At 58.9% G+C, this 57,671-nt stretch carries 50 protein-coding genes (2 of these 50 running past the window's edge); 18 read left to right on the top strand and 32 right to left on the bottom strand.

Annotated elements, in window-relative coordinates; genetic code table 11:
- From HGP17_RS15190 to HGP17_RS15180, 3 genes are all read right to left on the bottom strand, one after another.
- On the bottom strand, nucleotides 1-1,398 hold the 5' portion of the coding sequence (locus HGP17_RS15190; RefSeq protein WP_168810329.1) for an EAL domain-containing protein. The gene continues 309 nt to the left of window position 1, outside the view; 1,398 of the gene's 1,707 nt are visible here — the first part of the coding sequence; the start codon lies at nucleotides 1,396-1,398; its stop codon lies beyond the left edge, outside the window.
- Nucleotides 1,399-1,766: 368 nt separating this feature from the next.
- On the bottom strand, nucleotides 1,767-4,925 hold the full coding sequence (locus HGP17_RS15185; RefSeq protein WP_168810327.1) for an efflux RND transporter permease subunit: 3,159 nt from the start codon (nucleotides 4,923-4,925) through the stop codon (nucleotides 1,767-1,769).
- 8 nt (nucleotides 4,926-4,933) lie between these two features.
- Nucleotides 4,934-6,181 carry an efflux RND transporter periplasmic adaptor subunit gene (locus tag HGP17_RS15180; RefSeq protein ID WP_168810326.1) on the bottom strand — a complete coding sequence of 416 codons (1,248 nt, stop codon included), beginning with the start codon at nucleotides 6,179-6,181 and terminating at the stop codon, nucleotides 4,934-4,936.
- Nucleotides 6,182-6,613: 432 nt separating this feature from the next.
- Here HGP17_RS15180 and HGP17_RS15175 point away from each other — a divergent pair, with 432 nt between their 5' ends.
- Complete coding sequence (locus HGP17_RS15175) at nucleotides 6,614-6,985, top strand: hypothetical protein (RefSeq protein ID WP_168810324.1); 372 nt, start codon at nucleotides 6,614-6,616, stop codon at nucleotides 6,983-6,985.
- Nucleotides 6,986-7,077: 92 nt separating this feature from the next.
- Here HGP17_RS15175 and HGP17_RS15170 read toward each other — a convergent pair whose 3' ends face one another.
- Nucleotides 7,078-8,049 carry a LysR substrate-binding domain-containing protein gene (locus tag HGP17_RS15170; RefSeq protein ID WP_168810321.1) on the bottom strand — a complete coding sequence of 324 codons (972 nt, stop codon included), beginning with the start codon at nucleotides 8,047-8,049 and terminating at the stop codon, nucleotides 7,078-7,080.
- A gap of 104 nt (nucleotides 8,050-8,153) precedes the next feature.
- Here HGP17_RS15170 and HGP17_RS15165 point away from each other — a divergent pair, with 104 nt between their 5' ends.
- From HGP17_RS15165 to HGP17_RS15150, 4 genes are read left to right on the top strand one after another with little or no spacing between them, the layout of a single operon-like run.
- A complete protein-coding gene (locus tag HGP17_RS15165) occupies nucleotides 8,154-10,304 on the top strand; it encodes a TonB-dependent siderophore receptor (RefSeq protein WP_168810319.1) in 2,151 nt (716 codons plus the stop codon).
- Entirely contained in the window at nucleotides 10,298-11,212 is a 915-nt protein-coding gene (locus tag HGP17_RS15160) for an iron-siderophore ABC transporter substrate-binding protein (RefSeq protein WP_168810317.1), read from the top strand. The genes HGP17_RS15165 and HGP17_RS15160 overlap by 7 nt, the downstream gene beginning before the upstream one ends.
- Before the next feature lie 20 nt (nucleotides 11,213-11,232).
- A complete protein-coding gene (gene fhuB, locus HGP17_RS15155) occupies nucleotides 11,233-13,176 on the top strand; it encodes a Fe(3+)-hydroxamate ABC transporter permease FhuB (RefSeq protein ID WP_348648954.1) in 1,944 nt (647 codons plus the stop codon).
- On the top strand, nucleotides 13,173-13,862 hold the full coding sequence (locus HGP17_RS15150; protein ID WP_168810313.1) for a hypothetical protein: 690 nt from the start codon (nucleotides 13,173-13,175) through the stop codon (nucleotides 13,860-13,862). The genes fhuB and HGP17_RS15150 overlap by 4 nt, the downstream gene beginning before the upstream one ends.
- A 9-nt stretch (nucleotides 13,863-13,871) precedes the next feature.
- Here the strand turns inward: HGP17_RS15150 and HGP17_RS15145 are convergent, their stop codons facing one another.
- The 4 genes from HGP17_RS15145 to HGP17_RS15130 all read right to left on the bottom strand — a co-directional run bounded on the left by HGP17_RS15145 (nucleotide 13,872) and on the right by HGP17_RS15130 (nucleotide 17,650).
- Complete coding sequence (locus HGP17_RS15145) at nucleotides 13,872-14,840, bottom strand: GlxA family transcriptional regulator (protein ID WP_348648945.1); 969 nt, start codon at nucleotides 14,838-14,840, stop codon at nucleotides 13,872-13,874.
- An 83-nt stretch (nucleotides 14,841-14,923) separates the two neighbouring features.
- A complete protein-coding gene (locus HGP17_RS15140) occupies nucleotides 14,924-15,904 on the bottom strand; it encodes an agmatinase (protein ID WP_246704110.1) in 981 nt (326 codons plus the stop codon).
- A 64-nt stretch (nucleotides 15,905-15,968) separates the two neighbouring features.
- The gene (locus HGP17_RS15135; RefSeq protein ID WP_168810311.1) at nucleotides 15,969-16,610 is read right to left on the bottom strand and encodes a glutathione S-transferase family protein; all 642 of its coding nucleotides are present in this window, start codon (nucleotides 16,608-16,610) and stop codon (nucleotides 15,969-15,971) included.
- 176 nt (nucleotides 16,611-16,786) lie between these two features.
- Nucleotides 16,787-17,650, bottom strand: a complete 864-nt coding sequence (locus HGP17_RS15130) for a hypothetical protein (protein ID WP_205925994.1) — start codon at nucleotides 17,648-17,650, stop codon at nucleotides 16,787-16,789.
- A 545-nt stretch (nucleotides 17,651-18,195) separates the two neighbouring features.
- Between HGP17_RS15130 and HGP17_RS15125 the strand changes: the two genes are divergently transcribed.
- On the top strand, nucleotides 18,196-19,908 hold the full coding sequence (locus tag HGP17_RS15125; protein WP_168810307.1) for a winged helix-turn-helix domain-containing protein: 1,713 nt from the start codon (nucleotides 18,196-18,198) through the stop codon (nucleotides 19,906-19,908).
- Nucleotides 19,909-20,054: 146 nt separating this feature from the next.
- Here HGP17_RS15125 and HGP17_RS15120 read toward each other — a convergent pair whose 3' ends face one another.
- Nucleotides 20,055-20,552, bottom strand: coding sequence for a cupin (locus HGP17_RS15120; protein ID WP_168810305.1), 498 nt, complete (start codon nucleotides 20,550-20,552; stop codon nucleotides 20,055-20,057).
- A 235-nt stretch (nucleotides 20,553-20,787) separates the two neighbouring features.
- On the opposite strand from HGP17_RS15120, the gene HGP17_RS15115 reads away from it, so the two are divergent.
- The 4 genes from HGP17_RS15115 to HGP17_RS15100 all read left to right on the top strand — a co-directional run bounded on the left by HGP17_RS15115 (nucleotide 20,788) and on the right by HGP17_RS15100 (nucleotide 24,865).
- Nucleotides 20,788-21,603, top strand: coding sequence for an ABC transporter ATP-binding protein (locus tag HGP17_RS15115; RefSeq protein WP_168810303.1), 816 nt, complete (start codon nucleotides 20,788-20,790; stop codon nucleotides 21,601-21,603).
- Nucleotides 21,600-22,370, top strand: a complete 771-nt coding sequence (locus tag HGP17_RS15110; protein WP_168810301.1) for an ABC transporter permease — start codon at nucleotides 21,600-21,602, stop codon at nucleotides 22,368-22,370. The genes HGP17_RS15115 and HGP17_RS15110 overlap by 4 nt, the downstream gene beginning before the upstream one ends.
- Before the next feature lie 33 nt (nucleotides 22,371-22,403).
- The gene (locus HGP17_RS15105; RefSeq protein ID WP_168810299.1) at nucleotides 22,404-23,435 is read left to right on the top strand and encodes an ABC transporter substrate-binding protein; all 1,032 of its coding nucleotides are present in this window, start codon (nucleotides 22,404-22,406) and stop codon (nucleotides 23,433-23,435) included.
- Between the two features lie 218 nt (nucleotides 23,436-23,653).
- Complete coding sequence (locus HGP17_RS15100; RefSeq protein WP_168810297.1) at nucleotides 23,654-24,865, top strand: ROK family transcriptional regulator; 1,212 nt, start codon at nucleotides 23,654-23,656, stop codon at nucleotides 24,863-24,865.
- 7 nt (nucleotides 24,866-24,872) lie between these two features.
- Here HGP17_RS15100 and HGP17_RS15095 read toward each other — a convergent pair whose 3' ends face one another.
- From HGP17_RS15095 to hppD, 18 genes are all read right to left on the bottom strand, one after another.
- Complete coding sequence (locus HGP17_RS15095) at nucleotides 24,873-25,880, bottom strand: phosphosugar isomerase (RefSeq protein WP_168810295.1); 1,008 nt, start codon at nucleotides 25,878-25,880, stop codon at nucleotides 24,873-24,875.
- A gap of 68 nt (nucleotides 25,881-25,948) precedes the next feature.
- Nucleotides 25,949-26,839, bottom strand: a complete 891-nt coding sequence (locus HGP17_RS15090; RefSeq protein WP_168810293.1) for an ABC transporter substrate-binding protein — start codon at nucleotides 26,837-26,839, stop codon at nucleotides 25,949-25,951.
- Nucleotides 26,840-26,906: 67 nt separating this feature from the next.
- Complete coding sequence (locus HGP17_RS15085; RefSeq protein ID WP_168810291.1) at nucleotides 26,907-27,695, bottom strand: amino acid ABC transporter ATP-binding protein; 789 nt, start codon at nucleotides 27,693-27,695, stop codon at nucleotides 26,907-26,909.
- The gene (locus HGP17_RS15080; RefSeq protein ID WP_168810289.1) at nucleotides 27,692-28,558 is read right to left on the bottom strand and encodes an amino acid ABC transporter permease; all 867 of its coding nucleotides are present in this window, start codon (nucleotides 28,556-28,558) and stop codon (nucleotides 27,692-27,694) included. The genes HGP17_RS15085 and HGP17_RS15080 overlap by 4 nt, the downstream gene beginning before the upstream one ends.
- Nucleotides 28,555-29,508, bottom strand: a complete 954-nt coding sequence (locus tag HGP17_RS15075) for a BadF/BadG/BcrA/BcrD ATPase family protein (RefSeq protein ID WP_168810287.1) — start codon at nucleotides 29,506-29,508, stop codon at nucleotides 28,555-28,557. Before HGP17_RS15075 ends, HGP17_RS15080 begins: the two co-directional genes overlap by 4 nt.
- 97 nt (nucleotides 29,509-29,605) lie before the next feature.
- Complete coding sequence (locus tag HGP17_RS15070; RefSeq protein WP_168810285.1) at nucleotides 29,606-29,881, bottom strand: hypothetical protein; 276 nt, start codon at nucleotides 29,879-29,881, stop codon at nucleotides 29,606-29,608.
- Nucleotides 29,882-29,964: 83 nt separating this feature from the next.
- Complete coding sequence (locus HGP17_RS15065) at nucleotides 29,965-31,059, bottom strand: diguanylate cyclase (protein ID WP_168810282.1); 1,095 nt, start codon at nucleotides 31,057-31,059, stop codon at nucleotides 29,965-29,967.
- Nucleotides 31,060-31,434: 375 nt separating this feature from the next.
- Entirely contained in the window at nucleotides 31,435-32,655 is a 1,221-nt protein-coding gene (locus tag HGP17_RS15060) for a patatin-like phospholipase family protein (RefSeq protein ID WP_168810280.1), read from the bottom strand.
- Nucleotides 32,656-32,754: 99 nt separating this feature from the next.
- A complete protein-coding gene (locus tag HGP17_RS15055) occupies nucleotides 32,755-34,392 on the bottom strand; it encodes a phospholipase D-like domain-containing protein (RefSeq protein WP_168810278.1) in 1,638 nt (545 codons plus the stop codon).
- Nucleotides 34,393-34,475: 83 nt separating this feature from the next.
- Nucleotides 34,476-34,946, bottom strand: coding sequence for a histidine phosphatase family protein (locus tag HGP17_RS15050; protein WP_168810277.1), 471 nt, complete (start codon nucleotides 34,944-34,946; stop codon nucleotides 34,476-34,478).
- A 164-nt stretch (nucleotides 34,947-35,110) separates the two neighbouring features.
- Entirely contained in the window at nucleotides 35,111-36,382 is a 1,272-nt protein-coding gene (locus tag HGP17_RS15045) for an ABC transporter permease (protein WP_168810275.1), read from the bottom strand.
- Nucleotides 36,379-37,068 carry an ABC transporter ATP-binding protein gene (locus HGP17_RS15040; RefSeq protein ID WP_168810273.1) on the bottom strand — a complete coding sequence of 230 codons (690 nt, stop codon included), beginning with the start codon at nucleotides 37,066-37,068 and terminating at the stop codon, nucleotides 36,379-36,381. Before HGP17_RS15040 ends, HGP17_RS15045 begins: the two co-directional genes overlap by 4 nt.
- A 5-nt stretch (nucleotides 37,069-37,073) precedes the next feature.
- Nucleotides 37,074-37,481 carry a hypothetical protein gene (locus HGP17_RS15035; RefSeq protein ID WP_246704130.1) on the bottom strand — a complete coding sequence of 136 codons (408 nt, stop codon included), beginning with the start codon at nucleotides 37,479-37,481 and terminating at the stop codon, nucleotides 37,074-37,076.
- A 128-nt stretch (nucleotides 37,482-37,609) separates the two neighbouring features.
- Nucleotides 37,610-39,364: an alkaline phosphatase gene (locus tag HGP17_RS15030; protein WP_168810269.1), complete on the bottom strand. Its 1,755-nt coding sequence runs from the start codon at nucleotides 39,362-39,364 to the stop codon at nucleotides 37,610-37,612.
- Between the two features lie 211 nt (nucleotides 39,365-39,575).
- Nucleotides 39,576-40,208 (bottom strand): maleylacetoacetate isomerase, encoded by a 633-nt coding sequence (gene maiA, locus HGP17_RS15025; protein WP_168810267.1) that lies wholly within the window; start codon nucleotides 40,206-40,208, stop codon nucleotides 39,576-39,578.
- Nucleotides 40,205-41,230, bottom strand: a complete 1,026-nt coding sequence (locus HGP17_RS15020) for a fumarylacetoacetate hydrolase family protein (RefSeq protein ID WP_168810265.1) — start codon at nucleotides 41,228-41,230, stop codon at nucleotides 40,205-40,207. The genes maiA and HGP17_RS15020 overlap by 4 nt, the downstream gene beginning before the upstream one ends.
- Nucleotides 41,231-41,267: 37 nt before the next feature.
- The gene (gene hmgA / locus HGP17_RS15015; RefSeq protein WP_168810263.1) at nucleotides 41,268-42,629 is read right to left on the bottom strand and encodes a homogentisate 1,2-dioxygenase; all 1,362 of its coding nucleotides are present in this window, start codon (nucleotides 42,627-42,629) and stop codon (nucleotides 41,268-41,270) included.
- A gap of 61 nt (nucleotides 42,630-42,690) precedes the next feature.
- Nucleotides 42,691-43,803, bottom strand: a complete 1,113-nt coding sequence (gene hppD, locus HGP17_RS15010; RefSeq protein WP_168810261.1) for a 4-hydroxyphenylpyruvate dioxygenase — start codon at nucleotides 43,801-43,803, stop codon at nucleotides 42,691-42,693.
- A gap of 130 nt (nucleotides 43,804-43,933) precedes the next feature.
- On the opposite strand from hppD, the gene HGP17_RS15005 reads away from it, so the two are divergent.
- The 8 genes from HGP17_RS15005 to HGP17_RS14970 all read left to right on the top strand — a co-directional run bounded on the left by HGP17_RS15005 (nucleotide 43,934) and on the right by HGP17_RS14970 (nucleotide 51,353).
- A complete protein-coding gene (locus HGP17_RS15005) occupies nucleotides 43,934-44,413 on the top strand; it encodes an Lrp/AsnC family transcriptional regulator (protein WP_168810259.1) in 480 nt (159 codons plus the stop codon).
- 128 nt (nucleotides 44,414-44,541) lie between these two features.
- Nucleotides 44,542-45,258 carry a class I SAM-dependent methyltransferase gene (locus tag HGP17_RS15000; protein WP_168810257.1) on the top strand — a complete coding sequence of 239 codons (717 nt, stop codon included), beginning with the start codon at nucleotides 44,542-44,544 and terminating at the stop codon, nucleotides 45,256-45,258.
- A gap of 153 nt (nucleotides 45,259-45,411) precedes the next feature.
- The gene (locus HGP17_RS14995; RefSeq protein WP_168810255.1) at nucleotides 45,412-46,395 is read left to right on the top strand and encodes a TerC family protein; all 984 of its coding nucleotides are present in this window, start codon (nucleotides 45,412-45,414) and stop codon (nucleotides 46,393-46,395) included.
- Between the two features lie 74 nt (nucleotides 46,396-46,469).
- A complete protein-coding gene (locus HGP17_RS14990) occupies nucleotides 46,470-46,775 on the top strand; it encodes a hypothetical protein (RefSeq protein WP_168810253.1) in 306 nt (101 codons plus the stop codon).
- A gap of 219 nt (nucleotides 46,776-46,994) precedes the next feature.
- The gene (locus HGP17_RS14985; protein ID WP_168810251.1) at nucleotides 46,995-47,711 is read left to right on the top strand and encodes a hypothetical protein; all 717 of its coding nucleotides are present in this window, start codon (nucleotides 46,995-46,997) and stop codon (nucleotides 47,709-47,711) included.
- Nucleotides 47,712-47,935: 224 nt separating this feature from the next.
- Complete coding sequence (locus HGP17_RS14980) at nucleotides 47,936-49,258, top strand: flagellar hook protein FlgE (protein WP_168810249.1); 1,323 nt, start codon at nucleotides 47,936-47,938, stop codon at nucleotides 49,256-49,258.
- Between the two features lie 198 nt (nucleotides 49,259-49,456).
- Nucleotides 49,457-50,011 (top strand): hypothetical protein, encoded by a 555-nt coding sequence (locus HGP17_RS14975; protein WP_168810247.1) that lies wholly within the window; start codon nucleotides 49,457-49,459, stop codon nucleotides 50,009-50,011.
- Nucleotides 50,012-50,360: 349 nt separating this feature from the next.
- Nucleotides 50,361-51,353 carry a murein L,D-transpeptidase catalytic domain family protein gene (locus HGP17_RS14970; RefSeq protein ID WP_168810246.1) on the top strand — a complete coding sequence of 331 codons (993 nt, stop codon included), beginning with the start codon at nucleotides 50,361-50,363 and terminating at the stop codon, nucleotides 51,351-51,353.
- Between the two features lie 425 nt (nucleotides 51,354-51,778).
- Here HGP17_RS14970 and repC read toward each other — a convergent pair whose 3' ends face one another.
- The 5 genes from repC to HGP17_RS34035 all read right to left on the bottom strand — a co-directional run.
- Nucleotides 51,779-53,092, bottom strand: a complete 1,314-nt coding sequence (gene repC, locus HGP17_RS14965) for a plasmid replication protein RepC (protein WP_168810244.1) — start codon at nucleotides 53,090-53,092, stop codon at nucleotides 51,779-51,781.
- A gap of 154 nt (nucleotides 53,093-53,246) precedes the next feature.
- The gene (gene repB, locus HGP17_RS14960; RefSeq protein WP_168810241.1) at nucleotides 53,247-54,248 is read right to left on the bottom strand and encodes a plasmid partitioning protein RepB; all 1,002 of its coding nucleotides are present in this window, start codon (nucleotides 54,246-54,248) and stop codon (nucleotides 53,247-53,249) included.
- Between the two features lie 4 nt (nucleotides 54,249-54,252).
- Entirely contained in the window at nucleotides 54,253-55,446 is a 1,194-nt protein-coding gene (gene repA, locus HGP17_RS14955; protein WP_168810239.1) for a plasmid partitioning protein RepA, read from the bottom strand.
- A gap of 528 nt (nucleotides 55,447-55,974) precedes the next feature.
- Nucleotides 55,975-56,463 carry a ProQ/FINO family protein gene (locus HGP17_RS14950; protein WP_168810237.1) on the bottom strand — a complete coding sequence of 163 codons (489 nt, stop codon included), beginning with the start codon at nucleotides 56,461-56,463 and terminating at the stop codon, nucleotides 55,975-55,977.
- Between the two features lie 1,161 nt (nucleotides 56,464-57,624).
- Nucleotides 57,625-57,671: the 3' portion of a hypothetical protein gene (locus HGP17_RS34035; RefSeq protein WP_348648953.1), read on the bottom strand. 181 nt of this gene lie beyond the right edge of the window; 47 of the gene's 228 nt are visible here — the last part of the coding sequence; its start codon lies off the right edge, out of view; the stop codon is at nucleotides 57,625-57,627.

Raw genomic sequence — 57,671 nt, 5'->3', positions numbered from 1 at the left:
ATAGCTCAGAGATGAATATTCCGTGCCGAAATCATCGAGCGAAATTTGAATGCCGAGTACATTCAACGTATTGAGCGTGTCGAGATTGTTGGTCGTTCGTTCCAGGAGCACGCCCTCGGTGATCTCAAGCTCCAGCCGTTCTGCCGGGAAGCCGACAACATCGAGCGTTTGCGAAATGCGATCGGTTAAGCCAGGCGTGAGAAACTCCGCCGGCGAGAGGTTGACCGCGAGCGTATAGTGCCCGGGCCACGTCAGAGCCTCACGGCAGGCCTCCTCCAGCATCCACTGCCCGATTTCGCTCATCAGCCCATCCGCCTCCGCCATCGGGATGAAGGCGGCTGGAGGAATGATGCCGAGTGTCGGATGCCGCCAACGCAGCAACGCCTCGAAGCCCGCTACGTTGGACGGAAGCTCGACCAGCGGCTGATACTCGATGAAGAATTCGTCCCGCTGCAGCGCCACGCGAAGGCTGCGCCGCAGCAGCTCCCTTTGTTCGACGACGATCAGCATGCTCGGGTCGAAGGTTCGCGCCCGGCGGCGCCCCTCCTTCTTGGCGGCGTAGAGGGCCACGTCGGCGGCCTTCATCAGCTGCTCTCCCTCATTGCCGTCGCGCGGGGCGATGGCGATGCCGACGCTGACCCCGACAAAGAGCGAGATACCATTGACGGTGAATGGCTTCTTGAATTCGTTGACCAGCGCTTCGGCGAGCGTCTCCGCCTCTCCTGCCTCTTCCAAGCCGACCTGAATGATGGCGAATTCGTCTCCGGCGAGACGGTAGACGGTTCCGTTATGGTCGAGCGCGCCCTTGATCCTTTCGGCGGCGAGCTGCAGCAAGATATCGCCGGCGCCGTGTCCGAGCGTGTCGTTCACGGGTTTGAAGTCATCCAGATCAAGCTGCATCAATGCCGGTCCGCACGTATCGCCATCGGCCGGAAGCAGCTGTGCCAATTCGGCGCTGAACTGGCGGCGATTGGGAAGGCCGGTCAGAACATCGTGAGTCGCCTGGTGGATAAGCCGTGCTCTCTCATTGCCTTCGTTCCAGAGGCTTCTGGTGGTGCCTGCGCTGTTGGTCTCGATAATCAGTAGGCCGGTCTCGATGTAGGACAGCAGGAAATCCCGTCTGCCGGGCTTGGATACGGGCAGCTGGATCGTCTGTGATGTGCCGGTGTCGATAACCTGCCGAATGATCGCGGCCCAGGCCGGCTTGGCGAGCGCCGGATAGGCTTCCCAAAGGCTCAGACCCTTGCGCGACGAAAGCCCAAGCTGATCCTGGAACTGGCGAGAGGAATCGATCAATTTGAGATCGAGATCCCAAAGTGAAATCATCGCCTCGAAACCGCTGCCAGATTCGGACTCTCTTGGAACTCGCTGCGACCGATCGGCACGGTTCTCCGGCATATGGCCTCGTCCTCCCAAACCAGCCACGCAATATCTGGCGGCTATCCCCGCTTGGTTCCAGCCCTGCTTCGAAACCTACACGCATTAAGAGGCGCGTCTCATCGAACACACGGACGCAGGGAATATCTTACCAGAATGTGGCAACTGCTCTAAACGAATATATTACCGTATCTTTTTTTAGCAATGCGTGCAGAAAGATATACTCAGCAAAGACTGCAAAAGAATGCCGGTTGTTTCATTCGTGGGCAGAGGGCCGCTCGGGGCACATTGCCGCCTGCAAGTGCTTGAACGCTGTGTGTAGGATAGGCCCTTAAGGCGCCGGATTGCATTAGACCCCGGTACGGCAATGCCGCACCGGGGAACCTCTATCAAGGCGCGGCATCTGCCGCAGCAGAAGCAATTTCCGGCTGCGGATTTGCGGCGTCAGTCTTTTTCTTGCCCTTGAAGACGCGTCTGACGGAGACGAAGAGCAGCGGGATGAAGAAGACGCCGAGGACGGTTGCGGAGATCATGCCGCCCATGACACCAATGCCGATGGAGTTCTGGCTGCCCGAGCCGGCACCGTTGGCGATGGCCAGCGGCAGAACGCCGAGGATGAAGGCGAGCGAGGTCATCAGGATCGGCCGCAGGCGCTGACGCGATGCCTCGAGCGTCGCATCGATCAGGCTCTTGCCATGGTTCTGCTGCTCGATGGCGAATTCGACGATCAGGATGGCGTTCTTGGCCGCCAGGCCGATGGTCGTCAGCAGACCGACCTTGAAGTAGACGTCGTTCGACTGGCCGAAGATGGTCGCGGCCAGGAGCGCGCCGAAGATGCCGATCGGAACCGAGAGCATGACGGCGAGCGGGATCGACCAGCTCTCGTAGAGAGCTGCCAGCGCCAGGAAGACGACGAGGATGGAGATCGCGTAGAGCTGGCTTGCCTGGTTGCCCGAGAGTTTTTCCTGGGCCGACAGGCTGGTCCATTCATGGCTGAAGCCGGGCGGCAAGGTTGCCATGATCTTGTCGATCTCGTTCATGGCGTCGCCGGAGGAAACGCCGGGAGCGGCCGCACCCTGGATTTCGACGGCAGACGAGCCGTTATAGCGCTCGAGACGCGGCGAGCCGCTGACCCAGCTTCCGGTCGCAAACGCGGAAAATGGCACCATGTCGCCACCGGAGTTGCGCACATACCAGCGATCGAAATCATCGGGCTGCATGCGAAACTTTCGGTCGCCCTGGACATAGACGCGCTTGACGCGGCCACGGTCGACGAAGTCGTTGACGTAGGTACCGCCCCACGCTGTCGACAGCGTTGCATTGATATCGGCGAGATCGATGTTCAGGGCTCGCGCTTTCTCCTGGTCGATATGGACAGCGTATTGCGGCGTATCGTCCAGTCCGTTCGGACGCGTTCCGCTGAGAAGTGGACTGGCCGACGCCGCGGCCAGAACCTGGCCGCGTGCCGCCATCAACTGCGCATGGCCCGCACTATTGATATCTTTTATGGAGAAGTCGAAGCCGCTCGAGCTGCCGAAGCCGGGAATGGCGGGCGGCGCCAATGCAAACACGCTGCCGTCCTTGATCTTCGAGAACGCCGCCATCGCACGCCGGGCGAGCGCCTGGGCAGAAGATTGCGGCGTGGTCCGCTTGTCGAAATCCTTGAGATCGACGAAGGCGATGGCGACGTTCTGACCCTGACCGCTGAAATTGAAGCCGACACTTCCAAAGACGCCGTCGACATAGTCCTTCTCATTGTTGAGATAATAAGCCATCACCTGGTCGAGTACCTTCCTGGTGCGGTCAGCAGTCGCGCCGGGAGGAAGCTGAATGCTGGTGAGCAGACGCCCCTGATCCTCTTCAGGCAGGAACGAGCTGGGAAGGCGGTTGAACAGGTAGGCGACGGCGCCGCCGATCATCACGAAGATCAGTAGGAACACGACGGTATAACGGATCATGCCGTTGATGCCACGCCGGTAGCGCAGCGTCGCCCGCTCGAAATTCCGGTTGAACCAGCCGAACAGGCCGCGCTCCTTGGCCCCATGCGCCGGCTTCTTCAGAAGCGTCGCGCACAGCGCCGGCGTCAGGATCAGGGCGACGATGACCGACAGCACCATCGCCGAGACGATCGTCACCGAGAACTGACGGTAGATGATGCCGACGGAGCCGGAGAAGAAGGCCATCGGGATGAACACCGCCGACAGCACCGTGGCGATGCCGATCAAGGCGCCGGTGATTTCCTGCATCGACTTGATCGTCGCCTCGCGCGGCGACAATCCTTCTTCCTCCATGACGCGCTCGACATTCTCGACCACGACGATGGCGTCATCGACGAGAAGGCCGATGGCCAGCACCATGCCGAACATCGTCAACGTATTGATGGAATAGCCGAAGACGGAGAGCACGCCGAAGGTGCCGAGCAGCACGACAGGGACGGCGAGCGTCGGGATCAAGGTGGCGCGGATGTTCTGCAGGAAGACGAACATGACGATGAAGACAAGCACGATTGCTTCGAACAGCGTCTTGACCACATCCTCGATCGACAGCTTCACGAATGGCGTCGTGTCGTACGGGTAAACCACCTCGACATTCGGCGGCAGTGTCTCCTTCAAGGTGTTGATGGTTGATTGAACCGCTGCCGCGGTATCGATCGCATTGGCACCCGTTGCCAGGCTCACGCCGAGACCGGCTGCGGGCAAACCGTTGTAGACGCCTGAGGTGATGTAGCTGTCGGCTCCGAATTGTACCGTGGCGACATCATTGATCCTGACCAGCGAACCGTCGGGCAAGCTCTTCAGGATGATGTTCTCGAATTCCTGCGTCGTTTGCAGGCGGCTGCCGGCAGTGATGGTCGCATTGAGCTGCTGTCCGTCGAGTTGCGGGAGCGCGCCCAGCTGACCTGATGAGACCTGCACGTTCTGCGCTTCTATCGCCGAGACGACATCGGAGGTCATCAGCTGATACTTGAGCAGCTTGTCTGGATCGACCCAGATGCGCATCGCATATCGAGCACCGAAGATCTGCGTATCGCCGACGCCCGGCACTCGCTTCAATGTATCGTTCAGCGAACTGTCGATATAGTCGGCAAGGTCGGTTGGCGTCAGCTTCGCATCTTTCGAGACGAAGGCGATGACCATGAAAAAGCTGGTCGTCGACTTGGAAACGGTGATGCCCGTAGACTGCACGGTCTGCGGCAACTGCGCGGTGACGAGCTGCAGCTTGTTCTGCACCTGCATCTGCGCAACGTCGGGATCCGCCTTGTTGGTGAACGTCAGAGAAATTGACGCCTGGCCGGTCGCCGTCGAAGTGGATGCCATGTAATCGAGATTATCGATGCCGGTCATGCCCTGCTCGATGACCTTTGTCACCGAGTTTTCGACGGTTGCCGCATCGGCCCCGGCATAGGTGGCGGTGATGCGCACAGTCGTCGGCGCGATCTGAGGGTATTGCGACACGGAAAGCGTCAGGATGGATAGCGCCCCTGCCAGCATGATGACAATGGAAATAACCCAGGCAAAGACAGGTCGGTCGATGAAGAAACGAGACATCGTTGACCTCAATTCGTCGCGCTAGCAGCGACGGTTCCAGCGGAACCGTCAATGTTGCGCTGCTGTGCGGATGTCTGCTGATTGACGGCGGATGCCTGCTCGAGATTGCCGCTGGCCGGGTCGACGGTAACCGACGCCACATTGACATCCTGGCCATCGCGGATGCGCTGGCTGCCTTCGACGACCACACGGTCGCCGTCCCTCACGCCCTCGCCGACAAGCCAGTTGTTTCCGACATTACGCTGGATGGTCAGAGCACGTTGCTGCACTTTCCCGTCAGCATTGACGAAAAAGGCCGTGGGCTCGCCTTTGCTATTGCGGAAGACGGCGCGCTGCGGCACCAGGAAGCTGTTTTCCGCCACGCCCTCCTCGATCTTCGCCCGCACATACATGCCGGGCAGGAGGACGCGATCGGGATTAGGAAAAATGGCCCTGACATTGATCGTGCCGACCGTCTCGGCGACTGCGGATTCGGCGAATTCGAGACTTCCAGCCTGCCGATATTGCGAACCATCCTCCAACGTCAGATGCACCGAGACATTGTCGCCGCTGCTCTTCAGGCGCCCCTCTTCGATGGCGCGGCGAAACCTCAGCAGGTTGGTGCTCGATTGCGTGACGTCGACATTAATGGGATCAAGCTGGCGGATCGTCGTCAGCGCCGTCGTCTGTTCGGCAGTGACAAGTGCACCCACTGTCACCGTCGATGCGTCGACACGGCCCGAAATCGGTGCGCGGATTCTCGTATAGTCGAGATTGATCCGCGCCGTTTCGAGCGCTGCCCTTGCAGAAGCAACATCCGCTTGCGCCTGAACGAAGGTGGCCTGCGCGTCGTCGGTGTTCTGCTGGCTGACCGCACTTTGAGCGCTGAGCCCCTTGTAACGGTCCAATCTCGCCTGGGCGTTCGGGATCGCAGCTTCAGCGCGCCGCAAGGCCGCGAGCGCGCTGTCGTAGGTCGCCTGGTAGGATGCCGGATCGATCTCATAAAGAACGTCGCCGGCCCTGACCTCGCTGCCCTCCTTGAAATTGCGGTTGCGGATGATGCCGCCAACCTGGGGGCGGACCTCGGCGACGAGATTGGCGCTGATACGGCCGGGCAGATCGGCGGTGATTGCCACCGACTGCGGGCGCAATGTCACCGCACTGATCTCCGGTTTTGCTACGGCGCGATTGGCCTGTGATGCCGGCTGCTCGTTACAGCCGGCCAGCAACAGCGCCATAATTCCGCAGACCGTAGCGCGCGGTAGATACTCTCTCATGAAACCCTCATTGAGTTCAGACCTAAATCGGATGGGAAGATGAGACCGCTCCGCCGCCAGCGTGCGACAGTCTGCGGTCAGTCAAACGTTGAAATCAGTCGCGCGCTCGCAGCCCGCAATGAGTGCCGGCTGGACTAACGAAAGCAGTCTGGAGCATGGAGGCCAGCGCAAAGCACCGCGAAATCTCAAAGTGCTGGGGGCCGGGCGCGGGATTGGCGATCATCGCCTATGTTCCTCTCGAAACCGTTCGTGGGAGAGGAAACGCTACTGCGGCTTTGTCGCATAGCTTTGCCGGCAAATGAGGAAAATGTATCAGTTTGTATTCGCCACCTCGGCGGACCGGAGCCATTCGCCGGCTCGTGAGATATCTTGATACATTTCACACGCGAGCGTGATCGACACCGCCGATGGCAGGAAGCCGATCGGGCACAATTGGGCGATGAACAGGAAAAAGAGAGATGCACATACGCGATCTCCGCCCGTCAGCGAGCGGCGTTACAGATCACTGCCCGGCGGCTTGTCGCATCAATCGAGATGAATGGCTGGCTGGCCCGGATCCGACAAGGCGGCAACCTGTGGAATATCGCTTTCTGCAGTTTTGCGTATGGTAATTTCGATGCCGCCAAGGCGAACACCTTCATCCGTAACGTCCGAAACGCGAATGTAGAGAACTTCGGAGAACTCGCGAAACGTCCGCGAGATCAATTCGTACGCCGCAAGGGCAGTGTTCTCTGGCAAATCATCTATCGATACGGTTTTGTTCGGCTGCATAATCGAAAGCCTTCAGCTGGTCGCCAACTTTGAAACTATAGCGGACATCTGTCGCAAAGATATCTCAGAAACCCGCGAAGTTGTCGCAGATAATTACATAGGTCCACAGTCTGATGAGACGAGCCTCACCCAGCAGCTGAAATCGACGACTTCGCCTGTGCACGATGCTTGGCGATGAAGGCCTTGATCGCCGGAGCGCCCTCGCCTTTGCGATATGCGATGGCAACATCGGAGGTCGTCTCCACACCCTCTATCGACTGATAGCTGATGTTCGGAAGCTCTGCGCAGCGCATGGATTGCGGCACAAGGGCAATGCCGGCGCCGATGCCGACCAGAGAGGCTATTTCGGTGAAATCATGCGCAACCGCCTTGATCGCGGGTTCGAACCCCGCCTCCCGGCATGCGTGAAGCGTGTTGCGATGAAACCCGATTTCCGGCGGCTGACGCGGCGTGATGAATATTTCCGCGCTCAGATGCGCAAGATCCGCCACGGGCCGGCCGGCAAGCGGATGTTCGCACGGAAGGATCGCCATCAGCGGCTCGCGAAGAATGACCTGCACAGCGACACCGCCCGGGATCGGAGCGGGAGAACGGATGTAACCGAAATCGAGAAGGCCATCGGCAATTCTCTGCAACTGCTGACGCAGTTCCATTTCCTGGAGTTCGATTTCGACATGCGGGTGATCGCGCTTGAAATTGCTGATGGCGTGGACGACGGCGCCGGAATAGGCGGCCGACGCGACATAGCCGATCGAGATGCGCCCGCTCTCTCCACGCCCGGCGCGATGGATCGCGGCAACGGTCGCTTCCGTTTGCGCGAGTACCTTCCTTGCTTCCTGAAACAGGATCTCGCCGGCATGGGTCAGCTTCACCGCCCTGCGGCTGCGGTCGAGCAGAGACGTGCCGACGATCCTCTCAAGGCTGATGATCTGCTGACTAAGCCCGGGCTGAGCAATGCCGAGGCGCACCGCGGCGCGATCGAAATTGCGCTCTTCGACCAGCGTGACGAAATACCGGAGATGTCTGAGCTCAAAACCTGTTTCGGAACGTGCCGCCAATATCACCTCCACTGAAGAGTTGAAGGCCCCGAGGGGCATGGATCTTTCATAGCCATGACTTATGAAAAATTCGAGCGCCATTTATTGGAATTCTGAAAATAACATGATTAAAAAGTTCCAGTTTTTCTATATATGGACCCCCGATGACTGGTTCTCTTCGTTCCTACAGTTTTGTTTCGACCACGGCTCTCGCAACCGTTCTGACCGCGCCGTTGTTTCCGGCTGCCGCTCAGGATGCCGAGCCGGCAACGGCGCTTTCGCCGATCGTCATTCAATCCAGCCAGAACCAAGACCCGACAGCGCCAGTCAAAGGCTTTGTCGCCACGACAAGCGCGACCGCAACCAAGACCGGAACGCCGCTGATCGAGACGCAACAATCCATTTCGGTCATCACGACGGATCAGCTGAAATCGCAGGATGCCGAGACGCTCGGCCAGGCAATGGACTATATTCCCGGCGTCAGCGGCGAACCGTTCGGCTCGGATCCGAGATTCGATTCACCGCGCATTCGCGGCTTTGATGGCCGCCAATCTCAATATCTGAACGGGTTGCGCCTGATGCGCACCGCCGGTGCGCCGCCGATCGATCCCTACATGCTGGAGCGGATCGAAGTCCTGCGCGGGCCGGCCTCCGTCATGTACGGCCAGGGCAATCCGGGCGGGATCATCAATCTCGTGAGCAAGCGGCCGGTCTTCGAGAGCTTCGGCGAATTCGGTGTGCAGGCCGGCAGCTACGACACCTACGGAACCTTTTTCGACGTCGGTGGACCGATCAGGAAAGACTCCGACGTTGCCTATCGGCTAACCGGACTGGTGAGAACCGCCGGTGCGCAGACGGACGGGCTTAACAACGACCGCTATTTCATCGCGCCGGCGATCACGTGGAAGCCGGACGAAGACACGAAGCTGACGATATTGACGAGCGTCCAGCACGACAATCCAAGCACCCCGTCGAGCCTGCCCGCCGCCCTCACTCTGTACGGATCTGGCGCCAAGCGTCTGTCTCGAGACTTCTTCGTCGGCGACGACAGCTTCGACAAGTCGAACCGGACGCTTACAAATCTCGGCTACGAACTGGAGCATCGGCTAAACGACGTCTGGACCTTCCAGCAGAACCTTCGCTATCAAAACTTCGACTGGCGCTATCAGGCACTGGGCATGTCGACGGCGGGGCTTGCCGCAAACGGCAGGACCATCAACCGGAACGCGACGATCCAGGACGAATTGCTCAATACGTTCAATGTCGACAACAACTTGATTGCGGAATTCGATACCGGCGAAATCGGTCACAAGGCGTTGTTTGGACTGGATTACCGATATTATGACAACAATGTCGGCACGCAGTTCTGGCGCGCCACGCCGCTCGATGCGTTCAACCCCGTCTATGGCTCCGTTCGCCTGATCTCGCCGACCTTGAGCACCTATGTCGACTCGCAGACGACGCAGGTCGGGCTTTATGCGCAGGACGAACTTTCCTACGACAACTGGCGCGCGACGGCGGCATTGCGACAGGATTGGGCAAGCACCTCCGGCACCTCGACAAATCGCTTGAGCGGTGTGTCTCGTTCACTCGATCAGGACGATCAGAAACTGACGGGCAGAGCCGGTCTCAGCTACCTCTTCGACAACGGCCTCGCACCATATATCAGCTATGCGACCTCGTTTGAGCCGGTGCCGGTACCCTCGACAGGTCAGCTTCTCGATCCGACGACCGGCAAGCAGGTAGAAATTGGCATCAAATACCAACCCACGGGCTGGGACGGTTTCTTTTCGATCGCCGCCTATGATCTGCGCCAAAAAAATGTTCCGACGACGGTCGCGCTGCCAAGCGGCGGCACGACGACCGAACAGATCGGTGAAGTGCGGGTCAAGGGCGTGGAACTGGAGGGCGTGACGAGCCTTGCAGAGGGCCTGAACCTGCGCGCCGCCTATACCTACATGCAGGCAGAGATCGTCGGCGGCAATGACGATGGCAATCGGCCGGACAATGTCCCGCAGAATTCAAGCAGCCTCTGGCTCGACTACACATTCGGCGAAGACACCGCTCTGAACGGTTTTGGCCTCGGCGGTGGCGTACGCTATGTCGGGCAGCGCTATGGCGATACGAAAAACACGCTTGACCTTGATGGCGTCGCCCTCTTCGATGCAGCGGTTCACTACAAGAAGAACAACATGACGGCCTCGCTCAATTTCAAGAACATCGCCGACAAGAACTATGTTGCAAGCTGCAGCTCTTTCGGATGTACCTATGGCGATGGCAGAACGGTGATGGGTAAGCTGACTTTTCAATGGTAATCGTCGACAAGGCAGGAGATGGCCTTTCAAGGCTATCCGTCAGCCGCCGGCAGGCTCTCGCCCTGCTGGCGGCCTTTCCATTTTCGGGGGCGGCGATGGCAGCCCAACCGCAACGCATCGTCGCGATCGATTGGGCCATGCTCGAAACGCTCGTCGCACTTGGCATCATGCCAATTGCGGCCACCGAGCTTATCCAGTTCCGCAAGGATGCCATCGAGCCTGCATTGGACGGGACAGTCGCCGATCTCGGCTTGCGAGGGGCGCCGAATTTTGAGCTTCTTCGCCTGCTGAGACCCGACCTCATCCTCATTTCGCCGTTCTATGCCCGCTACGAGGCGATCTATCGCGCGATCGCGCCGGTTTTGTCGCTCCCCTTCTACGTGCGGGGAGAGCCACCCTACCAAAAGGCGCTGAGCGCCGTTTCCACACTCGCAGCCCAGCTCGGTCTTGCCGACAGGGCCCGCGACGTGCTCCTCAAACAGGACACGCTCGTGCAGGAGACCGGCCGCAGCTTGCAGGCCTTCGCCGCGCGTCCAACTTATCTCGTCAATGTCGGCGACAGCAGACACGTCAGAATCTTTGGCGCAGACAGCATGTTCGGCGATGTGCTGATGCGGCTCGGATTGCCGAATGCCTGGAAAGATCGCTCGCGCTACACCTTCGCAGCACCCGTGCCGATCGAAAATCTTGCGGCGGAGCCCGATGCCCGCATCGTCGTCATTTCCGAAATCCCCGTTGAGGCGCGAAGCAGCCTGAAAAACAGCGTCATCTGGCAATCGCTGCCACCGGTCCGCGCCGGCCGGGTCCTGATGCTCGACAACATCAATCCCTATGGCGGCATCGTCGCCGCAGCCCGTTTCATGCGGCTGCTCAAGAAAGCCCTGCCGTCATCCGGAGAAACACCGTGACCCGGTCTGCGGCTATCACCATTCCGCTGCTGGCGCTCGCAGCATCGGGGGCACTCTTTCTGTCGGTGGCGCTAGGTCGGCTGCCGTTTGCGAACTGGCCAGCCTTTCCCTTCGATCCCGCACGGATGACCATCGAACAGGTCATCTTGGCCTATGCGATCCTGCCGCGTGCCATCGTTGCCATTCTCGCCGGCGCTGCCCTTGGTCTCTCGGGCGCCTTGCTTCAACGCCTGCTCAGAAATCCGATCGCGGACCCGTCGACGCTTGGCGTTTCCTCCGGCGCGCAGCTGGCTATCGTCACCGCCACTCTTTTCTTTCCCACGGTGCTCGACGGCTATCGGCCGCTCGTCGCCCTGACGGGAGCGGCGGCAGCGACGGCTATCGTTTTCCTTCTCGGTTGGCGTCAGCGTTTCGAGCCGGTGACGATGGTAGTCTCCGGCATGCTTGTCGGCATCACCTGCAGTGCACTGTCTGCAGCCATGACATTATCCCAGGGCGAATATCTGATGTCGCTGGTCACCTGGAACGGCGGTTCGCTTAGCCAACAGGACTGGTCCACATCCCTCACGCTCGGTATCGAGCTTCTGGTCGGCTTGATGATCACTGCCCTGTTGGTACGGCCGCTGACATTGCTCGGCCTTGGTGACAGCAGCGCGCGCTCCCTGGGGGTAACACTGGCGGGAATGCGATTTGTCGTTGCAGGCCTTGCCGTAGCGCTCAGCGCCGGAGTTGCTGCGGCTGTAGGCCTGGTCAGCTTTATCGGCCTCGCCGCACCGGCAATCGTTCGCTTGCTTGGCATTCGCACTCCACGCGGAATTCTTCTGCTGTCACCTTTGGCCGGCGGTCTTCTGCTTTGGCTCTGCGACGGCCTGGTGCAATGGCTGGCATCAACGGCCGGTGAAACCTTTCCGACGGGGTCGGTGACGGCGTTGATCGGCGGGCCGCTGCTTTTATGGCTACTTCCGCAAGTGCGGATCACCGAGCTGCCGCAAGTCTCGGAGAGCGTCGTGGGGCGCCCGGTCCTTGTCCCACGCTTTCTCCTGCTTCTCGGCCTCCTGCCGTTGCTTGGCGCAGCCGCGCTGATCGTTGCGCGGCTGCCGGATGGGTGGATGCTTCTGCATGGTGACCTCTTCTGGGAACTGCTTCCGGCACGTTGGCCGCGCATGGTCGCCTCCGCCGCCGCGGGCGGCCTGCTTGCCATGGCCGGCGCCATCCTGCAGCGTTTGACGGCCAATCCGATGGCAAGCCCGGAGGTTCTTGGGGTCAGCGGTGGGGCGGGCGTCGGCTTTGCGGCAGCGGTGAGCGTGTTTGCAAACCCGGGGACAACAGAACTCTTCATCGGCGCCGGCTGCGGCGCGACCTTCGTCCTGTTCGTAGTGTCCTTCTTTGCCAATCGCAGGGATCTTCCGCCCGAGCGGCTGCTTTTGGCCGGCATATCGATCAGCGCCTTCAGCTCGGCCATTCTGAGCGCGTTGCTCGCCGTCGGCGATCAGCGATCATGGCAAATCCTGGCATGGCTTGGTGGGTCGGCCGCTGCTGCCACGTCCGGAACGGCCATTTTTCTCGCCATTCTTGCGATCGTCGGACTGGCCGTCGGCTTGGTGCTGACGCGCTGGCTGACCATCCTACCGCTGGGATCAGCAACTTCGCTCGCTCTCGGCATGCCGCTTGCAAATGCACGCACGCTCCTTGTGGTGACGGCCGGAATAGCAACGGCAGCGGCTTCGCTCCTCGTCGGCCCCTTAAGCTTCGTCGGGTTGATGGCACCCCATATTGCGGAACGAGCCGGCTTCGAAAAGGCCGGAAGCCGGCTGATAGCCTCGGCGCTGATCGGGGCGATCTTGATGATCGTCGCGGATCTTGGCGCCCGCACGGTGACCTTTCCCTATGAGCTGCCGCTCGGCCTTTTTGCCGCCTTTACCGGCGCACTCTATCTGGTCTGGATGCTGGGGAAGCGGTCATGATTGCCGTGGCCAGCGATCTCGCGCTTCCGGCACCGTTCGAGGATTGCCGAAATTATCTGCTCGACGACACCATGGTTCGGTCGGCAATTTCGGCGCGCGCATTGCTTACGCCGGAGCAGATCGAAGCCGGCATCGACGGTATTCTTGGGAAATGGGGACCGGGCGACCGCCGGGCCGCCGCGTCGCTCTGGACGCAAGGCTATTTCCTGCGCGCGTTGCGCCCGCTCTTGGCGTATGGGATCTTGAGGGATCACTGGTTCGCGCTCGATGTCAGGACGGCGCAAGCCGCCCTTTCGGACATGTCAACCATTGCGGGCTTCCGTTTCATGCGGTCGCCTGGCCATATGCAGGCACTTCAGCTCGCCTTCGATCATATCGACGCGATTGCATCAGTCGTCAGCGGCGTGAGCAAAACCAGTCCGCGTCTGCATCGAAGCAACGCCGGCTATATCCTTAACAAGGCCCTCGGACAGATATTGCCCTTCAGCATGAAAGGCGATCAGGCGCTTTATGAGGAGGTCGACGGGGTCGTACGTGGGTTTTCCGACAAATGGGGCCTGAAGTTCCATCGTGATGCAGACGGTGATCTCAAGCGCTCGATCTGCTGCCTTCGCTACAATCTCGCAGGCCTGAAGCTCTGCAAGACCGCCTGTCCCATCAGAGCTCCAAACGGCGCGGAGACATAAAAGCGAAACTCAGCCCCGAAACCGCTCGCGATATTCGCTGGGACCGGTGCCAATGCGTCTGAGGAATGCCTTGCGCATCGTGTCGGGATTGGCAAAGCCACAGCCGGACGCCACCCGTTGCAACGGCGTTTCCGTGTCCTCGAGCAGCCTGCGGGCGGCATCTACGCGGGCCATTTCGACGAAGTCAGCCGGCGTGGTACCGGCTTCCTGTAGGAAAACGCGCGAAAAATTGCGGACGCTCATGGCGCAGCGGGATGCAAGAGTGTTGAGAGTGAGATCGAGCGGCAGATGATCGAGGATCCAATGCTGGATCGACTGAATGCGTTCCTCGGTTGCGATTTGCGCGGCGAGATGGGCGCTGAACTGTGACTGGCCGCCCGGGCGCTTCAGGAAAACCACAAGCCGCCTCGCAACTTTCAGCGCAAGCTCGCGACCGTGATCGTCCTCAACCAACTTCAGGGCAAGATCAATTCCTGCCGTCACGCCCGCAGAGGTCCAAAGCGGACCGTCTTCGACATAGATCTGGTCGGGCACGACATTGGCCTTCGGGAAGCGTTCTGCAAGCTCGGCAGCATGCTGCCAATGCGTCGTCGCCCTGTGCCCATCAAGAAGCCCCGCAGCTCCCAGGAAGAACGCCCCGGTGCAGACGGAGCCGTGGCGGCGGGCAGAACCAGCACGCCGCCGCAGCCATTCATGCAATTCACCGCTCTGATACGCCTGTCGATAGTCTGGCGTGCCGGCGACAAGCAGCGTATCGATCGGGCCCTCGTCGTCAAGAACCGATCCATCCGCAAGCAACGATATGCCGCCGGCCTTGACTGTGCGCTCTCGCTTTGCTGAGAGGGTCCGTATCCGATAATTGGCAAGTTCCGGAGCCTGGCGATTGGCCTCGAGGAACACGTCGAACGGCCCTGATAGATCGAGGGACTGGGCGTTGTCCGGCACCACGATGACAACGCTTTTTGCCGCGACAATCACCTCGATCCTCCTTGGGTAGCCACCAGTCTGCCAAAGATGTCCATACTGGATGAACGCCAGCCGATGTCCAGAGCGACGCCGCTCTAGCCGCGACGCTTGGTCCGTTCGTGGAAGATCGAGCCTATGAAATCAAGGCTGGTGCGCGCCGCAAGAAGCGAAGTTACGCCCGAGGGATCGTAGGGCGGCGAGACTTCGACGAAATCTACACCAACCACCTCGAAGCGACGCGCGACCTCGCGCAGCAGGTCTTTGGCCTCGTAATAGGTGAAGCCACCATGACTGATCGTTGCCGTACCCGGCGCGATCGATGGGTCGAAACTATCGATATCGATCGAGACATAGACACGCTCGCCGTCCGGAATATGGGCAAGTGCAGCGGTGGCGCCGATCGTCCTGAACTTGCGCAACGACACGACATTGGTGCCGTAGGCCTTGGCCGCCTCATAATCCTTCTTGCTGACCGAGGCCATGTTGTGAGGGCCAAGCGTGGTGATGCCCTTTACATGCGCCATCTCCGAGGCACGCCGCATCGGGCTCCCATGTCCCCAGGTGATGCCGTTGCGGCCATCGATGAAGTCGAAATGGGCGTCAAGATGGACGATGTGGATCGGCTTCTCGTTGGAATAGGCCGCGATGGTCGCCATGGTGATCGCGTGATCTCCACCCAGAACATAAGGCATAGTCTTGGCGTCGAGCAACGCACGCACCGCGAGTTCGGCATTGGCAAGGCTGCGTCGGGTATCGGCATAGATGACATCGCTGTCGCCGGCGTCGACGATCCTCACCTCCTCGGCCGAGAGATAAGTCACCTCGTCCTCGAAATCGAAGACGCCTTCCGGACCGAAACCATGAAACATCGACATCTCACGGATGGCTCGCGGCCCAAAGCGGGTTCCGACGCGGTAGCTTGAGGCAGTGTCGATCGGCACGCCAAGGATAGCGACGTCGGTGCCGTCGAGCTTATCCCAATCGGTACAGGCTGGTTGTGCCGCAAAGGTTGCGAGCCCAACAAAAGGAAGGTCCATGCGCTCGGGCATGTTGCGGCTATGGAATTGGTCGGTCATGTCGGAATCCTATTCTGGGCCGGTGCTAAAGGCAGGCCCCAACGGGTATCATCTGTGTTGATGATCAGCAGATTTCGTCGGTGATGCCCTCGCGCGCATAAGCGCGACGGACGGACGGAAGGGCGACGAGCTTGTCGAGCAGCAAGCCGATCGCAGCCCGGCTGCGCGGCGGCCTCGCCATCGGGCGGGCCCAACGGCAGAGCATGACGAGATAAAAATCGGCCGCACTCAATCGATCGCCGAGGAAGAATGGCCCATTGGTCTTCAAATGCGCCTCGATGACGTCGAGAAAGTCGTCGGCACGCGATTCCGCACCCCGCTTGACGATGTCTACGGCCGCAGCATCCTTTCCGGCGAGGCGATCCGGATATTGCCAGATCATCAGCTCCTCCTGGAGAGAGTTCGTCAGGAAAGTCAGCCATTGATAGAACGTGCCGCGCTCAGGGGTGCCGACCGCGGGAGCAAGGCCGGACTCTGGATGCTGGTCTGCAAGATACAAGGCGATCGCAGCCGCCTCGAACAATACAAGATCGCCGTCCACAAGTGTCGGAATGCGTCCATTCGGATTTATCTTGAGATATTCTGCCGATTTCTGAGCGTTCTTCGCGCGATCGACGAGAACAAGCTCATAGGCCTCGCCGATCTCTTCAAGCATCATATGCGGAGCGGCATTGGCATTCGCGGGAAAATAATGGAGCGTGTACATTTTATTCTTCCATGGCTGACTTCTATTCCTCAAGAATAGTTTTCCATGGAAATGTCTACAATGACGCACTTCCGTCGATTTCGGCCAAAGATCCGTCGATCCCGGCCGCGTTCGATCGACACAAATTCAGAGCAAGACCGCCGCTTCAGAAAGTCGGGCACCATCCCGACAATGCGTCAGGCGTCGTTTGCAACAGCGGGCTTGGCGCGGGAAAGCGCAATCACAGCCTCTTCAAAAGCGCCGTCGAGGATGAGCAGTTTTCGCGCATGGGCGCGCGCGTATTCCTCATAAAACCCGCGCGAAACCCAGATATGCGAATGGCCCCGCCGCCCGCTCCAACCAAGGCCGCCGATCGATTCGGCAGCCGAGAATTTGCGGCTGGTATGCGCCCGGGAGAGGCCGAAGGACTGGGCCAGAGACGAGATCGTATTGACGTCGGTCAGCAATCTTGGCTGGGTCGTCAAAGCCTCAAGATCGATCCCGGCAACGAGACGATCCATCAGAAGGCCGCCGGCATCGGCCCAGGTGAAAATCGTGTAGAGCGGTCCGGGGCTACGGATTTCGGGGCTCGATAACAGCTCACGTGCCGCAAGCGGCTCCAGGATTGTCAGCATGCTCTCAGGATCGGCGAGGAAACGGCCAGTTCTGTCGCCACCGTAAATGAGATCGAGGGCCTTGAAATGAACGCTGTACCAATGCGCCAGCAGGGACATCGTCAAGGGCGCCGGAACGACGGGGTCAACGCTCCCGTCGCCGCTCACAGGCCGGATAATATCGTATTTCAGCGCTTCGTCGAAAAATGCATAGGCAGTGTTGCGGCTGGCAATGCCCTGCTGTAGCGCGAGGTTGCCAAGGCCCCTTCTGGTCAGTCCCATCCGTCCTTCCTGAACGGCCTGGAAATGGAAAGCCAGGGCTGCGTGACATAGGAGCCAGCGTTGCTGGGTTGCGAAAAGCGCCGCCGTTCGCGGCGATGCCTCATGCGCTGCGATAAAATTCCTTGCCAAAAGCACGACCGCATTCGAGAAAGCTGGCAGGGTCATAAGGCGTTCCGCATTGCTGTTCAGCCGTGCATGGCTTACCCGAGCGGCATTCGCCGAGCGATGAGCCGGAAAATCAAATATCTTTCCCACGCAAATCCTCTCATAGGATGGTCGATTGGCCGACACATGAAGTACGAACTAAATTTTGAGGTGCGCGCGAGAGCTTGAATAAGCACATGGTGGAGAAGTATCGGGTCATGGGAGTTTCCCCGCCTTGCTCTTCTTCAAGATGCTGTGTCAGCGTCCTCAAAACAAAAGTCTTGGTTGAAAATTGATTTTGCTGTCGCGACAATATTTGTGCCGGCTCGAAAGAGTCCTGATAGAGCGGCGGGAAGCCGCCGATAATTTCTGAAATTTTTCTGAAATTTTGAGCGGCGGCGGCGCTTCAGAGGGACAAAGATCCTTTTCAGGCCGAGGGATCGCCGGTCACGGCGCTATATTTAAAGGTTGGCTGGCTTATCGCCGATGCGTTGACGGACAGCCGCCCCCCTCAGTATATAATGCGCCTCAAACTCTATATTTTCAGCTGAGGATCGTTGGCGCAGGTGTTTCGTTTTGCCGGGTTCGTACTCGATCCAAACCGCGGCGAGCTGCGCGGGCCTGATGGTTTAACGATCAGATTGCGGCCGAAAACCTTTGAGCTTTTGAAGTTCATTGCCGCCAACAACAATCGCATCATTGGCAAACAGGAGCTGATGGAGGCCGTCTGGCCGGGCATCTTCGTGAGCGAAGACAGCCTGTTCCAATGCATTCGCGAGCTCCGGAATGCGCTGAGCGATACCCAGCGCGACATGATCAAGGTGGTTTCGGGGCGTGGCTATCTCTTCGCCGTCGATGTTTCGGAAGGTCCGGAAATCCTGGGATCCGCCTGGCCGCTGGAGGCACCGACGGCCGATACCATCCCGAAGGCCGAATTCGCACCTCCTGCCCCCTCACCTCGGATCAGCAAGGCTGTCATTTTCGGTACGCTGGCAATCCTTGTCGTCGTCTTCAGCGCGCTGGCATGGCCAGCCATTTTTCATAGGTTCGGCAAGGCGTCCGCACCAATTCAACCGTCCATCGAATTGCTGCCGATCGTCAGCACGGCAACCGACGCACAAGGCAACGATATCGCTCAGGGGATCAGCGCCGAGCTGATCAACGGTCTTGCCAAGATAGACGGTATTCGCGTGATCGCGCCGGATAAACAGGAGGCTCCAGCGACGACGGAAGCTGTCGTCGACCGGCCAAGCAACGCCGATTTCATGCTACAGGGAGAGCTCCAGAAAAGCAGCAAGACCTGGATCTTCCAGGCGCGCTTGATCAACGTGACCACCCGTGAAGTCGAAACGGTCGCAGACGTTACACTGGATAGCAACGAACCAGACACGCAACGCCTGATCTCGAGGCTGGCGGCAGGCGCCGGCTACCCGCTGGCTGTCCGGCTGAACAAGCTCGCGGGTTACGCCAGTGCCTCCACCTCGAGCGCCGCCGGTGTGGCGATCGAGCAAGCGACGGCATCGATCAACCAGACGTCCAAGGAACGCTTCGCAACCGCCAAAACGATCCTGGAGAAAAACCTGGGTGCCGAGCCCGATAATGTCGATCTGCAAATTGCGCTTGCCAACCTTCATCTGCGCGGCATCCAGATGAGCTGGTATGGTCCGGATGACAGCAAAACGGCGGAAAACGATGCAAGATCGCTGTTGGAACGGGCTCTGCAGAGCAGGCCGAACTCAATTCCTGTGCTTGGCACCTATTGCCGTCTGCTGACCGTCACGAACCAGTTTACGGACAGTCTGGTTGCTTGTGGACGAGCATTGAATCTCAACCCATGGGATGGCACGGCGCTCTTCCATCTCGGGCTTACGCAATTGCAGCTTGGTCGCTTCGCCGATGCGTTGGGGACCTTCGAGCAGGCAGACCGCTTCGACACGCCCGACGTTTCGCGCTGGACCTGGCTGCTGGGTGCTGGATGGGCAGACGTTCTGCTTGGCCACGACGAAGATGCGATCGGATGGCTGCAGCGCTCTATTGCCATCACTCCGGCCTCAGGACGCGTCTACATGCTTCTGGCGGTTGCCTATCAGCGATCGGGTCACACGGTGGAAGCAAAGCAGACCATGGCAAAGGCCATGGAACTGCGGCCCGGCTCGACCACCGCCAATATCTCGCTGCCATCTCGCAATACCAGCCCGATCTATCTTGAGGAGCGCGGCAAGATCAATCAGGTCCTGATCGAGTTGGGCTTGCCGACAGGTGACGCCGCGCAAAAATAAAGCAATCCGACCTCACACATCATCGTTCAGCATGAGAACCGGGGTTAGAGCGCGCCGCCATCTCTGGCATTGGCTTCCGGAGCTTCAAGCGTTTCATTGTACGAGGGCCGTCGAGGCAAAGCCGGCGAACAAGCGTGCGGGCAAATTTACGCTCCGAGATGCCACAGACCTCTAAGTCCGCCGGCTTTTCCTTTCAGAGGGTCGGTCATCGGAATGCCAAGCCTCCCAATCGCCGCTTTTTGTTCATCCGACGGCTGTTTTCGGCAAAGATCGGCCTGCTGATCTGGGGGATAGGCGCCGATGACGAGAAAATCACGACTGGCCGCAATTCGGCAATGGCCTGTTCCGGCCGGCAGGATGACGGCATCCCCGGCCTCGACATGGATCTCCCGCCCTGCAGGGCCGCCGATGACAAGATCTGCATGCCCTTCGGCAAACCCGAGAACCTCATGCGCGGTGGAGTGATAATGATGAAAGTCATAGACGCCGTTTCGCCAGATACCGCCCCAGCCATTCGCGCGGAAAGCGGCCTCGAAGCCTTCCGCTCTATCTGCAGCGTCGAGCACCGAACGATAGACGATGACCGGGAAATGCGGATTGTTCGGAACCCATTCAAGCGGCCTTAGCCGGATCGCCTGTTCCATGTGACCTCTCTTGCCTGTCACAACCATAACTGGGCCGCTCCACTGTAGTTCCATTGAAAATCTGAGAACTATCGCCGAGGCGCGTCGTAATTCTTTTTCCTCCTGGACCATGACAGGACCGATTGCGCACTCTTGGCATATTGACTGGTGGGGCCTGCTTTGATCTCTTGGCGAGATAGCGCAATGCCTGACGTCCCCGATTGGCGGATGTGAGGGAGGAACAGCAGGGCATGAGATGATGGAGGCTGTGCGGGCGGTCAGCCTGAAGAAGGTGGAGATCTCGTTCGAGATTGCCAACAAGACACGGTTTGATGCCGTTGCCGCAACCGATCTGGATGTGGATGCGCATGAGTTCGTTGCCATCGTCGGTCCGACGGGATGCGGCAAATCCACGCTTCTGAATGCGACGGCGGGACTTCTCATACCCGCATCAGGCACGGTCGAGGTGTTCGGGAAGCCGCTGAAGGCGATCAACCGGCAGGCGGGCTATCTCTTCCAGCAGGATTCGCTGATGCCCTGGAAGACCGTGTTGGAAAACGTCGCGATCGGTCTTGAGATCAACGGCGTGGCATCTGCCGATGCACGAAGGACGGCGCGCGATTGGTTGGGACGCGTCGGCCTTGCCGCCTTTGCGGATCGTTTTCCGCGGATGTTGTCAGGCGGCCAGCGCAAGCGCGTCGGTCTCGCGCAGGTGCTGATCCGCGATCCCAAGCTGCTTTTGATGGACGAGCCGTTCGGACCGCTCGACGCACAGACACGGCTGATCATGGGCGACCTGCTGCTCAAACTCTGGTCGGAGGATCGCAAGGCCGTCATGTTCGTCACCCACGATCTCGACGAGGCCATCGCTCTCGCCGACAGGGTCGTCATCATGTCTGCCGGCCCCAAGTCCCGCATCATCGGCGATTTCAAGGTTACGCTGGAGCGTCCACGCGATATCGCCGAAATCCGCCACGATCCCGTCTTCATCCAGCTGCACCGGGATATATGGCAGGCGCTGCGTGACGAAGTCATGATTGCATACCGCCAGACGAGCGGAGAGACCGCATGAACCGCTCGCTCCTTCTCTTGCTGCAGATTCTCGTGGCCGTCGTCATTCTCCTTGTCTGGCATGTGGCGACCAACACGACGCTTCTCGGCAATCCGAAAACGATCTCCTTCTTCTTTGCCGATCCACTGAAGGTCGCGCAGCGCATCGTTCAATGGTTTACAAGCGGCTCGATCTGGTACCATCTCTGGATCACGCTGTCGGAATCCATCCTGGCTTTTCTGCTTGGCGCCTTCGGCGGTGTGGTCTTCGGCTTCTGGTTTGCCCGCAAGCCATTGGTTGCCGCCGTCTTCGATCCTTATGTGAAGGCGGCGAACGCGCTGCCTCGCGTGGTGCTGGCGCCAATCTTCGCGCTCTGGTTCGGGCTTGGCATTTGGTCGAAGGTGGCGCTCGGCATCACGCTGGTGTTTTTCATCGTTTTTTTCAACGTCTATCAAGGCGTCAAGGAAGTCAGCCAGCCCGTCCTGTCCAATGCGCGGATGCTTGGTATGAACGAGCGCCAGCTGCTGCGGCATGTTTATCTGCCGTCAGCCTTGTCCTGGGTGTTTTCAAGCCTGCATACGTCGGTCGGTTTTGCGGTCGTCGGTGCTGTGGTCGGCGAGTATCTCGGCTCTGCTGCCGGGCTCGGTTACCTCATCCAGCAGGCTGAAGGCGTTTTCGACGTCACCGGAGTGTTCGCCGGCATGGTCGTGCTCACCGCTTTTGTCCTGATCGTGGACTGGCTGATGACCATGGTTGAGCGTCGGCTGCTCGCCTGGCGCGGCCAATAGAAGAAATCGAACGACGAAACGGAGGAGGATAAGATGGAACGCAGGACATTTCTGATCGCAACCGCAGGCCTTGGCATCGGCGCCTCGCTCGGCGGCATCTTGCCGGCCATGGCGCAGGATGCCAAGCCCGAAAAACCGGATCTGCTCATCGGCGTCGGCGGCAAACCGCTGCTCTATTATCTGCCGCTGACGATCGCCGAGCGGAAGGGGTTCTTCAAGGAGGAAGGCCTCAACGTCACGATCAATGATTTTGCCGGTGGCTCGAAATCGCTCGAAGGTTTGATCGGCGGCTCGCTCGATGTGGTGGCTGGCGCCTACGAGCACACGATCCGCATGCAGAACAAGGGACAGGACATCGTCGCGATCTGCAATCTCGGCCGTTTCCCGGGTATCGTTATTGCCGTTCGCAAGGAACTTGCGGGCGAGATCAAATCCATGGCCGACATGAAAGGCCGCAAGATCGGTGTGACCGCACCCGGTTCATCGACGGCGCTGATGTTCCAATACGCCATGCTGAAAAACGGCCTGAAGGTCGACGACGCATCGCTGATCGGTGTCGGCGGCGGAGCCGGTGCAGTCGCGGCCGTCAAGAGCGGACAGATCGACGGGCTCTCCCATCTCGACCCGGTCATCGCGCAGCTGCAGTATGATGGCGACATCACCATCCTTTTGGATACTCGCACCGAGGCAGGCACGCGCGCCCTGTTCGGAGGCCCCAATCCGGCCGCAACCGTCTATATCAAGCGTGAGTTCGCGCAGGCAAACCCGATCACGACACAAAAGACGGTGAACGCCTTCATGAAGGCGTTGAAATGGATTTCGACAGCAAGCCCGGAAGATGTTGCCGGCGTCGTGCCGGAAGAATATCTGCTCGGGAACCGCGATCTCTACATGCAGGCCTTCAAGAGTTCGAAGGAAATGTACTCTTTGGACGGCATGGTCACCAAGGAAGGCTATGATTCCATGATGGGTGTCCTGAAAACGCTCGATCCGGAACTCGCCAATGCCGACGTGCCCTTCGACAAGACCTTCGATCCGACCTTTGCCAAAGCGGCAAAGACCTGATCGAGGCGGCCGCCAATTTTGTCGACACAGGGGGCGCGCACCCTTTGCGCGTCGCCTGTCGACGAGTGGGTTTGGGCAGCCGTCACGCTCCATCGCCTGCATCGAGCGATGGGCGCGGCATCGACAAATTGATAGTTTTCAATGGTATCCGCTCTGTCCTTTCGGCAACGCCAATGGTAAGGGAGCTTTACGAATGATCTCTTTGCGCCGGGTGGCTTTTGAACACTGCATGGCAACAGACCGCGATTGACGCGCCGCCGCTGACGGAGAGCGCGCGCGCCGTATTGAGAACGATCGCAAGCAGCGGCCCTGCCACAAGGCCGCAATTAAGCGCAGCACTCATGTTCTCCAAGCCGACCATGTCGGCCGCCGTCAGCGAGTTGGAGCGCTATGATCTTCTGGCGCCTGCGGGCATCAATCGCGGCTCGGTCGGACGGACATCGGTGACCTATGGGCTCGGTCCCAAAGCCGGCTTCGTTATCGGCATCGATTGCGGCACCACGCACATCAATGCGGTGGCGCGCGGCCTTGACGGGGCGACGCTTGCAACGGTGCAGAAACCGCTCCTCGACAAATCCGCCGCCGAACGATTCCAATTGATCGAGGGGGTTATCGAAGAACTGCTTTCGCAGTTCGAGACCCAATCGACACCGCTGCGCGCCTTGGTGATCGCGCTTCCCAATATCATCTCCACATCGCTGGAGAGAATGTTCGGCCGCGAGATATTGCTGCCTATTCTGGAACGGCTGCAACAGGCCCATGGCGCGCCGGTGCTTCTCGAAAACAACGTCAACTGCGCAGCCCTTGCCGAATATCACGAGGGCGCGGCAAAGGAGCATTCATTCGCGATCTACATGCAGATCGGGGTTAAGACCGGCATGGGGATCGTGCTCGAAGGGCGGCTGTTTCGCGGCTTCAAAGGCGGCGCCGGCGAGATCGGTCATCTGCCGTTTCCCTGGTCGGAGCGGGAACAGCCGACATGGCAGCAGGTGGAAACCTATATGGGTTCCGCAGCACTCCTCGAACGCGCCGCCGCACGCTGGCCGGCAGAGGAAGGGCAGCCGCCGGCAAGCACCAGCGACCTATTTTCACGTGTAGAGCAATCTCCAACGGCGCGCGATATCGTCGAACAGCATGCCCGTGATGTCGGAAATCTTGCCGCCGCCTGTGTCAGTGTCCTCGATCCGCAGCTGATCGTGCTCGGCGGCGGTGTCGGCCAGAACCCGCAGCTATTGCCGGGGGTCAGGGATGTCGTGAAGGAATTGTGCTGGCCGGTCGACGTCGTCAACGGCAAGCTGTCGAACCAGGCAACCGTTCTCGGTGCCGTGCGTCTCGCCATCGACTTTGCCATGGCGAGACTGCTGGGAGAGGAAGGAAAAGCAGCCTTCCTCTATCCGGGAGCGCTGAACCTCGACCGGATCAGCACTTGAATCGCCTTTAAATATCCCGTTTGGTATCGGTCTGGCGATAACGGAACTCACAGACCGGCAGGCCCGCATCTTCCGAGAGCGTCGCGATCAGCAACTGCGCCGGAATGGCCTGCAGGATCGCATCGCCGATCCCGTCCGAGAATGCGGGAACATGAATGACGACGAGGCTGTCGGCGTCCGCAACGTCGGTCCGAGACGTCACCAGAACCGAGGGGATGCCAAACCCGGCGAGATCCTGCGCCAGCTTGACCTCGCGTCCGTTGCCGAACAAGAGGACGCCGCTATCCCTGTCGTTCGGCTCCATAGGCCCATGCAGAAAGTTCAGCGTATCCCAATCCTGCGCCGATACGCGCGCGGCCTCACGGATGAGAAGTGCCGCATAGCCGGCTGTGCCGTAGGCCACACCGGCGCCAACGCAATCGATCGCCTTCTTGCCGGCAAGAAGCTTGGCAGCCTTGTCGGCCTGAGCGCCCGTCGCATTCAACACCGATTCGGCTCGGTCTGCGATTGCGCTCCAGTCTGCTTTCGAGGGACGGCCCGCCTTGTCGGCAAGAAGCGCTGCGGTCAGCAGCGAACCAAGATAACTTGTGGTGTTCGGGCCGCTGTCTGCGCCGCTTTCGGTCGGGATCATATGCCTGACCACCCGAGAGATCGGCGTGCCGTCGGCCTTGGCGATCCCATAGGAATGCGCGGTCGGGCGAAGCTCCATCGCATGCGCCGGCTCTTCGCTGCGCCCCGAGGCCGAAAAGGCGATATAGGCATTGCCTGCGTCGATTGCTGGATCATAAAGATCGGTACCGGGCAAAGCGAAGGCCCGCAAGCCTTGCGCGCGCATTTGGGCCGCAGCCGCCACAGCCGCATAGAGGCTTGCACCGATGCCGACGAGGACCGTCGGGCCTGCCTGTACGGGCTCGAGATCGAGCGTTTCGAGCCGCTTTGAGACGGCGGCAAGGCAGGCTTTCAAGGCGGCGGGCTGAAGCGCAATCGCTTCGCGATAGGGCACTCTGTCTGTCATGGTCATTCCCGTATGTTGGCAAGAAAACGGCGGCCGGCGTCCCCGACCGCCGACGGCATTGCTTAATCTCAATCCAGCTTCATGTAGTCGGCAAAGCGCGCCGCATCGTTGATGGTGACCTTGTCGAGCTTGTTTTCTCCGAGACCCCATTTTTCGAAGATCTTGGCGTAGGAGCCATCGGCGATCATCGACTGCATGGTGGCGGCAAGCGCATCGCGCAGCTGCGGGCTTTCCTTGCCGACGAGCATCGCCTGGTAACCGACGGCATATTGCGTTCCCGTGACGAGCTCGAGCTTCTTGCCGCCGGCAGGCTGATGCTGCAAGCTATAGGCTGCGACGCCAGTCGTATCCATGGAGAGATCGACGCGTCCGCTCTGCAGCGCGATCTTGATCTGGTCGTTCGATGGGAATTGCATGACGTTGAGCGGCTTGTCGGCCGGGCAAAGCGTCTTCTGCTTGTCGAGAAGCTGAAGCGGGATCGAACCCTGAACCGCGCCGGCGTTCAGACCGCAGGCATCCTTCAGCTTGTGCACGCCCTTCGGGTTGCCTTCCAGCACGATGATGCTCGTGCCTTCGAGCATGTAATTGACCACATCGACGATCTTCTCGCGCTCGGCGAAGTCGCCGAATGCCGACATGCCCATGTCGAAGCGGCCGGCCTGGATGCCGGGAATGATGCTGGCGAACTGCGCGGGAACGTCGGTGAACTTTACACCAAGACGCGTGCCCATCTCGTCGCGCAGCTCCCGCTCGAGGCCAACGATCGTCTTGTTGTCTTCGCCGTAAAAATCGTAAGGCGGTGTCTGCGGTTCGGTGCCGACCTTGATCTCGCCCGCCGACTTGATCTTCTCCGGCAGCATGTCGTGCAGCTTCTGGTCCACGCCCGCGGCCCATGCGCCGGAGCTCGCCAGCACTGCCGCTGCAGTCAGGAGCATCGTCAGATTTGTCTTCCCTGTCATTGGTATTCCCCTTTTTCTCCTCATGCACGTGAAGGACGTGCGGCCTTGTTCCGATGCCCGCCTTCGGTCAGTACATCCGTCTGAGAAACGCCTGCGTTCTTTCCTGTCTGGGGTTATCGAGGACCTCGCGTGCCGGACCTTCCTCCACCACGACGCCCTGATCCATGAAGACGATCCGATCGGCGACCTCACGGGCAAAGGAAAGCTCGTGCGTCACGACAATCATCGTCATCCCGTCCGCGGCGAGCTTGCGCATGACGTTCAGAACTTCGCCGACGAGTTCGGGATCGAGTGCGGAAGTCGGCTCGTCGAAGAGCATCAGCTTCGGGTTCATCGCAAGCGCGCGGGCAATCGCCACGCGCTGCTGCTGACCACCGGAAAGCTGATAGGGATAGGCATCTCCCCGGCCTTCGAGATCGACCATCTTCAGCAGCTCTTTTGCGCGGGCAAGCGCCTGCTCACGGGACTGACCACGATTGAGGATCGGCGGCTGAGAGATATTGGTCAGCACATTCTGATGCGCAAAGAGATTGAAGCGCTGAAACACCATGCCGATATCCCGGCGCTGGGCGGCAAGCTCCTTGCCGCTCATTTCATGCAACGCATCGCCGCGCTCGTGATAACCGATCAAGCGGCCATCAACGAGAATGCGGCCACTCGTCATCCGCTCCAGATGATTGATGCATCTGAGAAACGTCGATTTGCCGCTTCCAGATGGACCAAGCAGGCACACGACTTCGCCTTTGTTGACCGAAAGGTTGATGCCTTTCAGAACATCGAGTGGGCCGAAGGACTTGTGAACATCGATGGCCTCGACGAGGGGTGAGACCGCCGGCTGAATGATTGGAGCGCTCATCCGTTTCTCCCTTCTGCGCGCATCAGGCGCAGGGCGCTCTGCAGCAGGCCAGGTGCCTGGTTCGTTGATTTGCCAAGCCGCCGTTCGATGACGAATTGGATGGCGGAGGCGATCGTCGTCATGACGAGGTACCAGATGCTGGCCACGATCAGCAGTTCGATGATCAGGAAGTTGCGGGCATAGATATTCTGCGCGCGCGTGAGCAGATCCTGCGCCGCCACGACGGAAACGAGCGACGTTGTCTTCAGCATCGAGATCGTCTGATTGCCGATCGGCGGGATGATGACGCGCAAAGCCTGCGGAAAGATAATGCGAAGCATGGCCTGGGAAGGCGTATAGCCGAGCGCCTTGGCCGCTTCGCTCTGACCGTTGTCGACAGCCATCAGACCGCCGCGCATGATCTCGGCCATATAGGCGGCCTCGTTCAAGCTGAGCGCGAGGAGCGCCGCCACGAAAGCCGTGACGATCGCGTTGGTGTCGATATGGATGGAGCCGATGTCGAGACTTGGTATGAACAGCTGAATATTGAACCAGAAGATGATCTGCACAAGCAGGGGCGTGCCGCGGAAGAACCAGATGTAGAGGCCTGAAAAGCCTGACAGCACCGGATTGGACGACAATCGCAACATCGCAAGGATCGCGCCAGCGACGATGCTGATGACCATCGACAAAACGGTAAAGAGGATCGTCAGCCTGATACCGTCGAGAATGGTTTCGTCGAAGATATACTGCGGAATGGCCGCCCATGCGATGTGACGGCTGGTTGCGACCAGGAATACCAGAAGGGCGACGAGGGCAATCAGCAACACTGCCGCCATGCGTTGCCCCCAATTTCGTGCTGGAATGATCTTCTGGGAAGTCATGCAGCTCTCCAATCCTGATCGGTTTTCAAGGCGCCATCGATATGCGGCAGCGGCAGGGTGACGGGCAGATCGCCGACGCCGAGCTTGCGGGCAAGGACCATCGCTCCAAGAACCGGTTGGGCGCTAAGCAGCGTCAGCGTCGCATCCGGCAGCCGTGACGCCAGGGCAGACTGGAACGCGGTAAAGAGGCGTGACTGTCGTGCGATGACGCCGCCTCCAGTCACCACGTCACCGCCCGGCGCTCCCCGGCGCACCAGCTGCTCCGCAAGCACCGCAAGAGACCGGCCCGCGTCGGCAATAACGGCTTCGGCATGTTTGGAACCGGCGTCGGCAGCATCGAAAACCAGCGGTGCAAGCCGACCGATGCCGGCCGCCGAGCCAATCGTCCCGAGTGCCCGGCCGATCTCGATCGGGGAGGCAACGGCGAGAGCGTCCATCAGATTTCGGCCGAGGGGGTCGAGGCTTTCACCCTGGTCGAGCGCAAAGCGCACGGTACGTGCCGCCTCGCGCACAAGCCCGCTCGCGCTGCCTTCATCGCCCAGATACCAGCCCCATCCACCCGATGCGATCATCCCGCGTGAGGCATTGCGTGAAACCGCGATCGAACCGGTGCCGCTGATGACCGAGATGCCGCTCGTCTTGCCTGCCGCAGGCAAAAGCAGTTCGGAATCGTTGAGGACCAGCACGGTCCCGCTCAGATGAGATGACATCCTTGTCTGCAGGGCCATCCGGTCTTCATCGCTGTCACAACCATGCGCGCCGACGACGGTCACCGTCGGCGTTTGACGGGCTGTTGCGATCACAAGCGCGACGAGCGCTTTGGCATCGGCATCATGATCGATCCGCCCCCGCCATTCGGAGGTGTCCACAAGCGCTTCGCCGACCATGCTGCCATCATGCTCGGCAATGAGCTGAGTTTTCGTACCGCCAATATCTATTCCAACAATCATGCGTCCACTTTCATTTGTTAGGTAACTTACCTAATTATGATTTGGACGCAAGCGGATATTTCGCGGCATCGGATCAATTGACGATGACTGCTGAAAATCAGATGGGAGAGGCAATGCTATGCCGCTGAGCGATGCGGGCAGTCAGGGCATGGAAATCCTCGAGCGTAGATGAGGTGATCGCGCGCTCGACGACACAGAATAAACTCCGCGCCAGGAAATCGCATAAGTGCGGTCCGGTGATCTGGATCATCGCCTCAGTGACTTCGATGGACAGCGGCTCGCCACTTACAATTGCGGGGCAGCTCACGCCCTGCAGACCATCTTTATTTGCCTGACCGATCGGCCGCGTGCAGATGATGCACGTAGCGGCCATGGATCTAGCTCCAACGCTCTTCAGGTGATTTTATGGGTTGGATCGTCGCTCGGGCGGCTCGCGCAAATCCTGCAAAGCCGAGCTTATGCGGCCTCGGCCAGTTCCACGCGGTTTCGGCCGCCGGCCTTTGCACGATAGAGCGCCTTATCCGCCGCCTCGAGCACATGCTTGAAATCATCCGCCGGCTCATGAGAGCAGGCAATCCCGACGCTGACGGTGACATGCACTTCGTCCTGCTCGAACATCAGCGTTGTCGCTTCTATGTCTCTGCGGATCTTTTCGGCAACGAAGCCGGCTGCCCTGACGTCCGTATTCGGCAAGAGGACGACAATTTCCTCGCCGCCGTAGCGGGCGGCGATGTCGCTCTTGCGCACGGTCTGCCGGATCACATCTGCCACCCGGGCCAGCACCGTATCGCCAAAGCTGTGACCCCAGCTGTCATTGATCTTTTTGAAGTGATCGATGTCGAGCATGATGATCGAGAAGGGAATGCGGCGCGTCCCGGCTTCCTTGCTGCAGCGATCGCCTTCGCGCTGCAAAACGCGGCGATTGGGCAGTTTCGTCAGCGGATCGACGCTCGCCTCGTTCTCAAGCGCGCGCTGAATGCCGATGCGATATTGCTCGCGCTGAAGCAGGTCCGACAATAGCATGACACCGAGAATATTGACGATCGAAACCGGAAGCGCAGCCGTGACGAGCAGCTGGTGCGCGACCGACCATGGCAGAAAAATCAGAACGATAAGCGATGTCATCGTCGCCACGCCGAACAGCGCGGAGCGCTTCCAGCCGGTGCCGACCCACTGCCGGGGCAAAAGTGTGAGAAGATAACCGGCTGTTGCGACGATCAGTATGCCGGCGACGCCGCCGACGGCGCCCATGCCGCCCACCAGAAAGCGGAAGACGCCCATCATGGCCGCGGCGACAAGGGTGCCGACCAGGCCACCGTAGATCGGCACCAGCACGAGCAGGATCGAACGGCCATCCTGAAAGACGCCCGGCATCCAGCGTATGGGATCCCCCATCGACAGAATGCCGCCAACGCCGAATAGCAGACCGATGGCAACGGACTTCAACACGCCACGTTCGATGGTCCGCGCCACCCAGGAATAAGCGTAAACGATAATCGCCACTTGCCCCAGGACGCGCACCAACGAAGGCAAATGCGTCTGAATTTCCATCACCGTTCCCAATCCCTGTGCGCGGCCAAACAGCGTAGCCCGCACCGCCCTTAGTCGAAGTCAGAATGAAATACCAAAAAATCTCTGCCAGATCGTTTATTGAGCCCTTCGCATTTCAAAGATTCCGGTGCCCGATCGAACAGAATGCGAAAGACATGATCGTTGCGTAAACCATCGGTAAACACGGCTCCGCGCGACACTGTTCGCGGCATCATATTCCAATAGGCTTATAAACCATCCAGGGTGAATAGTGAGCGAAACCGCTTGCTTCGGTAAAGAAACCGACACCAGATGCAGATGAGACATGCTGCGCCGCTACCAGAGCCACCGTAGTACCTGCAAGTAAAAGCGCCGGAGGTAGTTGAAGATAGTATCCTATGTCAGCGCTCGTCCGGGAAATAGCCATACCGGCGCCACAGGGCTTATGGTGCCCGTATAATTTGCGCGAACGCTACGGTCGCAGATCGCATATCCCCAATTGACCAATTTTTCGGACACATCGTCTCCGAGATTAGTCAACCGTGTCGGAACGGCCGAAAGGGAACTGGCCGCATCCACCGAGCATGGCAACGCATCGTTGGGGACGAGCTTCGAGGGGTCGGTATCGATACCCCAATAGGCGCCGAAGCGGGCGTAGGCCTGGGCCGTGACCAAACTCGCCTCATCGTCATACGCATGAGCGCCCCGGAATCGGCCGATCAGGTCATGACGGCGCAGCGCCCTGACTTGATTGTCCGTCACGTCCAGTATCCGGCGCAGCTGGCTGACCCAATTGCGGTATAGCCGGGGATTTCGTCCGAACGGCGCGCCTCCATCGCTCACGAACAGAGTTGCGAAACGTTTGACCAGCGGCTCGATGCCGTGATTGTCGTAAACGCCGCCGTCCGTCAGAATGACGTTCTTGCGGAAATTGCCAATTCCCGGCACCGGTCGACGCGGCGCCGTCGGCCAATCCTCGAAACTGCCATCGGCGAAATCGAGGATCATGGGTGACAGAATGGGCGGAAATGCCGAGGAAGCGGCGACGGCCTGCGCGAGCGGAAAATTCGGCCGATCGATACGCCCGACAAGATAATCGCCGGCATAGTCCTTGCAGAAGCGCCAGAGCACACCAGTCTGGAGATTGCTTGCGCAGAACATGAATTGCGGCTGATCGGGAAGATCCTGAAGGCTTCGCCCCCGAAACAGGTGTCTGTCATAGACTTTCGCCACTTGTGCGGCCGCAGACGTTCCCGGCAGCAAACCCATGACCGCAGCGGCGAAATCGATGCGGGACCGGGCAAAATCAAGCATCGGTTCGACAAAGACATCGCCCATGTTGGCGAAGTTTTCCCTCACCAGATCCGGCCAGACGCATGCAAGCCAGGCGGTCGCGATGGAGCCACCTGAAACGGCGGAGATGCGCCTTGCCTGCTGCAAAAGCCCGAGTTCGGCCAGACGGACAAAGGCGCCGACATGAAACAGCATGGCCCGGAAACCTCCGCCGGAGGCGGCGATGCCTATTCCGGCCTCAAAGCCGTTGCCGTCCCACGCGAAGGTGTTGGCTTCCAGAGCCTGCTCCTGCGAGGAGAAAGGCATCGCATCGATATTGTCCATGGACCGCAATCCCCGGCCGCCCCGTTCGTCCAAAAACGGCTAGCATCTATCATTTATCGTGAAAAGAGCAGGCGATCCTTGGCAGCTTGCGAACCCGTCTCATAAAAGCGGCCGAACCACGGCTTCTGTCCTGCCGCGGGTGGCTTTGCGAGCGTCAGACTTGTCGGTGCCGTCGCCGTCTGCATAGCCGCGCGGAAATGCAGATGATCGAATATGCGCAGCGCCTCGAGCGCATAGGACGTCGCAACCCGCTGGTCTTCGATCATCACGAGATTGTCGCCGTTGCCCGTCTCGCCGCTGGGCGACAGGTTGGACGAGCCGGTGAACACCTTGGCCGTCGGTAGGTTGAAGTCGGTCACGACGAATTTGTCGTGTATGAATACCACTTCCACCGCTCCACTCAGTCTTGAACGGCTCCGGCGCGTGGTTTGCAAGATAGCTGAAATCCACGAGGCCGACCGTTCCGTCGGGCTTGCGGATTTCCAACCCGCCTTCCTTGTCGGAAATGCCGTAGCTGAAGACATCCTTGCCCATCAGCCGATCGACTGCCTGCCGCACCGGTCCCGAACGGATCTGACTGAGAAAGGCGATGGCGTAGAATACGGAGGAGGAAGCCTGGTCGATGGCCGCACCCACGGGGCTCAGCGACAGATTGCTCGATGCATGCGGCGAGAAGCAGAAATGTGCCGCCGGCATCCCGGGTGCCTGCACCAGATTCCATTTTCCGCTCAAGCCGTCTTGCTTGAAAGCATCCAGCCCCTGGAACGCCAATTCGAAAGCGCGGCCGAACAACCCGGCCGCGTCGGCGGAATGAAACACCAAGGCGTTGTTCGCCTGTATATAAAGCCCCCGGTAGCTGAAGTTGGTCGAGCCGAACAGAACCTTGATGGGCTGGCCATCGCGACGAATGATGAAGACCTTATTGTGTTGCAAGGTCTTGAAATGCATGCGCTTGACGGCACCGGCACCCGCCGAGGCAGCAAGCCGTGCAGCCGCCTGCGATTCCGCGCTGGTGGCCGGCTTATGCGATCCTGAATCGTCGATGATGGCGCGAACGCGCGTGCCGCAACTCTCCAGCTTGGCGACGATATCCCGCTCGTTGAAATCATAGGCGAAGACGTCGATGGAAAGGGTGGGATCATTCACCACCTCATTCAGCAGGCCGAAGATGAGATCGTAGGCCTCGAAACCGAGCCACTGATAGATATCGTCCGAGAGCTTGTTGAATGTCAGGCCCTGATCGGGATCGCTGGGAATGACCTTAGAGTTGTTGCCGAATTTGTCGGCATAGGCCTGCGACGACGCGAAGTTGCGGGTAAAACCGATATCGAGATAATCGCTGTAGGTCATCCGATCGAGCGAGATCGGAATATCAGCAACCTGATCGCCGTTGCGCAGGGCGCCCGCGGCATTCATGTGAATCTTCGTGACCCTGTAGAGATAGGTGCCGTCCTTCGGATCATAGGGAAAATGCATCCAGCGGAATTTCTGGAATGGCGCCGAAGTCGACAGGAAGTTGCGGAAGCCATCCACTGTCTGCCCGGGCGTGTTGTAATCAAAATTCAGGCGATTTCTCAGCGGGATGTAATCGGGCGAACCGGGGCTTTTGACCTCGATCGCAAAGCCGACGAAATCATCCTCGGGATTGGTCACGTCCATTCCAACAAGACACATGCGCTCACCGCGCCAGAGCTTGACCGCAAGGCTTCCAGCCGTGCCCGTATTTGCAAAAGCCATCGTAATCCCCTCTACACGTCTGAATGAAGGTGATGCCTGTTTTCATGCTGGATGATGAAGACTGCCGAGCCTGATGGGTCTCGTCAGAACGGTTCCAGAACCTTGGCAACCGTCGGCGAGCCATTATGAAATTCGGTCACAAGAACCAGATTGAAGACACTGGGATCCCATGGATCGGGATAGCTTCCCAACGGTGCGCCAAGCGCCTGCATCAGTCCTGGTATGTGGCCATGATGCCAGCACACAAGGATCGTTTTGCCGTCGAATTTCGGCTTGGTGAGAAGCGCGTCGACAAGATCGGTATAGTCGTCATCGGCGTAGGACGCATGCAGCTCGATGCCGAGGGCGCTGGCCAGAGGCTGCACCGTTTCAACCGGACGCGCACTGTGCTTGGATATCGCGGTGGCAAAGATGAAGTCGGGTGGCCCAAAGGTCTGCGGATACCAGGTCACGAGCTTCTTCGCCCGTTCTTCGCCGGCTGACGATAGATTGGGATCACCGGGATCGTCGGGTTTTTCGGCATGACGCATGACCATGATCTTGACAGGCGCCATCCGGTCCCTCCCCTGGCTACAGTCACAATCAATTGCTACCATAAACTGGATTGACGATATTCCGTTTGCAACCAAGAGCAATGGTATTTTGATATTGTAACAAAATTTTTATGCGGCATGCGGGATCCGCGAAACAAAGCAAATGTCGGGCACAGAGGCCCTTCTCATGCGCGCAACGCGGCGGCTGGATTGGAGCGCATGGCGCTGAATGTCGGGACAACGGAAATAAACGCCGCAACCGCCAGAAAACCGCCGATCAGCCAAAGGTCATCGAGGGTGAAAGCGACCGGCAGCCGGACGGCCGTTGATGCCGCAAGGCGTGCTGAAATTGCCAGGGCGGCAAAATATCCAAGCGCAATTCCGAGCGCAATCCCCGCCACGAACAAGATGAAGAGCTCACCCCAAACGATCACGATGACCGCGCGGATCGGCGCGCCGAGTGCTCGCAATGCTCCGATCTGCCGTCGTCTCGATCCGACATGCATGACAGTCACCAGCACGATCGCGGCAATGACGATCGCCTGCGTTCCAAGCGCAATCGCCAGAAGGAGACTGCGCGCATCACCGAGCGTCGCGTAGAGCCGCGTCAATACCTCTCCGGGAAAAACGCCGAGCGTGGTGCCGGTCCGGTACTCCTGCCGCAAGCGGTAGGCGTCGGCAATCGTCTTCGGCTTGACGAGAACAGCCGGCACGCCCGGAGCCTGCGCATCGAAATGCTCGTCCAGCGGCGCAGCGGCGTCGACATGGCCGTGCTCATGACCGTCCTCATGCCCCTCCGGCTCCGCACTATGGGTATCCGCCTCGTCACCATCATGATCATGATGCTCTTGCCCGTGCATGCCGTGCAATTGCCATACGGCGCGGATCGGCACCAGAATTGCACGATCCCACGCCGTCCCCGTCGGCACCATGCGGCCGGTCACCTTGTAGGTGATGGCGGTATGGGTTTCTCCGCCGGTTTCGGCCGTTCCATGCATGGGTTTGATTTCGGCGCCTGGCTGCAGCGGAACGTCGGAACCGACCACCGCCTCGCCGAGACGCGCAAACAGAGCGCCCTCAGAAAGAGAGGGTGAAAGTGACGAGATCAGGCTTGTCGTCGTGCCGACGATCGGATGCCCGTAGGCGGAATCGCCGAAACCGACAGGTGCGGCCAATTCGACGCGCGGATCATTTGCGAGACGGCCAAGAACGGCGCCATCCATTAGCGGCAACGGCGCCGGCTGGAGAAACACCGCCGAAAGCGCCAGCTGCGTCTCGCTGCCGGCAGCCCCCACCAGCAAGTCGAATTTCTCTGCCGCTCGCGCGCTTCCGAGCCGAACGGCTCGCTCCTGAAGCGTGACCGTGACGCTCAGGGCAACCGAGAGGGCAATCAGGATGACCACGGCAAGCGCACCGCTCCAGAAACGCCTGAGGTCTGCCAGGATGAAGGTCATCATTGCGCGGCAACCCTCTCGTCGCTGTCTTCCTCGATGCGGCCACTTGTCAGGCGAATACGACGTTCGAGACGCTCGGCAAGTGCTGGGTCGTGCGTGACGACGACGAGGGTTGCCCCCTCTTCCGTTGCGAGCTGCAGAAGAAGTTCCGCAACCTCGTTGCCCGCCTGACGATCGAGGCTGGCCGTCGGCTCGTCGGCCACGATGACGCCCGGGCGCTGCAAGAGCGCACGTGCAACGGCAACGCGCTGCATCTCGCCCCGGGACAGCGTTTCGATCTTCTGCTTGGGTCGGGCAATACCAGTCATCGACAACAGCAGAAGAGCCCGCTCGCGCTCAGCCGACGTCAGACGACGCGCCAACCGCACCGGAAGGACGACGTTCTCGACGGCGGACAGGCCGGGAAAAAGGTGAAAGTCCTGCATGACAAGACCAATGTTGCGCGCGCGAAACGCATCGCGCTTCCCGGCGGAAAGACGCGTAATCTCGGTGCCGCTCCAGGAAATACCGCCTCGCGTGACCGTTTCGAGACCGGTGATCGCATTGACGAAGGTGCTCTTGCCGGAACCGGACGCTCCTGTGATCGCCAACCGACCGCGTGCGGGCAAGTGGAAGCGCGCGACGGAAAGCACCGGCGTGGCGAGGCCCGGAAACTGCATCTCAAGTCCGGAGATATCAAGCGCAAGCATGGAGATCAAACAGTCCTGAACGAAGCGTCCCGAAGACGCAATTGGCTGATGAAGCCGGTTTCCGGATCGGTCCAGGAGCCGTATTCCAGCACGCCCTTTGCGACAATCGGCGCGTTGAACTGAACGAAGGTCTGCTTGGCGGAGAGATAGACGACCATGATGTTGTCGGGCCAATCGGCATCGGACGAGCAGAACGGGCAGAGCGACATCGGAATTTCCGTCAGCACGAAAAAGGCAGCCTCCGCCTTCAGCGGCGGCGCCATGAAGCCATTGATGGCCACATCCTTGCCGTTCAGCTCCTTCACCTTGTCGGAGAATTGGAGCCCGAGCGGGCCGAAACTCTTATAAAGTTCATTGAAGCCGAGCTTTTCGGCAGCGTTTGTCCGCGTCGCAATCGCCATTGCCGGCAGCATGGCCGCAACGGTGAGCAGCGTCCGGCGACGGATAAGACCGGTCCTGATGTGAGACATGGAAACCCCTGAAAATAAGGATGGACAGGCGACCGAAAGCCGCCTGGCCACATTCGCCGACGAGGCGAAATTTACATTTTCTCGGTGCCGAGCGCGAAGGTATCGGCGAGCACGCGGTAGACGTCGCTCTGCTCCATGTAGCCGCGGAAACCTTCGGCGCCAGGGCCTGCTGCCTGCAGGACGATATCGTCCACGGCATGAACGCCGCTGTCTTCGTCCCGCGGAATGTTGCCTTCTACGAAAACGGCACCCGGCACGTCCTTGTAGGCTTGATTGGCGACATATTCCTTCTTCTCGTTCTGGATCGCCGGAACGAAAGGACCGTCGAGCTTCGGACGGAAGGTCTCGTAGTGGTCAGGGCCGTTGTTGGCAGCCATGAACAGACGACGCGAAACGTCGACGCGGTCCGGATAGCCGTCGCCATCCTTGTCTTCGTAGTTCGGGAAGCCGGCCGCCGCATAGGTGCCGACCTTCTCGCGCATTTCGGTGCCGGGTTTATTGTCGTCGACAGTGCCGATAATCGAGACGCCATGCGTGTGGTCGCCGGTGACGACGATCAGCGTGTCTGGGTTCTTGTCCTGGAATTCGCGGGCAACGGCCACGGCCTTGTCGAACTCGATGGTTTCGACCAGAGCGCGATCCCAATCGAGCGGATGGCTCATCTTGTCGATCGAAGCGCCTTCGACCACGAGGAAGAAGCCTTCGGGGTTCTTCGCGAGCTTGTCGAGTGCAACCTTGGTCATGTCGACGAGGCCCGGCTGGTTCGGGAATTTGTCGACGGTGCCCTTCTTCAGGAATTCGCGGTCGAGCGTGACGTCGAGATTGCCGGTGTGGAAGAGACCGAGCAGCTTGTCCTGGTTCGAGCCTGCAGCCGTCGCCAGTTCGTTCTTGTCGGTCGCAACGGCATAGCCGGCGTCCTTGAAGAGCGCGATATAATCCTTGTCGTCTTTACGCTTGGAGCCCGGAACGCTCTTCGACAGGAAATAGGCCGAGCCGCCGCCGAGCAGGACGTCCGGCTTGACGTCATACATCATGCCGACGATTTCAGCCTTGTCGCCGCGCTTGCGGGTGTGGGACACGAGCGCTGCCGGCGTCGCATCCTCGACTTCGGCCGTGGTGACGATGCCGAGCGACTTCTTGCCGGTGCGGCGCAGAGCTTCACCGATCGTTTCGACCTTCGGATCGTCCATGCTCGCCGGCGTGCGGTCGGCATAGACACCGAGTGCGTTCACGGCGGACTTGTGGCCGGTCATGTAGGCCGACATGGTGTTTGCGCTGTCGGTCGCGATCGCCGACGTCGAAGACGTGCCGATGAAGGCGACCGGCGGGATATCGTCCATGGCGAGACGGCCATTGGCCTTGCCCTCCGTCATGCCCTTGGACATGATGCGCGCACCGGTGCGATGAGCCACGGAAAGACCGTCGCCGAGCAGGAAGATGATGTTCTTGGCTTTCGGCGTCGCCGACGTGCCATAGACATCCCAGTTGACCGATTTCTTCTCGTCACCGGCGGCCACCTCGACCTTATACTGGCCAGGCTTTGCGAGCTTGACGCCACGCAGGATCAGAGCCGATCCAAGAACCTTGTCTTCGGCGCCCTTTTCTTCGGCGACGAAATCAGCCGCCTTGCCGAAAACGGCATCGTAGCTTTCGCCGTTCACCGTGATCTTCACGTCTTCCGGCTTCACGACCTTGCTGAACTCGACCTTGAAATCGAACGGTGACCCCACGAGAACCGTTGCCCGGTCCAACGGATAGACCGTTGCCGCATTGGCTGCCCCTGCCAACGCGGTTGCGGACACCATGGAAAGAAGAAGTTTACGCATTGAATACCCCCAGCGTCTTGGTTACTTCCTCCTCCCCCTTATAAAAGCCAGATGACAATCACATAAAAAACGGCCGACTTTCTGCAACCTTTAATTCCAAAGGCGAAAGCACTAAGGGATGCTGATTGTATGATCGCCATCTAAATAAGAGCCTTCGGCACGACGGCGACCTTAGTCCCTGGCCTCGCACCATTGCTGCAAATGGAGGGTCTCAGGGCTTTGCACTGTCAGGATGCGCGGCCTGAAATCCGGGCAGTCCCGCACACCGCTCATCGATTGCGACAATGCGCTTGAGGTCGCGCAGATCGACGTCCCAGCGGCGTGCATTATAGACTTGCGGCACAAGGCAGACGTCCGCCATCGTCGGCTTGTCGCCATGGCTGAACGCTCCGTCGCATTTGCCCAGCATGGCCTCCAGCTTGTGAAGCCCCATGCCTATGAAGTGCTTCATCCACTCTTCGCGGGCTTCGGCCTTGTCCGATATCGTCGTCACATAGGCGGCGACATGCGTGTTGCAGATCGGGTGGATGTCCATGGCGATCGCGTAGGATAGAGTCCGAACCTGCTGTCTTGCGGCAGCGTCCTGCGGCATCAGCCCGCTTTCCGGCCAGCGCTCCGCCAGATATTCGATGATTGCCAATGACTGCGTCATGACCTGCCCGTCGATCACCAGCGTCGGCACGAAGCCTTGCGGATTGAGCTGAAGATAATCCGGGTTTTTCTGCTCACCGTCGAGCAGATCGATCGGCACCGTTCGATAGCCGATCCCGAGCATGTTGAGCGCGATGCGAACGCGGTAGCTCGCTGAAGACCGCCAGTAATCGTAAAGCACGACATTGCTCATGGCGCCCGCGGCCCTTCGTATTTTTCAACCGTTTGCTCGATCGCTCCGAAAATCGAATGCCCGGCTCGATCCTGCATTTCGATGCGCACCTGATCTCCGAAGCGCAGGAATTGCGTCTTTGGCGAACCGGTTTCGATCGTCTCGATCATGCGGATCTCGGCGATGCAGGAATAGCCGTCGCCCCCGGTTTCGATCGGCTTGCCCGGGCCGCCATCGCGCTTGTTGGATACCGTACCCGAGCCGATGATACTGCCGGCCACCAGATTGCGCGTCCTTGCGGCATGGGCAATCAGCTGACCGAAATCGAAGGTCATGTCGATGCCGGCATTTGCCTTGCCGAAAGGCTTGCCGTTGACCGCGACCAGAAGCGGCAGATGCAGCTTGCCGCCATCCCATGCCTCCCCAAGATCGTCAGGCGTGACCGCGACCGGCGAGAACGCCGATGCCGGCTTGGACTGGAAGAAGCCGAACCCCTTTGCCAACTCGGCCGGGATAAGACCCCGCAACGATACATCATTGACCAACATCACCAGCTTGATGGCCTGCCTTGCGACCTGGGGACTGGCGCCCATCGCAACATCGCCGACAACAACGGCAACTTCTCCCTCCATATCAATGCCATGGGCTTCATCGGCGGCAAGGATCGGATCGCGAGGTGCAAGGAAGACATCCGAGCCTCCCTGATACATCAAGGGATCGACCCAGAAGCTTGCCGGCATCTCGGCATTGCGCGCCTTGCGCACGAGCTCGACATGATTGACGTAGGCCGAACCGTCGGCCGACTGATAGGCGCGCGGCAGCGGCGAGGCGGCATCGTGCTCATGAAATCGGATGGTCGGCTGCGCACCGGTTTCAATGCCTTGCGCGATCAGGGCGAGCCGCGGCGCCACGTGATCCCAATCGTCGAGAGCCGCCTGCAGTGTACGTGCGATGTGACCGACTTCCGAACATCTTGTTAAATCGCGCGAGACGACGACAAGCCGGCCGTCTCGGGTCGAGTCCTTCAGGGTCGCAAGCTTCATAGTCCCACTCCGATCTCAGACACTGTCTGGCCAATGGTCACTTGATACCGGGCGTTCCGTCGAAGCGACGCTCCAGACCATCCCAGCATTCCAGATAGTCATCCTGCAGCGTTTCCAGCTCGGCCGCATACTTGGTCAACTGCTGCGGAAAGCGGGTTTCGAACATGAAGGCCATGGTGTGATCGAGCTTGACCGGCTTCAATTCGGAATTCGACGCCTTCTCGAAACCGGACGCATCCGGCCCATGCGGGAGCATCATGTTATGGAGGCTGATACCCCCGGGCACGAAACCCTTTTCCTTGGCATCATATTGGCCGTGGATGAGACCCATGAACTCGCTCATGATGTTGCGATGGTACCAGGGCGGCCGGAACGTATGTTCGGCAACGAGCCAGCGCGGCGGGAAGATGACGAAATCGACGTTTGCCGTCCCGGCACTTTCGGTCGGCGCCGTCAGCACGGTGAAGATCGACGGATCGGGGTGGTCGAACAGGATCGCGCCGACGGGAGAAAAGGTCCGCAAGTCGTATTTGTAAGGACTATAGTTGCCATGCCAGGCAACGACGTCGAGCGGCGAGTGACCGATGTCCGTCACATAGAATTTGCCACACCATTTGACGTGCACCCGGCAGGGTGTCTCCTTGTCCTCGAAGGCGGCAACGGGGGTTTTGAAATCACGCGGATTGGCAAGGCAATTGGCGCCGATCGGCCCGCGCTCCGGCAGCGTGAACTTCGCGCCGTAATTTTCGCAGATATAACCGCGCCAGACCTCCCCTTCGCCCTTGCGTGTCACCTTGAACATCATCCCGCGCGGGATGACGCAGATCTCCAGCGGCTCGACGTCCATGATCCCCATTTCCGTAGACACGCGAATGCCACCGACCTGGGGAACGACGAGCAGCTCCCCATCGGCATCGAAAAAATAGTCGTCGACCATGTCGTCGTTGAAGATATAGGCGTGGGCTGCCATGCCTGTTTGCGTCAGGACATCGCCGCCGGTGGTCATCGTGCGGATCCCTTGCAGAAAATTCAGCCGCTCGCTCGGTGCCGGCAGCGGATCCCAGCGCAGCTGCCCAAGCGGCAGCGAATGATCGTCAAGACATGGAGCGGATTTCCAGAGCGGATACGACGCATTGGAAAAACGGCGCGTGTGGCGCACGCTCGGGCGAATGCGGTACAGCCAGGACCGCTCATTCGTTCCGCGCGGAGCCGTGAAGGGTGAGCCGGAAAGCTGCTCGGCATAAAGGCCGTAATTGCATTTCTGGGGGCTGTTTTGTCCCTGCGGCAGGGCGCCGGGAAGCGCCTCCGTTTCAAAATCGTTGCCGAAGCCCGGCATGTAATTCAGCGCCTCGGCCGCGGAAGTCTGGCTCTCGGCTCTCCCGGATATCGTCTGATCCATAACTCCCCTCCTCCCAAGGGCTGAAGGCGGCCCCGCGTTCTGGCGGAGCCGCCCGAAGGATTTACTCGGCAGCTGCGGTGCCGATGACGCCGCGCTTGATCTGGTCGGCCTCGATCGACTCGAACAGCGCGCGGAAATTTCCCTCGCCGAAGCCTTCGTCACCCTTGCGCTGGATGAACTCGAAGAAGATCGGCCCTATCACGGTCTTGGAAAAGATCTGCAGCAGGATCTTCGTCAAGCCGCCATTCACCACGCCTTCGCCGTCAATGAGGATACCATGTTTGCGCATACGTTCGATGGGTTCTTCGTGCCCGTTCACGCGCGCATAGGACATATCGTAATAGGTTTCCGGCGGCCCGGGCATGAACCGCAGGCCATGATCGGCGAGCGTATCGGTTGCCTGGTAGATATCGTCCGTGCCGACGGCGATGTGCTGGATGCCCTCGCCCTTGTATTTTTTCAGGAACTCCTCGATCTGGCTGGTATCGTCCTTCGATTCATTCAGCGGAATGCGGATCTTGCCGCAGGGCGAGGTGATGGCACGGCTCACCAGGCCGGTAATACGGCCATCGATATCGAAGAAATGGATCTGCTTGAAGTTGAACAGATCGCGATAGAAGTCCCACCACTTGTCCATGTTGCCGCGAAAGACATTGTGAGTGAGATGGTCGAGATAATAGAAGCCGACGCCCTGCGGACGCGGGTCACGCTCGCCGATCCAATCGAACTCGGCATCGTAGGCGGATCCCTTCTTGCCGTAAGTCTCAATAAAATAAAGCAGCGAGCCGCCGATGCCCACGATTGCGGGAACGTCGAGGGTCTTGTCATGACCCTCGTAGGCCACGGCGCCCTTGGAAATGGCATGCTGGAACGCATGTGCGGCATCGACCACACGCCAAGCCATCGACGGCGCTGCCGGACCGTGATCCTTGATGAAACGGGCTGCATGACTGCCGGCCTCGGCGTTCAGGATGTAATTGATGTCACCCTGGCGCCAGACGGTAATGTCCTTGGTGCGATGCCTGGCAACCGTGACATAGCCCATGCGGGAAAAGAGTTCGCGCAGCTTGTCCGGCTCGGGATGAGCGAATTCGACGAATTCGAAGCCGTCGGTGCCGGCCGGGTTATCGGCGGTGATTTCGGATGGCGGCGCATCATGCGGAAAAGGACCCATTTTCTCCTCCTCAGAAGACGGTATTCTCATGATGCAAAGTATGGCTCAAAAATCACGCAAAGTGCTTGCATTATAGCTGTTAATTGCAAATATTACGCACGATCCGTGAGTACTTTAAAGGTTTTATGCGATGGAAGAGCCTCTCGACAAATTGGATCTGCGTCTTCTCGAAGAGCTGCAGAAGGACGGACGGCTGACCAACAACGAGCTTGGCGATCGCATTGCGCTTTCTCCTTCGCAATGTTCACGCCGTCGCACGCGGCTGGAGACGGAGGGCTATATCAAAGGCTACCAAGCCAATCTCGATCGGCAGAAACTCGGGCTTGATATGCTCGTCGTCATTTCGGTGACGCTTGCCACGCACAACAGGGACAATGCCCGGCGGTTCTCGCAGCTGATCAACGGCCTGCCGGAGGTGCTGGAAGCCTATGCTCTGACCGGCGAAATGGACTATCATCTCAAGGTCGCGACCAGGGGACTTGCCGGCCTTTCGCGCTTCGTCAACGACGTATTGCTGCCGCACGAGTCCGTGCAGCATGTCAAGACATCGATCGTCCTCGACACGTTGAAAACCTTCGAAGGATTTCCCGTGCCTTCAGCGCATGGCTGACCTCGCAGCCACCTTGGAAAATAGAGAAATACTAATATGCATCGGCAGTCACGACAGAGGCTTGCTTTCACCCCTCGCACACCTTCCAATCATGCCCACGAGTACACCCCGAGCGAGGACGGGTTTTCATGGGATTGACGGACATTGAAACGCTGCATCTGGAGGAATTTGCCGAAACCTTGCTCAGGTGCAATCACCTTTATCACCCCAGCGACGACTCCATCGCCTTGCGAAATGCGGTGGAAAGCCGGCGGCAGATCGAGATTTTCGATTATAGCCGCTTTGCCGACGCCTTTACGCGCGCGTTTGGAATGCGCAACTCGTTAAAGTGCCTGCAGGCGCTCACCCATCTCAGGGGAACCATCCACACCTACCGAAGCGTCTGCGATCTTGGCTGCGGCTCAGGCGCTTTCAGCCTCGCCTTTGCCTATCTCGCCGACAATCCGGAGCTTGATCTCTGCGGATTGGACACATCCGAACATCAACTGTCGCTTGCCAGGGAACTAATGGCAGCCGCCAGGCTGCCGGGCCGCTTCCGGTTCGAGCGAAAAGACTTGCCGACGCAAATCGGTGACAGGCCGGATCTGACCATCTCATCGTTCTGGTTCTGCGAGAATGAGCAGGCGATCGCCAATCCCGCGCTCTTCGACCTCATGGTCGGCCGGGAATTGCTCGTCGTCGATTACGAGAAAATCATCGATCGCATCGCAACGTCCCTTCCCAAGGGCTTTCGCATTCTTGCGCGGCATAGCACGCAGGTCGACGTCCCCACCACGCTTACCGATTTCGTCGCTCAGGAGCGGGCAAGCGTCTACAGCATCCATATCGGCCGGACCGACGCCTAGATCGACGGCAAATTCTATCCCGCCTCTTGAAACCATATGTCTGCCTTCCCAGCTAGGGTCCAACCCGCTGGTCCGGGCCCCTCTGGTGAGAGCCGTCGGCGCTTTCACGATGTCGGACCTTTTCCGACATCGCGCCGACAGAGGTTCTCCGTCGTGGAAACTTCCGTTCTTTTCATGGAGTGGCTTGGAAAGCCGCTCTGGATGTGGGCGAGCTTTCTCGCACTCGTCATTGCCATCCTCTCTTTCGATCTTGGTATCCTGCACAAGGAGAACAAGGAGATTGGCGTCGGCGAGAGTATCAAGCTCTCCCTTCTCTACATCACCCTCGGCCTCGCCTTTGGCGGCTGGGTATGGTGGTATCTCGGCGCCGATTCCGGCCTCGCCTACATGACCGGCTTCGTGGTCGAAAAGACGCTCGCCCTCGACAACGTCTTCGTCATTGCCCTCATCTTTGCCTTCTTTTCCGTTCCGCGCCTTTACCAGCACCGCGTGCTCTTCTGGGGCATCCTCGGCGTTATCGTGTTGCGCGCCATCATGATCGGTGTCGGTGCCACGCTGGTTGCCGAATTTTCGTGGCTCCTCTACGTCTTTGCAGCCTTCCTTATCGTGACGGGCGTCAAGATGCTCGTCGTGAAGGATGCAGAGCCCGACGTCTCGAAGAACCCGCTGGTTCGCCTGATGCGCGCCCGCTTCAACGTGACCGACAATCATCACGGCGAGCGGTTCTTCATCAAACAGCCGCATCCGGAAACCGGCAAGATGGTGTGGTTCATCACGCCGCTGTTCATGGCTCTCGCGATGATCGAAGTGGCGGACGTGATCTTCGCCGTCGACTCGGTTCCCGCGATCTTTGCAATCACCACCGATCCATTCATCGTCTACACGTCGAACATCTTCGCGATCCTCGGCCTGCGTGCCCTCTATTTCGCGCTCGCCGCCATGATCCATCGCTTCCAATATCTGAAGCCGGCGCTCGCCGTCGTGCTCGTCTTCATCGGCTCGAAGATCTTCGTCGCAGACCTGTTGGGCCTGGAGAAATTTCCCGCCGCACTCTCGCTGGGCATCACCTTCGCCATCATCGCAAGCGGCGTCGGGTGGAGCCTCGTCAAGACGCGCGATAAGGCCACGAGCGCCTGACGCAGCAAATTGCCCGCTCTTGCGCGGGCACCTCCCCTTTCCGTTTCAAACAGTGTCCAGACAAGGTCAGACCGATGATTTCGAATATCCTCGCCTCCCTCTTTGCCACCTTTGCCCTTAGCCCCCTCCAAGCCGAGATCGAACGACATGCGATGGCCGCAGGCCAGCCGGTCGAGATCGTCAGGCAGTCGCAGGCATGCCTGTCCGCCGAGGTTCCAGCGCTGGTCAAGCGGGCTTCGGACGACACGTTTTGGGCAATCTCCACCGTCATTGGCGTCGCAACCGGCTGGAGCGATCCGACCGCTCTTCTGAGCAAGAGCAATCCGAATTGCAGCGCTGTCATCGGCCTTCTCAAGACCAGCGAGGTCGACGACGTGTGACGAGCCGTCGGCGCTCCTCTCAGCAGGCTCACATCCTGACATTCGGCGATGACGGGCGAGGAGCCGCCATTGCGTTGGCCTATTCGTTGTGGGCCAGCCAAATCAAGTCTTGTCGTCAGCATGGTTTCCTCCATCTTAGCCGGGGATCAGGAGGCTCCGGCAAGCCCGCTCTCTATGTCTGGATATCCCGGTGTTGCCGCCAAAAGGAATTCATCGCGCATGACCTTCCAGTTTTCGACATTCATCCGGATAGCGAGCCTTATCGGCGCGGGTCTTGTGGTCACAAGTATGCAGCCCGCGATGGCGCAGGACGCGTCCGGAAAATCGCAGTGGCCGGACACGCCTTCCGCACGGTTGGAAGCGATTGCGGTCCTGCAGACGCTGAATTCGGATCTCCTCAGCAATGCCAGTGCCACGCTGACGCTCGACCGCTGGTGCGCCGCGCACGAGCTCGCGCCTGCGGGATCTAAAATCCTTGCACAGCGTGTCCTTGGTCAGGACAAGCCGGCCGACGCGCATGTCCGCGAACTTCTGGCCGTTGGCCCAGATGAACCGATTGCCTATCGTCGCGTTCGCCTGGCTTGCGGCGATCGCATTCTGTCTGAAGCCGACAATTGGTATGTCCCGGCAAAATTGACGACAGAGATGAATACGGCGCTCAATAGCTCGGACATCGCGTTTGGGCGCGCCGTTCAGGCACTGCACTTCACCCGCACGAATCTGTCAGCGAAACTGCTTTGGTCGCCGCTGCCTGAAGGCTGGGAGATGGGTGTCCCCGTTCCAGCGGCGAAGAACGATACGCTTAAACCGCCGCCCTTCGTGCTGGAGCACCATGCCGTCCTGAAGCTGCCTGATGGTACGCCGTTCAGCGCCTTGGTGGAAAGCTATACCGGCAGCGTATTGGATTTCCCGCTGCCTCAGATGCCGATCCAATAAGGTTACGGTCGTCGCCTGCCCTTAAAACATGGTGTGATGACAGGCCCTGATTTCTGCCGGCACAAAAGCTGAAGACATAACGTAATCGACGCGTCCAGGATGCGTTCGCGACGAGCCAGCTTGCGCCGAAGAGGTTGCTTCAACCTTGCGGAACATAGGAAAAAGCCAGTTTCACACAAGTCACTCTGGTTATCGTGGCGGCATCAGCAACGTGCGAGGAACCAATGAGCATCTTTGGTAGCATGAAAACGGCAGTTTCCGGCATGAACGCGCAGGCGAATAAGCTTAGCACGGTGTCGGACAACATCGCCAACGTCAACACAACGGGTTACAAGTCGGCAAGCACGAGCTTTTCCTCGTTGATCCTGCCGTCGGGCGGCGGCAACTATAACTCTGGCAGCGTCGAGACCAACGTCAGCTACTCCGTGACGCAGCAGGGCGACACCATTTCGACGTCGTCGAGCAGCAACCTGTCGATCCAGGGCGCCGGCTTCTTCGTCGTGCAGGGCGCCGACGGCAAGACCGTCCTGACGCGCGCTGGCGATTTCACGCCGGATGCCAACGGCAACCTCGTCAACTCCGCCGGCTACACGCTGATGGGCTACTCCTATCAGTCGGGCGCACCGGCAGTCGTCGTCAACGGCTTCGATGGCCTGATCCCGATCAACGTCAACCAGAACGGCCTTGCCAACCAGGAATCGACCTCGGGCAGCTTCACGGGCAACCTGAATTCGAATGCCACCGCGGTGACCGACGCAACGACTCTGCCGAGCAAAAACGGCGCTGGCGGTGCAACGGTGACGGCGAATACCCAGAAGAGCTCGGTTGTTGGCTATGACAAGCTCGGCAACACCGTGATGTACGACATCTATTACACCAAAACTTCGGCCGCCAGCCCTGGTAATCCCACTGCCACCCCGCCGGTCCCGGCAACACAGGACAAGTGGGAAGTCACCGTCTATCGCAATGATGACGCAAGCAAGACGGGCGGCACCTCGTTCCCTTATTCGTCGGGCCCCGTCGCCACGACTGACATCACCTTCGATGCCAACGGCAATCAGGTCGGAACGGCTGGTAAATTCACCATCACCGATCCTAAAACCGGCGGATCGATCGTGATGGACATGACGGCGATGACGCAGAAGGCCACCGACTTCAGCTCGAAGGGATCGACGAACGGACAGGCAGCAAGCCCAGTCACCGGCGTTACCATCGACAAGAGCGGCGTCGTCTATGCGAACTACAAGTCGGGCGATCCGAAGCCGATCTATCAGATCCCGCTGGCGACCGTTGCCAGCCCAGACAAGCTGACCCTTCTCAGCGGCAACGTCTATCAGGCAAGTGCTGAATCCGGCGTGACCGTGACGAGCTTTGCCAACAGCAACGGCCTCGGCTACATCCAGTCCAACTCGCTCGAAGCCTCGAACGTCGACCTGGCTGGCCAGCTGACCGACATGATCCAGGCACAGAAGAGCTACACCGCCAACTCCAAGGTCTTCCAGACAGGCTCGGATCTGATGGACGTCCTGGTCAATCTTCAGCGCTGATCTTTCTTTCGCGCGATCAAAGGGCCCTTCGGGGCCCTTTTTCATATCTGGATAACGCAATCGAACATGTTCAGCCGGTAAGTGCGCGGGAGCGCCGTGTGGTCCGGCAAGATCTTAAGCTCACGCTGCCTTTCGCCCCGGTAAGTCTTCATTTGCGCTTATGATGCTAGATGTCGCCGACCTATCAAGGACGGTGCGATGGTCATACTGGACAACGGCTTTTTCTCGAGTTTCGACTGCGGCCAGCGTATTGGGGCGATATACGTCTTCACGTTCCTGATACAGGTTCTCATGGTCGCGTCCTTTCTTTATCAGGTGCGCAGGCCCAATCGATACGGTCCCACGGTCGAGATGATTGACCGCCCTCCCCTGTTCACGCGACGGAGATTGACGGCTTACGCTATCTGGAGCGCGATTTTCGCCACCGTCTCTGCGATATGCGCGCTGCTTCCGACGACGACGGCGGTCTACCTGGACTCGACCTCCCTGGTGGAGACCGGTTGCTACGGCGCCGTCCCAAGCGAGTATCGGATGGATCGATCCAAGATAAAGGTCACCTTCGGGCACGATTCGGCATGGCTGAGCAAGCACTCCGTCCAAGAAACATATCTCACGGTCTCGCAGGCCGGAATGACAAGGTCGATTTTCATTCACCTTCAAGGTCGCCCGGCCAGCAAAGAACTGCTCCAGCTGGCGCCGTCCGCCATGGCGGACTATGCCCGTTATAGAGCTCTCTTCGGCTACCTTCCCTGACCGTACGCCGATGGCGATCTCGCTGCGAGCAGTGCGCGCACCGGCAAAGACCGTCCGGCTTCAGCAGGTATGCGGATCGTTTCTTCCGCGCAGAGCCAACCGTTTTTATATCGACGGTCCCAAGGAACGATAAGATCGGAAGCTTGAGTTCAGCGTCATACACGCAATCTTTATCGTGAGCCGCCCCATTTCACGTGGTTGTTAGGCTCTCGTTCAGCAAAGCAGCGCACAAGTATGGTTTATGAATCTAAACTTATCGCCGCCGCGATCGTGAGCAAGCACCTTTTGTGATGTTCTCTTGGCCGGTGGTGAGCACAGGTTCCCGATGTATAACAGGAGACTTACTCGAGTGCGGTTGAGATATGCCCCCCGCAGCATCACCAAGATGCTCAGCCTTTGCTCCATCGCCATCGGCATCGCTGCCACGCCGCATCTTGCTGCTGCAGCACAGCAGGCCGATATTCCGGCATGGCTCGCAATCCACGTAGGCCAGGGAGACGGCCAGATTGCCCGCCCTATTCTGCAAAGAGCGCGCGCGCTCTACATGCGAAAAGTGAGCGAAGGCAAGGTGAGAAACTCATGCTACTTTGCGATGGATGCCACCCGGCCCAATGATCCGGCTGATGGCGGCCGTTTCTATATCGTCTGCGAAGGCACTCAGACATTCCGTGTCGTGTCGTCCGGTCACGGCAGCGGCCGTAATCTGAAGGGCGTGGTCGACTTCGGCAACGGCCGCATGTGCGCCAAGAATTTCGGCAATGCGATGGATTCAAACCTGACGACCGGCGGCTCCTATATGACTGAGGAGACAAAGACGAGCTTCAAAGGGTATTACCAAAGCTCGGCGACCAAGGATGTCGCTTATCTCCGCACCTTTCTTCAGTTCGATGGCGAGGGCGAAACTGCAAATGCGCGCCAGCGTGCGATCGGAGGCCATGCTGCGGCGAAGGTTGCCGGTATCTGCATGAAGAAGGATCCGCAAAGCCCCTATGCAAACCGCGAAGGTTACGTTCCGCTTGGCAAGCTGGTCGAATATGCCGGCGGCCGCAGCGACGGATGCACGAGCTGGGCGGCTTCGGATGCCAACCAGATCATCTCGATGGTCAAGGACAATCCGACGACACTCTACATCTATCCTGAATCATCCGACATCAATGCGGTTGCCAAAGCCGTCGCGGCCGGTCAGTCGGCGTCACAGGCTGGATTGTATTGGAATGACTCCTGCCTGAAGTCGATCGGTGCTCCGAAGTTCTGGAAGAAAGAAACCTTGGAACCCGTGATCGTTCAATACAAGAAAGACCACCCGGCACCGCCGGCGAAGCCCATCCCGATCTGCCAGTAAGGCTCAGGTACGGGGATAGGCGAACCAATGTCCTTTCGAGGCACTCCGATGTCTCGGAAGGACGCTGCGGATGGGATACCATCCTGGACAACTCACCTCGCCCTCTGAAAAGCATGGACTTTTGAAGAGGAATGGAGCATAAAAGCTAAAGCATCAGGCGATAAAGAACTGCTTTTGGTCCCTCTTTGGACCCGTTCCTGCGGATTTTATCGAGTTTTCATCTCCTTCTTTTTATTAGCCTAAATCCTCGAAGCGGAAGCTATCTGAGCTTTCTCTTCCACCAGCGATATACTGGGCGCAGTACTCCATCGCCAGAACGCGCTTTGTCATTCGAAAAGCGTAGTTTTGACGTCGGGAATCTTGGATAAGGCGTAACTGTCAAACGGGCAGCAGCACCCCTGCTAAAGCAGCGTTTTGATCGCGATCTAAGCCATTTTTCGACCCCCCACAGCGGTGTTGGAGCGAAGAAGGGACATCAGCATGGGCCCGATCGCAAACTCGCCCTTTTGCGTTCGACGCGTCAGATCACGCAGATACGCGCCAGCCGATTTGATGTGCGCGGTTCTTTGCAAGATGCAAGCAATGACGGTCGCGGTGTTCTCAGGCCCCATGATGGCACAAGCTTCCTGATGTGCTGCGGGGCTGATCTCAAGCATCGATTTCACGAATACGGCTGCCGAGATGAAGTCGCGCCAATTGGTGATCTGACCTGTCGGGGCATAAGCTGCAATGTCAGGGCATGCTCGCATGATGAGGTCCAGAGGGAATGATTTCAGAGGCGGATAGCCTTCTCCAACGCTTTCCTGAGCTGCGACAGACACAGAAGAAAATTGACCTCCCTGATTGCTGCTGGCGATTGCGATGGAATTAGGTAACTCCACTCTTGGCGCCGTCAGAACCGCGGACAACGTCATTTCTGGTTTTGCCGGTGTTGCTTCAGATTCAATTTTGGATTCGGAGTCTGAATTCTGTATGTGCCGCTCATTTTGATGGTGATTGGCGCTTAATTTTTGTGTTTTTGCATGGTTTTCCAGATGGTTGACGATTTCTGCGTGAAGCCTTGTGAGCTTTTCGAGCAACTGCTCAAGCTCTGCGGCGTTTGGAGCGCGGGGGAGGCCGTCGATGAGATAACGGAAACCGGAATGAATCCTTTCCCAATCGCCCGCTACGGCCTCTACAATGGCGGTTTCGATGAGTTTGGCGGTATCCCTGCGAAGAAGGCTGATGCGCTCACGTAGGCCCTGGATATGAAGGCGCTCTGCAACGACTTGGGCGGCCAGCCGCTCGATTTCTTCCGCTCGAGACACAAGAGGAGCCAGTGAGAAGCCATAGGCCTCATGGACGTCCCCTGCCCTCGTCCTGCGAGCATAACGCTTGCCGTTCGGACTATCACGCCGAACGATCAATCCGGCTTCGACCAGGGCTGCCAGATGACGCCGGATCGTCTGTTCTGCCATGCCATGGGCCCGCAGAGACAATTGCGCATTCGAGGGGAATACGACCAGATTGGCATCGTCCGAAAGCTCGGTCTTCGGATAGAAGCTTAAAAGCGCGTTGAGAACCGCAAGGGCTCGATCTGTGACACAGAAGAGCGGCTTGGCTTCGCAGAGCGCGCGATAGATTTTCCACTTGTCGACCGATGTAGCTGGCTTGTCATGTGGTGCTCGTCTTTGAGCCATCAACATGGCAAGCGTCATCGGCCGCCGCCCAAAGGGCGTCGTCACGTATTCGGCTTCCATTTTCTTTCACCTACGTTGTGGCAAAAGAAATCTGCTCACCAAAACGATGCCAAATACTCTTGACTGTGATTCGGGGAAGTGCGATTCTAGATTTGCTTAAGATCGAGAAGGGCTTCCACGACGACGTCGTTTGGGGGCCTTTTTCTTTTGCGGGTTACGTTTCCTTCTCTTGTTGGAACTCAGCGAAGAGAGATTTCAGTCTCTCCTGCACGAACTGATCGAAACCAGGCGCTGCCTTGCTATCGAAAACAAAGGTGGCGCGCGCTGGCGTTCGTTTGAATGTTACGGGTACGCCCGAGATGGTCGACGGCGCGGTGGCCGTCTCGCTCGACGTCGGCTTGCTGCTCGCCAATGTCATGGCCAGCTGAAAGCGCTCGTTGCTTGATATCTTACGGCTGTTGTCCGCGGACAACTCGCCAACGATCGGCTCGATTGCAACGCTTTCCAGATGCTCACCAAGTTCCAGCCAACGTCTGCGACCGATATCCGGTGCCGGTCCGATCGCACTCACGAGGGTCAATGGGACCTGGCGCATCACGATCAGCATCTTGGACAAGGCCGCCTTATCCACGCCGAGCGACGCCATGATGATATCGCGGCCAAATTCACGCTGTTCCAGGCGCAAGGCGAAAAGTGCGCGCTCGATGTAGGAGAGGTTCGTGCGTGCGCTGTTTTCCTGGCCTTGGCTGACAACCAGCTGGTCATCACTGAGCTCGCGGACGACAGCGCGGACCTTGATGCCAAGCTCCTTAGTCGCCGCCAGTCTGCGATGCCCATAGGCGACCTGATAACGTCCCTTGGCGTCCGGATGTGGGCGCACCAGAATAGGCACTTGCTGACCGTGCTCGCGGATCTGATCGACAAGTTGCTGGAGATCGACAGGATCTATCTCCAGGCGATCGGTAACGAAGGAGCCGTCGATGAGGGCAGGATCGATATCAACGACCGTCTGTCCCTCGGAAAGCTGCCTTTCGAGATCGCTGGCGCGCTCCATCTTTTCCGTGATGTTGCCCAGGGTCCGCGTGATGCCGCCAACAGGCCCGCCCGTTCGTGTCTGCGGCAGAAAGCCGGCAATGGGACGATTGTCCTTCGTGGAAACTGCGTCAGCACGGCTCGTGTTCGGAGCCGAGATTTCGAGCAGGTTTTTGCGAGCCATCTATCTATTTCCTTCCCCACGTCATGCGGATATGGGCTTCGATCTCGCCATTCACGAGATTGAGCGAATCCAGCGCGCGGTCATAAGTGCCCCTGGTGAACTGGGCGCGTTCAACTTCGTAAAGCGTCTGCTTCGTCACGCCAGCATCGGCAACGGCCGTCGATTTGACCATGGCATTGGTGAGCATGCGATTGCCGAAGATGGCCTTCATGAAGCCGGTCATCTGGCTCTGGGGCCCGTCATTCGGCTCAAAGCGCGTGATGAGATACCGCATCCAGTCGTAGCTCGTGCGTCCGCCGGCCTTTTCGACGACGGACATCAGTTCGCTCGTCATCGTCAGGAACTGGGACATCGACATGACATCCAGCATCTGGGGGTGCACGGTGATCAGCATCGAGGTTGCCGCACAAAGCGCCGACATCGTCAGGAAGCCGAGCTGCGGCGGGCAGTCGATCACGACGACGTCGTAGAAGCTTTCGATCTCCGTCAGGGTTTCGCCGATGCGAGCAAAGAACATCGTCTCTGCCTTGCCGGCGGCCATGGCACGCGGCGTCTCGTGCTCGAATTCCATGAGTTCGAGATTTCCCGGGATGAGATGAAGGTTCGGCGTGTAGGTGGAGCGGACGATCTCCGAGATCGGTCTCGGCGCCTCATAGCGGATGGCCCCGTAAAGCGTCTCGCCATCGCCGACATCAAGTTCCGGCTGATGCCCGAACAGGGCGGACAGTGAAGCCTGCGGGTCGAGATCGACAGCGAGGACGCGATAGCCCCTCAACGCAAGATATTGCGCAAGATGGGCCGCTGTCGTCGTCTTGCCCGATCCGCCCTTGAAATTCATCACGGAGATGACCTGGAGCTTTTCGCTGCCGCGCCGGGATGGGACATATTTCGGTGTGCCATTCCGCTCGTCGAGAACCTTGCGGATCTTGTCCATATCCTCGGCGGTGTAGAGCCTGCGTCCATTTGCAAGCGGGTCCGGGCCGTGGCCCTCAGCAGCGATCTGGCGAAGATAGCCCTCTCCTATGCCGATGAAGGCAGCCGCTTCCGCAGGCGCAAACATCCGCATGGTCTTCTGTGATTGAGGCGGAAAGACTTTTGCCTGATGTTGCTGGAGCTGGTATGACAGCTCTTGCGCATCTGTCGCCAGAAGCGTCGGAAGGTGCTCTTGATCGTCTTGGAGTGCGAGACTCGGCTGCATAGTGGTTTTCCCAATTAACTGCGCAATTGTGACGGAAAGCTGTCGAACTACGCAGTTATAATATGCTCCGATTCGTGTCCATTTTACAAATGCTTAAACTATTGGCAGATTTTAGCGCTTTTGCTTGCCGGCTTGCTTCTTAGGCAGGCTGTCGCAAGTGTCGGATGAATGATGTTTCGGCTCCGTAGTGACAAGAGTCGACGGTTCATGCCGATGCTCGGAACTTTAGGGATTTCAGGGCCTGCGAAAGGACGTAGTCCGCGGACTACTGCTATCTTGGGGATGATGCGCATTGGCGATCATCATGCGCTCTGCGGCATGGCCAGCGCAATGCAAGGCGGCGCTCGACCTTGTGGTCCGCGGACTACGCTGCACTCCAGCCGATTTCTAGGGGGGATGGTCGTCATCAACCGCGCATGACATAGTAAGCGGCGGAACCGACCCGCTGCCGCGCATCGGCCCTACGGCTCAGGATGGTTTTTCAGTGTGGCTCAGTTGTCGCAGATAATCTGCTGTGGAGCAGGCGCGTTACCTGGCGACGCCATCGGAGAGTTTTCGGCGACCAAGAAGAGAGGCCCGGATCAAATCGGCCTTGCTGACGACAGGCGCGGGCGGCGCCTTCGGCTCGACGGGGGCAGGGGCCGGTTTGCTCTGTGTTTGCTTCAGCACCACAAGGCGTTTCTGGGCGGCTTGGCGGTCATCCGCCGATAGGGGCTCGGTCGGGTTGCCGTCGATGTTGTGACGCATGGAGTCGGATTGTGCGCATGCGAAATAGTATTGCTTGGAGTGAAGAAACGCGCTGGTCGCTCTGCGAAGGGACATGACGGACATATCGGGTCTGAGAAGCGGACGAATTTCATTCCAGAGGCCAAGCGCGAAGGGTCGGATGAGATCGCCGGGCTTCTGTGGCAGAATGCCAATATGGTGAACCAGAAGGGTATTGATGGCGTCGGCCTTCTTGATGTCCAGTGCCGTTGCCACGATGGGACCGTGATTCGTCATCCGGGATTCTTCCATAGAAATCATTCCTCTGCCTCAAAACTCATTACGAACTCATTGTGAAGCGATTTTGACGGGATGGCGCATAAACCATCTTCATTATCGGCTTCTCCATCGAGCCGGTACCCATATATGAAGAAGTAATAGCGGCAGCAAGTTCTTGGTTAACGAGATTTTTATAGTTGAGCGGATAGCCTGCACCAGGCCGCGGAAGGTATTGAGTACGCGGCACCAATCCTAGCGGAAATCAGCTGTCTGCAAAGAATAAATTTGCTGATGCGACCAATTGCTCGGTGTGCGCAAATTTGTCGGGTTTTGTTTGTCGACGCCGATTAATGTCGTTAACTTATCGTTGGCGTCGACCGCTGTCGTTAACGGTACTTCAGTTCTAGGTTTGAGAAGCTATTTCCACGGTATCAGAAGCGGGAGAGGGTCCGGAAGCATTAGATGTCACGTGGCCGTCATTTCAAGGATGTCCCATCGGCCCTGATTGATGAGTATCGTTTCCGCCGATTTTCAAGTCAGCCGTAACTTCTACATCTCCGTTCGATGTTCCTCGGCAGCTCATGTTGAAGCTTTGGCATTGACGGAGACCTGCCGTAGATCTCAATTGGGGCTCTATGATCGGGAATTTTGGCGCGGATGTTTTCAGCTCCCCGTTCATTCGCGTATTGAGCCGAGACGGGATGGCTGTCCTTCACTATGCGCCCAAGGCGCTCTGCAGCTACCCCATCGGTGTATATAGAATGAGAAATAAGTGTGTTCAGGTGCAACGCTGCCAACAAATGTAGTTGGAAGTTGCCCGCGGACTACTGCGGTAAGCGTTCAGGAAAAATGGTCCCTCTTTACTAGCAGTGGCATTCTGATTGCCTTGAAGAGTGTCATCAGTAGATGCTATCACTATAAAGCGCTTTGTCTTCATAAATTTCTAGGCGCTTGCAAATCCATCCCGTTGAGTTTCGAATTGAATTCGAGGTTTGATTGGTCTTACCTCGTCGTGCCTCAATCGAGCGCTGCGAGCTTTTTGCTCGAAGCTTGGTATCTTGAAAGGCCACACATCTATGTGCGTGTTTTATGTTGCCTACGTTCGGCTTCAATTGCACCATTCTTGAGACGTTCGAGATGGTGTAGGCAAGCGACCTCGATTTTCGCGATTAGTTCCGTAACTCGGCCTGATAGTCAGATGAGAGCTTCACGGGTGATCTCGTAGTGCTTTGGATAGCTTG

It is taken from the genome of Rhizobium sp. P38BS-XIX (assembly GCF_012641435.1).
In the GTDB taxonomy this organism is placed as follows: domain Bacteria; phylum Pseudomonadota; class Alphaproteobacteria; order Rhizobiales; family Rhizobiaceae; genus Rhizobium.
The sequence above is the reverse complement of the archived record's forward strand: the minus strand, read 5'-3'. Positions and strand labels throughout refer to the sequence as shown.

Bases quoted from the DNA above. Each gene is read 5' to 3' on its own strand.
- HGP17_RS15130 (WP_205925994.1), bottom strand. From the start codon at position 17,650: ATGACCCTGCCAGCTTTCTCGAATGCGGTCGTGCTTTTGGCAAGGAAT.
- HGP17_RS14980 (WP_168810249.1), top strand. From the start codon at position 47,936: ATGAGCATCTTTGGTAGCATGAAAACGGCAGTTTCCGGCATGAACGCG.
- HGP17_RS15095 (WP_168810295.1), bottom strand. From the start codon at position 25,880: ATGACAGACAGAGTGCCCTATCGCGAAGCGATTGCGCTTCAGCCCGCC.
- HGP17_RS15075 (WP_168810287.1), bottom strand. From the start codon at position 29,508: ATGATTGTTGGAATAGATATTGGCGGTACGAAAACTCAGCTCATTGCC.
- HGP17_RS15055 (WP_168810278.1), bottom strand. From the start codon at position 34,392: ATGGCTTTTGCAAATACGGGCACGGCTGGAAGCCTTGCGGTCAAGCTC.
- HGP17_RS15135 (WP_168810311.1), bottom strand. From the start codon at position 16,610: ATGTACACGCTCCATTATTTTCCCGCGAATGCCAATGCCGCTCCGCAT.
- HGP17_RS15090 (WP_168810293.1), bottom strand. From the start codon at position 26,839: ATGACAGGGAAGACAAATCTGACGATGCTCCTGACTGCAGCGGCAGTG.
- HGP17_RS14950 (WP_168810237.1), bottom strand. From the start codon at position 56,463: ATGGAAGAATCCCGGATGACGAATCACGGTCCCATCGTGGCAACGGCA.
- HGP17_RS15070 (WP_168810285.1), bottom strand. From the start codon at position 29,881: ATGGCCGCTACGTGCATCATCTGCACGCGGCCGATCGGTCAGGCAAAT.
- HGP17_RS15120 (WP_168810305.1), bottom strand. From the start codon at position 20,552: ATGGAACAGGCGATCCGGCTAAGGCCGCTTGAATGGGTTCCGAACAAT.
- HGP17_RS15085 (WP_168810291.1), bottom strand. From the start codon at position 27,695: ATGAGCGCTCCAATCATTCAGCCGGCGGTCTCACCCCTCGTCGAGGCC.
- HGP17_RS15185 (WP_168810327.1), bottom strand. From the start codon at position 4,925: ATGTCTCGTTTCTTCATCGACCGACCTGTCTTTGCCTGGGTTATTTCC.
- HGP17_RS15170 (WP_168810321.1), bottom strand. From the start codon at position 8,049: ATGCCCCTCGGGGCCTTCAACTCTTCAGTGGAGGTGATATTGGCGGCA.
- hppD (WP_168810261.1), bottom strand. From the start codon at position 43,803: ATGGGTCCTTTTCCGCATGATGCGCCGCCATCCGAAATCACCGCCGAT.
- HGP17_RS15115 (WP_168810303.1), top strand. From the start codon at position 20,788: ATGATGGAGGCTGTGCGGGCGGTCAGCCTGAAGAAGGTGGAGATCTCG.
- HGP17_RS15065 (WP_168810282.1), bottom strand. From the start codon at position 31,059: ATGGAAATTCAGACGCATTTGCCTTCGTTGGTGCGCGTCCTGGGGCAA.
- HGP17_RS14985 (WP_168810251.1), top strand. From the start codon at position 46,995: ATGACCTTCCAGTTTTCGACATTCATCCGGATAGCGAGCCTTATCGGC.
- HGP17_RS15160 (WP_168810317.1), top strand. From the start codon at position 10,298: ATGGTAATCGTCGACAAGGCAGGAGATGGCCTTTCAAGGCTATCCGTC.
- HGP17_RS15080 (WP_168810289.1), bottom strand. From the start codon at position 28,558: ATGACTTCCCAGAAGATCATTCCAGCACGAAATTGGGGGCAACGCATG.
- repC (WP_168810244.1), bottom strand. From the start codon at position 53,092: ATGGAAGCCGAATACGTGACGACGCCCTTTGGGCGGCGGCCGATGACG.
- HGP17_RS15060 (WP_168810280.1), bottom strand. From the start codon at position 32,655: ATGGACAATATCGATGCGATGCCTTTCTCCTCGCAGGAGCAGGCTCTG.
- HGP17_RS15105 (WP_168810299.1), top strand. From the start codon at position 22,404: ATGGAACGCAGGACATTTCTGATCGCAACCGCAGGCCTTGGCATCGGC.
- repA (WP_168810239.1), bottom strand. From the start codon at position 55,446: ATGCAGCCGAGTCTCGCACTCCAAGACGATCAAGAGCACCTTCCGACG.
- HGP17_RS14975 (WP_168810247.1), top strand. From the start codon at position 49,457: ATGGTCATACTGGACAACGGCTTTTTCTCGAGTTTCGACTGCGGCCAG.
- HGP17_RS15030 (WP_168810269.1), bottom strand. From the start codon at position 39,364: ATGCGTAAACTTCTTCTTTCCATGGTGTCCGCAACCGCGTTGGCAGGG.
- HGP17_RS15035 (WP_246704130.1), bottom strand. From the start codon at position 37,481: ATGCTGCCGGCAATGGCGATTGCGACGCGGACAAACGCTGCCGAAAAG.
- HGP17_RS15150 (WP_168810313.1), top strand. From the start codon at position 13,173: ATGATTGCCGTGGCCAGCGATCTCGCGCTTCCGGCACCGTTCGAGGAT.
- HGP17_RS15110 (WP_168810301.1), top strand. From the start codon at position 21,600: ATGAACCGCTCGCTCCTTCTCTTGCTGCAGATTCTCGTGGCCGTCGTC.
- HGP17_RS15020 (WP_168810265.1), bottom strand. From the start codon at position 41,230: ATGAAGCTTGCGACCCTGAAGGACTCGACCCGAGACGGCCGGCTTGTC.
- HGP17_RS15180 (WP_168810326.1), bottom strand. From the start codon at position 6,181: ATGAGAGAGTATCTACCGCGCGCTACGGTCTGCGGAATTATGGCGCTG.
- HGP17_RS15040 (WP_168810273.1), bottom strand. From the start codon at position 37,068: ATGCTTGCGCTTGATATCTCCGGACTTGAGATGCAGTTTCCGGGCCTC.
- HGP17_RS15165 (WP_168810319.1), top strand. From the start codon at position 8,154: ATGACTGGTTCTCTTCGTTCCTACAGTTTTGTTTCGACCACGGCTCTC.
- repB (WP_168810241.1), bottom strand. From the start codon at position 54,248: ATGGCTCGCAAAAACCTGCTCGAAATCTCGGCTCCGAACACGAGCCGT.
- HGP17_RS15050 (WP_168810277.1), bottom strand. From the start codon at position 34,946: ATGGCGCCTGTCAAGATCATGGTCATGCGTCATGCCGAAAAACCCGAC.
- HGP17_RS14990 (WP_168810253.1), top strand. From the start codon at position 46,470: ATGATTTCGAATATCCTCGCCTCCCTCTTTGCCACCTTTGCCCTTAGC.
- HGP17_RS15045 (WP_168810275.1), bottom strand. From the start codon at position 36,382: ATGATGACCTTCATCCTGGCAGACCTCAGGCGTTTCTGGAGCGGTGCG.
- HGP17_RS15140 (WP_246704110.1), bottom strand. From the start codon at position 15,904: ATGACCGACCAATTCCATAGCCGCAACATGCCCGAGCGCATGGACCTT.
- HGP17_RS15000 (WP_168810257.1), top strand. From the start codon at position 44,542: ATGGGATTGACGGACATTGAAACGCTGCATCTGGAGGAATTTGCCGAA.
- hmgA (WP_168810263.1), bottom strand. From the start codon at position 42,629: ATGGATCAGACGATATCCGGGAGAGCCGAGAGCCAGACTTCCGCGGCC.
- HGP17_RS15005 (WP_168810259.1), top strand. From the start codon at position 43,934: ATGGAAGAGCCTCTCGACAAATTGGATCTGCGTCTTCTCGAAGAGCTG.
- maiA (WP_168810267.1), bottom strand. From the start codon at position 40,208: ATGAGCAATGTCGTGCTTTACGATTACTGGCGGTCTTCAGCGAGCTAC.